This is a genomic window from Burkholderia plantarii (assembly GCF_001411805.1).
In the GTDB taxonomy this organism is placed as follows: Bacteria; Pseudomonadota; Gammaproteobacteria; order Burkholderiales; family Burkholderiaceae; genus Burkholderia; species Burkholderia plantarii.
Genome location: NZ_CP007213.1, coordinates 1486856 through 1543410 on the forward strand (window position 1 = coordinate 1486856; position 56555 = coordinate 1543410).

Consider the following 56555-nt stretch of genomic DNA (forward strand, 5'->3'; position numbering starts at 1 on the left):
GGCGTCGGCGTCGGCGCCGGGTGCCGCGCGTGATGCGCATGGCACCCGGCGGGCTCGGGAAGGACGTGCCGGATGTCGTTCGATGAATCGTAAGGATGCCGTATCGATGACGTAAATCGTACCCGAAACGCCGCCGCGGGCGCGGACGGCGGCACGCGGAAGCAGGGGATTCAAGCCGAAAAGGCAATTGACGCCGATCAATACTGGCCGTCTTTTGAGGGCGCCTAATTTTGATTGTGTCCACCCTTTTCCGAGGTTCGCATCATGGAACTCCCGCTCAGCGGCATCAAGGTCATCGACTTCACCGGCGTTCAATCGGGCCCGGCCTGCACCCAGATGATGGCGTGGTACGGCGCCGACGTGATCAAGGTCGAACGGCCCGGCGTGGGTGACGTCACGCGCAACCAGCTGCGCGACATTCCCGATCTGGACGCGCTCTACTTCACGATGCTCAACAGCAACAAGCGTTCGCTGGAATTGAACACGAAGACGCCCGAGGGCAAGGCGATCATGGAGCAGCTGGTCCGCGAGGCCGACATCCTGGTCGAGAACTTCCACCCTGGCGCGCTCGACCACATGGGCTTCACCTGGGAGCATCTGCAGGCGTTGAACCCGCGCCTGATCTTCGGTTCGATCAAGGGCTTCGACGACGATTCGCCCTACGCCCACATCAAGGCCTACGAGAACGTCGCGCAATGCGCGGGCGGCGCGGCCTCCACCACCGGCTTCTGGGACGGCCCGCCCACCATCAGCGCGGCCGCGCTCGGCGACAGCAATACCGGCATGCACCTGCTGATCGGCCTGCTCACCGCGCTGATCGGCCGGGAGAAGACGGGCCGCGGGCAGCGCGTGACGATCTCGATGCAGGACAGCGTGCTGAACCTGTGCCGCGTGAAGCTGCGCGACCAGCAGCGGCTGGAGCGCGTGGGCTACCTCGAGGAATATCCGCAGTACCCGCACGGCACGTTCACCGACGTGGTGCCGCGCGGCGGCAACGCGGGCGGCGGCGGCCAGCCCGGCTGGATCCTCAAGTGCAAGGGCTGGCAGAGCGATCCGAACGCCTACATCTATTTCACGATCCAGGAGCAGAACTGGCCGGCGACCTGCGACGCGATCGGCAAGCCGGAATGGAAGGACGATCCGGCCTACAACACGGCCAAGGCGCGGCAGTCGGTGATCTTCGAGATCTTCGCCGAGATCGAGAAGGTGCTGGCCGACAAGACCAAGTTCGAGGCGGTCGATTACCTGAGCGGGTTCGACGTGCCGTGCGCGCCGGTGCTGACGATGAAGGAAATCGCCAACGACGCCTCGCTGCGCGCGAGCGGCACCGTGGTCGAGGTCGAGCAGAAGAAGCGCGGCAAGTACCTGACGGTCGGCAGTCCGATCAAGTTCTCCGGGTTCACGCCGAAGATCGCCGGCGCGCCGCTGCTGGGCGAGCACAACGACGAGATCCTCGCCGCGCTCGGCTATTCGAAACAGCAGATCGATGCGTTGCGCGAGAAGAAGGTCATCTGACCGGCCCGGCCGGCATCAAGCCGGTACTTGACGGATATCTGACTGCATCGGCGCCACGGCGCCGACCCACCGCATCGGAGCAGGACATGGCGGACATTTCCACCCAGCCGGCCACGACGGACGGCTTTCATCTGGTCGTGCAGGCGCTGAAGCTGAACGGCCTCGACACGATCTACGGCGTCGCCGGCATTCCCATCACCGATCTCGCGCGGCTCGCCCAGGCCGAGGGCATCCGCTATCTCGGGTTTCGCCACGAGCAGTCGGCCGGCCACGCGGCGGCCATCTCGGGCTATCTGCGGCAGTGGCCGGGCGTGTGCCTGACCGTCTCGGCGCCGGGCTTCCTGAACGGGCTCGTGGCGCTGGCCAACGCCACCACCAACGGCTTCCCGATGATCCAGATCAGCGGCTCGAGCGATCGTGCCATCGTCGACCTGCAGCAGGGCGACTACGAGGAACTCGACCAGCTCAGCGCGGCGCGGCCGTTCGCGAAAGCAGCATTCCGCGTCAACCGGCCCGAGGACATCGGCATCGGGCTCGCGCGTGCGATTCGCGCGGCGGTGTCGGGGCGCCCCGGCGGCGTCTATCTCGACCTGACGGCCGCCGCGCTGGCCGCGACGCTCGACGCGCCGGCGGCGGCGCGCTCGCTCGTCACGGTGGTCGACGCGGCCCCGGCGCGCGCGCCGCAGCCGCAAGCGGTGAGCCGAGCGCTCGCGCTGCTGGCCGAGGCGCGGCGCCCGCTCGTGATCCTCGGCAAGGGTGCCGCCTACGCGCGCGCCGAAGGCGGGATCCGCGCGTTCCTCGAAGCCACCGGCATTCCCTATCTGCCGATGTCGATGGCCAAGGGCCTGCTGCCCGACGACCATCCGCAGTCGGCCGCCGCGGCGCGCTCGCTCGCGCTGGGGCAGGCCGACGTCGTGATGCTGGTGGGCGCGCGGCTGAACTGGCTGCTGGGGCACGGCCGCGCGCCGCAGTGGGCGCAGGACGCGCGCTTCATCCAGATCGACATCGAGCCCGCCGAGTTCGACAGCAACCGCGCGATCGACGCGCCGCTGGCCGCCGACATCGGCTCCGCGATGGCGGCGCTGCACGCCGGGCTCGCCGCCACGCCGGTGCAGGCGCCGCGCGACTGGATCGAGGCGATCGCCGAACGCCGGCGCCGCAACGAGACGCGCATGGCGCAGACACTGCAGGCCGATCCGAGCCCGATGACGTTCCAGAGCGCGCTGCGCGCGGTGCGCGACGTGCTCGCCGCGCACGACGAGGTCCATCTCGTCAACGAAGGCGCGAACACGCTCGACTTCGCCCGCAACATCATCGACATGCGGCAGCCGCGCCGGCGGCTCGACGCCGGCACCTGGGGCGTGATGGGGATCGGCATGGGCTACGCGATCGGCGCCGCCGTCACGAGCGGCCAGCCCGTGGTGGCGCTCGAAGGCGACAGCGCGTTCGGCTTCAGCGGCATGGAGATCGAGACCCTCTGCCGGTATCGGCTGCCGGTGGTGATCGTGGTCTTCAACAACGGCGGCATCTATCACGGCGACGACGTGAATCGCGGCGGCGGCACCGACCCCGGGCCGACCGTGCTGATGGGCGCGGCGCGCCACGACCGGCTGATCGAGGCGTTCGGCGGCACCGGCTACCGCGTCGAGCGTCCGGCCGAGCTGGCCGCGGCGCTGAGCGCGGCGCTGGCCGCCGGCACGCCGGCGCTGATCGACTGCGTGATCGATCCGCATGCCGGCACGGAAAGCGGCCACCTGAAGAACCTCAACCCGCGCAGCGCGCTGGCGGCGGCGAAGTGAAGCCGCGCCGTCGCGCGGCGCGTGCTGTCGGCCGCGCGGCGGCGCCCCACGTTGCGGCGCGCTCGCGCCGCGGCGGTTCCCATTCCGATGGAACGACCCGATGACATTCCCATCCGACAACACCGGCCGTCGCGCCGGCCCGTTTTCCAACCTGCTCGTGATCGATCTCACGCACGTGCTCAACGGCCCGTTCGGCACCAGCATCCTGGCCGATCTCGGCGCGCGCGTGATCAAGGTGGAGCAGCCCGGCCACGGTGATGACACGCGCCTCTACGGCCCGTTCGTGCAGGACCAGTCGCTCTACTTCAGCTTCGTCAATCGCGGCAAGGAAAGCGTCGTGCTCGATCTCAAGGACGAAGCCGACCGCACCATCTTCCTGAACATGGTGCGCCGCGCCGACGTGCTGGCCGAGAACTTCCGGCCGGGCACCATGCAGCGGCTCGGCTTTTCCTACGAGACGCTGTCGGCGCTGAACCCGCGGCTGGTCTACGCCTCGTCGTCGGGCTTCGGCCAGACCGGGCCGATGGCCACCTATCCGGCCTACGACACCATCGTGCAGGCGATGAGCGGCATCGTCGACGCGACCGGCTTTCCCGACGGGCCGCCCACGCGCGTCGGCACCTCGCTGTCGGACCTGTGCGGCGGCCTCTACCTGTTCAGCGGCATCGCCAGCGCGCTCTACGACCGCGAGCGCACGGGCCGCGGCACGCACGTCGACGTGGCGATGTTCGACGCGACGCTCGCGTTCCTCGAACACGGCTTCATGTCCTACGTGGCGACCGGCCGTGCGCCGGGCCGGATCGGCAACCGCCATCCCTACATGGCCCCGTTCGACATCTACGAGGCGCGCGACCGCCCGCTCGTGATCTGCGCCGGCAACGACGCGCTGTTCCTGAAGCTGTGCGAAGCGCTCGGCCGGCCCGGGCTGGCCGCCGATCCGCGCTTCGCCGGCAACCACGAGCGCATGGAGCACGCCGACGCGCTGCGGCGCGAACTCGAGACGAGCCTGCGCGAGCGGGACGCGGCCCACTGGTTGCGCGTGATCCACGAGGCCGGCGTGCCGGTGGGGCCGCTGCTGGACATCGCCGAGGCGGCGGCGCTGCCGCAGACGGCCGCGCGCAACATGCTGATCGAGGCGGGCGGCATCCGGATGCCCGGCAATCCGCTCAAGCTCGGCGGCTACGACGATCCGGCGGTGCGCCCCGGTGCGCCGTCGCTCGACCAGCACGGCGAGGCCTTGCGCAGCGAGTTCGCGACGCGCAAGCCGGCCTGGTGAGCGTGGAGCGGGCGATGGCGAGCGAATCCGCCCGCGAGCCGCCCGCCGCGCCGCCGCTGCGCGTCAACGTGCGGCGCGTGGTGGCGCTGACCACCGTGTGCGGCTTCGTCGAGGTGATCGGGTTTCGCGACGCCGGCGGCATCTATCCGGCCATCATGACCGGCAACACCGTGCAGCTCGGCTGGAGCCTCGCGCAGGGCGCGGGCGCGCGCTTCGCGCTGCTGGCCTTCGCGATCGGCGCGTTCTTCGTCGGCTGTCTGGCGGCCAGCCTGATCCGGCGCCACCTGAAGCGGCCCGCGCTCGAACTCTGCATCATGGCGGCGCTGCTGGTGGCGGCCGATTTCGTGCGCGGCCACCCGGCGCTGCGGGTTCCGGTCGAGTTGCCGGTGCTGGCGCTCGCGCTCGGCATGCAGGGCGAGACGGTCAGCCGCTTCGGCGCGGTGTCGCTGCAGACGCTGGTGGTCACCAACAACATCGTGAAGTTCTGCGATGCCTTCGTCGGGCGCTATCTCGGCGGCCGGCACGCGAAGGCGCCGCGCCCGGCGCTGGCCGAGGTGCTGCTGCCGGGGCTGGCCTGGTTGACCTACAGCCTGTCGGCCGCGGCCGGGGCGATCGTCTCGGCGTGGATCGCGATGCCGCTGATCGTGCCGGCGCTGATCCTGGTGCTCGTGACGGTCGACCTGATCCGCATGCCGGACCGCTGAGCGCGCCGCGACCGGCCCGCGCCGGCCTTTCCCCCACACCGACAAGGAGCGGACATGACGGAAACGTCTTCACTGGACGGGTTCATGATCGACCAGGCCCCCGATGCGCTGATCGCCTCGGACGCGCGCGGCACGATCATCCGCTGGAATCTCGCGGCCGAGGCGCTGCTCGGCTATCGCGCCGACGAGGCGCTCGGCCGCAGCCTGGACCTGCTGATCCCGCCGCATCTGCGCGCCGCGCACTGGCGCGGCTTCGAGCAGGCGATGCGCACGGGCCGCACGAAACATCACGGCGAGGCCGTGCTGACCGCGGCGACGCACAAGGACGGCACGCGCCGTTATGCGGAGGTGGCGTTCTCGCTGATCCGGGATGGAGAAGGGCGGATCGCCGGGGCGCTCGCGATCGCGCGGCCGAAGCGGCGCGAGGGGTGAGCGGCGAGGTCCGGGCGCGGGCATCAGGTGGGGGCTGCCTGCCGGGTCGGAGCGCGGCGCTCGGATGGCGTGTCCGGAGGCCGGCTTCGACGCCGGCCGCCATGCCCTGAAACCGCGCCCGAGGCCGATCCGTCGGCGCCGGCGGGCAGCCGCAGCCCCTGCCCGAGGCCGGGCCGGCCGGGCGAGGCATGACGGGGTCGAAGCGAACGCGCGGCCAGCCGACAGGCGCATATTGTTATCGTTCGCGCCGCCTTCCGGCTTCGTTTTTCAGCTTCGAGGTTCGCAAACCGGGCGCCGCCCTTTTGTGCGAGTCCTAGAGTCGTGGTCATTCGCTCCGGCCCGTCGACCGGGGCTCCCTATCGTATTCATCGAGGAAGACCATGGCACCGAAGGGCATCAAGGGGTCCGGCAGTACTCGGGGCGGTTACGCGCCCGAGGATTTCGGCCAGCAATCCGGTCATGGCGCGGACCGCTCGGACCGCAGCCGCGGCGAGCCTCGTCAGCGCAGCCATCACAATTCGTCGCTGGTGCCCCCTCCCAGGCAGCACCACCGGGCGGAGGGATCGTCGCGCGCGGGCGGGTCGTCGTCGAGCGCGGAGCCATCGGCGGAACTGGCGCAGCATATCCGGCACCTGCGCAGGAACGAACTGTCGTCCAATGATCGGCGGGTCCTCGACGAGGTCGAGGCGTATCGGATGGGCGGTACGCGGCCCCAGCATCCAGTCGCGGTGGAGATCATGCGGCGTTCCCGCAGGTTCATGCCACAGGAGACGGCAGGCGCGGTCGCGGACCGGACCGAGGCCATCGCCGAAACCATGATCGATCTCGGCGCGGCGCCATCCGCGCCGCGGCCGCCCGCGGTGGCCCCCGACGCCCATCGCCGGGTGGCCGGTGCGATCGACAGCCATCTGTTCGGCCAGGGCGAGGTCGATGCCGATACCCGGGCGCTGATCGACGAGATGCTGGCCTTCGAAACGCATGGCGCGCGGCCTCCGTCGGGATCGCCGATGCGGCCGATCGCCGACATCATGCGCAGCGGTTTCGCTGGCGAGAGCACCCAGGTGGATCGCCAGAACGTCATGTTCCTGGCGCTGAGCGATCTGCTCGGCGTGCATCCGAACGAGGTGCTCGGACCGCCCGACCGGGAGACCGGCCTGCCGTCGAACGTGAACCTGGTGGTAGAGGAAACCAGCACCATGGCCGACTGGATGGCGGAGGTCGCCATGCGCGGCGCCGATCCGGACACCCGCAGGGCGGCGGATCAGATCAACCGGTTCATCGAGACCGGCGAGATCCCTTACGGGATGGACGAGGACACCGCGCGCATCATCGAGGTCGCCAGCCGCGAGACTTCGCCGGCCAGCTCGCCGAGCGGGTCGCCGCATTCGCGTCCGGGGGGCCTGCAGCCCCGTCTCCCGGACATCGTGGACGCAGCGGACGCCACCACGGCACGTCGCAACGCGGTCACGCGCATGCTGCTGCAGGTCATGAACAACGAGGGCGGTGGAACCTTCCGCCGGGGCGCGTATTCCACGGCCAACTCGCTCATGCGCAACGTCGCCACGGTGATGGTGCCGACCATGCTGCGGCAATATCTTGACCAGGGCATCGCATCGCGGATGGACCGGCTTACCGAGCACGAGCAGCTCGGCCTGTCGCTGACGGCCGCGCTGATTCCGCCGCTGCTGCTCGGCATCGGCGCCTATGTCGATCGCGACAAGGCGACCACCGCCAGCAACATCTCGCGCGCGACGCTCGCGCTGGTGAGCTTCGGCGCGATCGCCGCGGCAGTGTCGACCGGCGACATGGCGAGCCTCGGGCCGGCGCTGATCGGTTACCTGACCTACGCCGCGATGCGCGACCTCGGGCAGAAGTTCATCAAGCTCGACAACCCGGACGCCAATCCGGACATGCGGCTCGCCACCACGATGAAGGGCGCGGGCGCCTATGTCGCGAATCAGACGATCGCGGGCGCGATGATGACCTACCTCGCGTCGCCGTCGGGCGCGGGGGCTGCCGGCAGGCCCCTGGAGGCCCTGAATGGCCTGCTGCGGGGCATCATCAACGGCGCCGCCGAGAGTGGCGACGACGTGACGTATAACTCGTTCGCCTCCCGCGAGGTGGGCCAGTCGCTGCGGCTCACGCTGTCGGGCGCGGTGCCGACGCTCCGCCAGCTGGCGTCGACCTACACGACGACGTCGCCGTCGCGCGCGACGCTCAGCACCGTCGATGCGATGTTGAGCACCGTGGTCGGTTCGGCGCTCGCGCGCACCAACCTGAGCGCCACGGCGCAGAACAATCTCGGCAACCTGTTCGGCGCGGCCGTGCTCGGCGTGCTGTATTCGGCGTTCCTGCACATTCACCAGGAGCCGCCGGCCGCGACGCAGGACGTGGAAAGCGGGCGTCCGCGAATCCGCGTGTCGGGCGAGTCCGGCGGCGAATCGTTCGGGATGGACCGGCTGTCGCTCGATGATCGCTCCACGCGCTCGGGCTTCACCGGCAACGTCGGCCTGGGCGGCGGCAGTTCGACCCGGGCCTTGCCGCCCTCGACGCGCGTGCCAAGCACGCGTAGCCGCTCGTCGTCGGTGCAGGGTTTGGCGCCGTCGCCGTATGTCAGCCGGCCGCCGTCGATCCGACGCGATTATCAGCCGCCGCGTGACGAGCGCTTCGACGACCGGGGCCTTTCCGACAACCCGTTCGCCCCGCAGCCTCAGTTCCTGGCACCGCCGCCGCCGGGACAATTCGGTGGCGGCTTTGGCCCCCCGTATCCGCCGCAGATGCCGCCTCAGCCTCCGGCCGACCGGTTGCGTGAGCGCTTCAATCGCGGAGGGGGCGGGGGCTTCGAGGGGCCGCCGCTGCCGCCGCACATGCGGCCGAACCGCGACCCGTCGATCCGTTCGCAAAATTCCGACTCGACGGCGTTCTACTCGTTCGAGTCGCAGTCCGACGAGTCCAGGTACTACACGCCGGGCGGCTCGACTCGCAGCCAGCGTTCGCGTCGCTCCGAGGACGACGATCCGGGCTACCGGTGAATCGCGGCCCGCGCCGCCGGGCATGGCGCGGGGTGGCTGCGCCATGCCCGGCCGGCCGGGCGGCGATGGCGGGCTGACGCTATCCTCCCTTCACCCCGGTCGTGTCTTCTCAAGCACCCGCACGGTGCCTTGGGAGCCCGACCGGGAGAGGAACGGGCGCGGCCATCCCGAGGCACTTCCACCTCGCGAACACCGCCCGGCCTTCGCGGCCGGGTCCTTCGTCAGCGCGGCACGGCCAACGTGACGATCTCTGCCGCGCTGTCGAGTCGTTCGACCTGCCAGCACCGCTCGATCAGCGCACGAGTCTGATCGGCGGGCAGGATGCCGTCCGCCAGGTCGGCGAACTTCTTCTCCAGTTGCGCATCGCTCATCGGCACCTCGGTGCTGCCGATCGCGTGCCGGATGAACATGTGCAGCTTGCGGCCGTCCTTGAGCGTGATGGTCATGTCCACCTGCTCGGGCCTGATCGTCGGATCGACGATCGCATCCACCTTGTCTCGCAATGCGACCACGCGCGGGTCGCGCACTTTCGCGTCGCTGAACTGCTTTTCCCCCGCCGCCCCGTCGATGATCGCGATGGCGACCGCGTAATAGATGCTGAACTTTCCCTCGAGGCCGGTGCGCGGTGTTTTCTTGCCGGTCAGCTCGAGCACCAGAGGATGGACGCGCAGATCGATGCGCTCGATCTGATCCGCGCTCAGGCGGTTCTGGTTGCGCAGCTGGATGGCCGCGTCGAGCGCGGGATGGATCACGATTCCGCAGGCAAACGGCTTGTAGGTGTTCAGCGTCGATTCGTAGTGGGTGCCGAGGCCTTCGGTGATCTCGCGGTAGTCCTGCTTGGTGCTGATCGCATTGGCCCAGCCGCGTTTGGCTTCGATCATGCCGTCCGAGCTGGTGTAGTCGCGGCTGGCGAGGATCGCGGCGAACATGCCGTTCGCGGCGGCCCGGCCGGGATTGAAGCTCTTGTTCATCGAGCCGAACGATTCGCGCAGGCCGACCGGCTGCGAGGCCGCCAGGCCCAGTGCCCAGACCGTCTGCTGCACGCTCAGGCCCATCAATCTGGCCATCGCCGCCGCCGAGCCGAACACGCCGCAGGTGCCGGTGATGTGCCAGCCCACGTCGTAGTGATTGGGGTAGACGGCGTTGCCGATCCGCAATTCGGTCTCGATGCCCAACACCAGCGCATTGAGGAAATCCGCGCCCGACACCGGTCGATATTGGGCATAGGCGAGGATCGCGGAGGCCACCGGCCCGGCCGGGTGGATGATTGTCTTCAGGTGCGTGTCGTCGTAGTCGAAGATATGGCTGCTGACGCCGTTGACGAACGCCGCGTTCATGATGTCGAAGCGCTCGGTGCGCCCCAGCAGGTTCGCCTGCGGCGGCCCCGAGAACGGCGCGAGCGCGGCCACGGCGCGCTCCACGGTTGCGTCGCGCGAACCGCCGACCGCCACGCCGACCCAGTTCATGAAGGTCCGCACGCCTTCGCGGCGCGCCGCCGCTGGCAGATCGCGGTAGCTCGTGCGCTGGATGAATTCGGCGAGCATCCGCGTGACGCGCGGCGGATTGGCGGCGGCCGGCGCGGCCGTTGCGGCTGGAATCGGCGCCTCGGGCGCCGGAGCCGTCGAAGCCGTTGATTCGGCGGGGCGGCTTTGCGCGAACGCGGTTCCGCCGGTGGCGGAGGCCAGGGCGCCGGCGGCGCCCGTCTTGAGGAAGTTGCGACGGTCAAGCATCGGCATCGGTTCGTCTCCTCGACATGAGATGCGGGAAGGTCATACGGCAATCAGGGGTCGCGGTTCGCGCAGGTCTTTCAGTGTCTCGGGCCGTTCGAGTCGTGCGGGCAGCGCCGTGCGGCGCGGGATCGGGCGGCAGGCTCGCTTGGGCGCGTACCGTCGAGCGACCGCGCGGCGGCGGACTGAACAATCCGCCGCCGCTGCGGCCGGTGGCGATCGGACATGGCGCGTCTCCTGGATACGATGCGGGGCAGATTGTCCCCCGATCTTTTAACTGTCGACAGTTTTGTGGGTCGCGGTATAAGAATTCCGATAAGAATTAAAATTTACCGCGTAAACTGCACATTATCAGAGATTGCCTGGAAGCAAATGAGAAAAAGTGTCGACACATTGGCGTCCGATGCCGACGGAGAATCGTCGCGTGTGACGGAAATCATCGACTGGATCGCGCGCGGCATCATCGAGGGGCGGCTGCCGTCCGGTGCCGACCTGAATTCGGTCGAGCTGGCCAGGCGCTTCCAGGTGAGCCGCACGCCGGTGCGTGAAGCGTTGTTCGTGCTGAGTCGCGAGGGGTTGGTGGACTGGGCGCCGAGGCGGCGGCCGCGCGTGTCGGGCATCGAGCTGCAGGACGTGCGCGAGTTGTACCAGCTGCGGGCGGTGCTGTATGCGCAGGTGTCCGGTGCGATCGTCGAGCGCGCCACCGGGCACGACATCGCGCGCCTGTGGGCCGCGCATGGCCGGCTCGCCGAGGCCGCCGCGCGCGGCGACGTGGACGGATATTTCTGGGCCAACGTCGCGTTCCGGGACGAGGAACTGCAGGTCTGCGGCAATCGGATCTTTCGCGAAGTGCTCGACTCGATGCGCCTGCGCATCAACCGGCTGCGCCGTTTCAGCACGGCCTTGCCGGGCCGCATGCAGCGGTCCTGCACCGATCATCAGCGCCTCTGCGAAGCGTATGCGGATCGCGATGCGGGACTGGCCGCGGCGCTGAACCAGTCGATCGTGACGGGCGCGCTGCGGGCGATCGAGCAGGCATGGCAGGAAGGCGGGGCGCCCGGCGGCGCCGTGGCCATCGACGCCTAGTTCACGCCGTTGGACCTTGCCTGGATCGAGGCCCTTCGTCGATCGCGTGAGCGCACCCCGGCCAAGGGCGCCCGCGTCAGTCGGAGGCCGGGCTGCCCAACGCGCCGCGCTGGGCCAGCACGAACGCCACGAACCGCGCCGCCGCCGGATCGCGCATCTCGACCGGATACGCGAGATGCAGCGGCGCCGAGAAGCCGGCGCCGTCCGTGAGCGGGCAGAACACCGCGCTGCGGTGATCGTAGCGGCGCATCGAGGCCGGCACGAGCGTCACGCCGAGGCCGGCCGCCACCATGTGGATGCCGGTCAGCATGCGCGGCACCTCGCGCGCGACATGCGGCACGAACCCCTGGCGCCGGCACGCGGCGAGGAAATCGGCGTACATGCCGGGCGCGCCGGGCCGGCGCACGAGGATGAACTCCTCGTGTTCGAGCGCCTTCAGCGAGATCGCCGGCGGCGCGTCGCCCATCCCCTCCAGCAGCCGGTGCCCGACCGGCAGCACCACCACCATCGGCTCGTCGAGCATCTGCTCGAACGCCACCCCTGACGGCGTATCCACCGGTTTTCTCAGGAACGCCACCTGCAGCTGCCCGTTCGACAGCCCCTCGATCAGCTCGGCCGCGTTGCGCTCCGACAGCGAGATCTCGATGCCGGGGTTGGCCGCGCGAAACGCGCGGATCGCGTCGGTGGTCAGCGGGTGGAAGCCGGCCGAGCTGGTCAGCCCGACCGCGATCGCGCCGAGTTCGCCGCGCGCGATCCGCCGCGCGTGCGCGATGCCCTGCTGCAGCGTGTCGAGCACCAGCCCGGCGTTCTGCGCGAACGCGCGGCCGGCCGGCGTCAGCTCCACGCCGCGCGGCTGGCGCACGAACAGGTCGAAACCGATTTCCTCCTCCAGCAGCCGGATCTGCTGCGACAGCGGCGGCTGCTGCATCGCCAGCCGCTCGGCGGCGCGGGTGAACTGGCCTTCCTCGGCGACGGCGAGGAAGTACCGCAGGTGTCGCAATTCCATGCTGGGAGGCTCCGGGCGGGCGTAAACATGTCCCATATTTTACAAATATGGCACTACTAGAAAATTGATATTTTACATCTGGTTCGGGACTCCCTAGGATTGCGCCTGACCCGTCAGCCCATAGGTGGCAAGGGTTTCCGGGAAACGGAACCCGGCGCCGCACGACAACAATGTTCAGGAGACTCGTTGTGAAAAAGCACCATGCCGCAGCCGCCGTGCTGCTTGCCGGATGCGCGTCCGCTTACGCGCAGCAGGATGAAATCGACGAAGCGCTGCAACTGGCGACGGGCGGCGGAGGCGGCGGCAGCTCGGTGATGCTGTACGGCGTGATCGACGCGAACGTCGAATACCTGACCCACGCGAGCACCACGGGCGGCGCGCTGGTGCGCGAGAATTCCGGCGGCATCCACAACTCGCGGTTCGGCGTGCGCGGCTCGGAAGACCTCGGCGGCGGCAATTCGGCCTGGTTCGTGCTCGAGTCCGGCTTCAACACCAACGACGGCACCCAGGCCACGGCGGGCACGCTGTTCAACCGCACCTCGGCCGTCGGCCTGTCGAACCGCACGTTCGGCTCGCTGTCGTTCGGCCTGCAGTACACGCCGATGTACGACGTGATGCTGCGCTACGACCCGATGTCGTTCTCGCCGCAATACACGTGGTTCCCGACCACCGGCTCGTCCGATTCGTTCTCGTTCCGCGCGCGCAACAGCAACATGGTGAAGTACGTGGGCCGCTTCGGTGGCGTCACTGCGATCGCAGGCTACAGCTTCGGCGGCGATCCGGCCTCGTTCCAGAGCAGCGCGGCCTACGGCGGCGGCCTCGACTACGACGGCGGCACGTTCGGCGTCGGTCTCGCCTACGATTACCGCAACGGCGCGATCAACACCGCCGGCAACTTCACGAAGTCGCGCAACATCTCGCTGGCGTTCCGCCAGGACGTGGGCCGCGGCCAGCTGATGGCGGGCTACGAACACTTCCTGACCGATCCGTCGAGCGTGAAGACGCCGTCGTCGGCGCAGGCGCTGTGGTTCGCGGGCATCCGCTACCCGGTGATGCGCAACCTGAAGGTGACGGCCGCCTACTACTACGACCAGGACAAGACGCCGGGCGAGTCGAACACCTGGATGGGGGTGCTGAGCACGCAATACGCGCTGTCCAAGCGCACCTCGCTCTATGCGACGGTGGCCTACGCGCAGGCTACGCGCGGCAACAACGGCAGCTTCACGCCGGTCGGCACCACCGACGAAACCGCGTTCGGTCCGAACCAGACCGGGGTGACGATTGGCATGTTCCACCGGTTCTGAGCGCCTTACCCGTTTGACGTCGGGTCGAAGCCGCGCGCCGTGCGGCGACGGCCCACCAGGAGCAGTCCGAATGCCTTTCGAATCGTCCTTTCCGCGCGGGTTGCGCGGCGCCGGCGCGGCTTGCGCGCTGGCGCTCGCGCTGGCCGGCGGCCCCGCTGCCCAGGCCGCCGACGCGGCCAGCGCGCCGCACGTGTACAACCCGCATCTGCGGCCAGTGGCGCGGATCGCCGCGACGCGCATGCGGATCGACACGCCGGCCGGCGCCGCGCAGTTTCCGCTCTATCTGTCGCGCGACTGGAACCAGCCGGCGCCCGACGTGACGCGCGCGGTGATCGTGATTCACGGCAAGCTGCGCAACGCGGACCGCTATTTCAAGAGCGCGGAAGCCGCCCGCGCCGCGGCGGGCGAGCAGGGCGCCGCGGCGGCCGACCAGGCCGGCACGCTGCTGATCGCGCCGCAGTTCCTCGCCACGCTCGACCTGGCCGGCCGCGATGCGTCGCCCGACCTGCTGCGCTGGGATGCGAACGGCTGGATGGCCGGCGACGACGCGGTGGGCCCGGTGCCCGTCAGTTCCTACGCGGTGCTCGACGCGATCGTCGCGCGGCTCGCCGATCGCCAGCGCTTTCCGAACCTGAAGACGGTGGTGTTCGCCGGCCATTCGGGCGGCGGCCAGGTGGTGCAGCGCTACGCGGTGGCCGCGCGCGAGACGGCCGCGCTGTCCGGCGAGGGCATCGCGCTGCGCTACGTGGTGTCGAGCCCGTCGTCGTATGCGTATTTCGACGCCGAGCGCCCCGGCGCGGACGGCCAGCCGGCCGCGTTCGACGCGGCCGCGTGCCCCGGCTTCGACGACTGGAAATACGGCATGGCCAGGCGCCCGCCGTATCTGGCCGACCGCTCCGCGGCGCAGCTCGAGGCCGCCTACGCGGCGCGCCGCGTGACCTACCTGGTGGGCGGCGACGACGACGATCCGCAGCAGAAGGCGCTCGACCAGAGCTGCCCGGCCGAAGCGCAGGGCCCGCAGCGGCTGGCGCGCGCCGAGGCGTATTTCGGCTACCTGCGCGCGCGCCATCCGCAGGGGCTGAACCAGAGCCTGCACGTGGTGCCCGGCATCGGCCACAGCGGCGCGAAGATGCTGACCTCGGCCTGCGCGCTCCACGCGATCTACGACACCCCGGGGTGCGGATCATGAGCCGCGCCACGCAAGCGCCGGCACCGGACGCGATGCCGGCCCCGGCACGCCTGTCGCCGTCGATGGTGCGCCGCGCGATCTTCGCCTCGGTGCTCGGCAACGGCCTGGAATGGTTCGATTTCCTGATCTACGGCTATTTCTCGAAGATCATCGCGCAGGTGTTCTTCCCGTCCGGCAACGCGCTGGTCTCGCTGCTGCTCACGCTGGCGACGTTCGCGATCGGCTTCGTGGTGCGGCCGATCGGCGGCATCCTGCTGGGCGTCTATGCCGATCGCGCGGGCCGCAGCCGCGCGCTGTCGCTGCTGATCATCTCGATGGCGGCCAGCACGCTGCTGATGGGCCTCACGCCCGGCTACGCGCGGATCGGCTACGCGGCACCCGCGCTGGTGATCCTCGCACGCGTGCTGCAGGGGCTCTCGGTGGGCGGCCAGTTCGCGACCGCCTCGGCGATGCTGGTCGAGTACGCGCCGCCGGGCCGCAAGATGTTCTACGGCAGCTTCAACATGACGGCGCAGTCGTTCGCGCTGCTGCTCTCGTCGGGCGCGGGCTACCTGCTCACCACGCGGCTCTCGCACGACGCGCTGGTGGCGTGGGGCTGGCGCGTGCCGTTCCTGTGCGGCGCGCTGGCCGGCCCGCTCGGCTTCTACATCCGCCACAAGGTGGCCGAGTCGCCCGAGTTCCAGCAGCTGAGCCGCGAGCAGCCGGGCAGGCGCCCGAAGCTGCCGCTCGCCGCGTTCTTCCGCGACAACGGCCGCGCCGCGCTCTGCGCGATGGGCGTGATCGCGGTGGGGGCGGCCACCAACTACGTCTGGCATTCGTACATCGCCGTCTACGTCGAGCGCCAGCTGCACCTGCCGCTGCAGGTCGCGCTGCGCGGCGCGTTCTTCTCGGGCCTGCTGAACCTGTTCCTGTTCCCGCTGTCGGGGCGCCTGGCCGACCGCTTCGGCGCGTACCGGCTGTTCTATCCGGTCACGATCGCCTGGATGATCTGCGCCTATCCGCTCTACCTGTTCGTCGTCACGGAGCCGTCGGCCTCGCGCCTGTTCATCGCGCAGATGGTCTCGACGGTATTCCTCGCGGCGATGTCGGGCGCGCATCCCGGCATGCTCGCGACGCTGTTCCCGGTGCAAAGCCGCTCGTCCGGCGTCGCGCTGTCGTACAACATCGCGGTCACGCTGTTCGGCGGCCTGGCGCCGTTCACCGTCACCTGGCTGATCTCGCTGACGGGCAGCAGCCTGACTCCCGCGTTCTATCTGATCTTTGCCGGCTTCGTCTCGCTCGCGCTGGTCGGGCTGTCCCGTCGCGGACATCCCGAACTCGGCATCGAGGCGCCGGCCACCACGAGGACCCCCGCTTGAGCACCGTGCCCCCCAACGTCGACGGCGCGCACGACGAACGCGCGCCGAACGAACGGCCCGTCGACGTCGTCGCTCCGCAGCACCTGACCGTCTCCACGCCGGCCGGCACCGGCACCGTGCCGCTGTTCGCCACCGGCGAGTGGAACGCGTCGCAACCGGGCGTGCGCACCGCCGTGATCCTGCTGCACGGCCGGCTGCGCAACGCCGATGCCTATTTCAAGTTCGCCCATCGCGCGCGCGCCGCGGCCGGCCGCAACTCCGAGGACACGGTGCTGCTGGTGCCGCAGTTCCTCGCGCAGGCCGACGTCGAGGCGCATCGCCTGCCGGCCTCGACGCTGGCCTGGGACTGGACCGGCTGGATGGGCGGCGGCGAGGCGCTCGCGCCCGCGCCGGTCAGCTCGTTCGAGGTGCTCGACGCGCTGCTGGCCAGGCTGGCCGACACGCGCGTGTTTCCCGCGCTGCGCGAGGTGGTGGTGGCCGGCCACTCGGGCGGCGGCCAGGTCGCGCAGCGCTACGCCGTGCTCGCGCGCGGCGAGGCGGCGCTGGCCGGACGCGGCGTGGCGCTGCGCTACGTGATCGCGAATCCGTCCTCGTATGTGTATTTCGACACGCTGCGCCCGGATGCCGACGGCGGCTTCTCGGCCTACGACGCGGCGCGCTGCGCCGGCTTCAACGCCTGGAAGTATGGGCTCGAGGCGCTGCCGGCCTATGCCGGCGAGCAGCCGGCCGCGGCCGAGCCGGGCGCGTTCGAGCGCGCCTACCTGAAGCGCGACGTGACGATGCTGCTCGGCGAACGCGACTGCGATCCACAGCATCCGGCGCTCGACCGGTCGTGCGCGGCGATGGCGCAGGGCGCGCACCGGCTCGAACGCGGGCTGGCCTATGCGCGCTACATCGCGGCGCGCGCGCCGGCCGGCTGCACGCACGAGACGCACCGGATCCCCGGCGCGGGCCACGACGCCGACGCGGTGTTCGGCTCGCCGGCCGGCATCGCGGCGCTGTTCGGCGAGCCGGCGTAACGAACGAGGCCGCGGCGGAACGAGGCCGCGGCGGCGGATGCCGTCGCCGGCCCCGCGTCTGGCGGTGCCGGCGACCCGGGCGATCAGGCAAGGCGAAAGCGGGCAGGCGCAAGGAAGCAGTCCGGGCCACGGCCCGGAAATCATTCAGAACAATCAGGAGACCGTATGAAATCACCTCATCCGAACTTGTCGGCCTGCCGGCTCGCCGTGCCCGGCGCGACGGTGGCGCGCGCGGCGCGTGCCCCGGCCGCGCTGGTCGCGCTCGCGCTGCCGCTGGTCGCGCCGGCCGTGCAGGCGGCGAGCTGCGATAACCAGGCGCTGCCCGGCGCGGCGGCCTGCGTCTCGACCATCCCGGCCGGCCAGACCGTCACCGGCACCACCATCAACAACGGCGGCACGCAGACGGTGCGCGGCAGTGCCGTCGCCTCTACCGTGTCGTCGGGCGGCACCCAGACGATCTCCTCGGGCGGCGCGGCCAGCAACACGCTGCTCGCTGGCGGCCGACAGATCGTCTCGCGCGGCGGCCTGGCGAGCGGCACCACGGTCGGCAACGACGGCCTGCTCACGGTGTTCTCGGCCGGCTCGACGGTCAGCACGGTGGTGTCGTCGGGCGGCACGCAGTACGTTTCGGCGGGCGGCACCGCCACCGGTACCACGGTGGTGTCGGGCGGCAGCTTCGGCGTGTCGCGCGGCGGCATCGGCATCGACTCGGTGGTCGGCTCGGGCGGCCTGATGCGGGTCTATTCGGGCGGCCTCGTGTCGGGCAGCCTGGTGGCGGGCGGCAAGCAGTACGTGTCGGCCGGCGGCTCGGCGGTGGGCACGGTGGTCAGCGCCGGCTCGCAGGTGGTGTTCACGGGCGGCGCGGCCACCGCGACGGTGGTCAACGGCGGCACCCAGCTGGTGTCGGGCGGCGGCCTCGCGCAGGGCACGCAGGTCAACGCCGGCGGCGCGCAGACGGTGCTGCTGGGCGGCTCGGCCGCGCAGAGCACGGTGGCGGCGGGCGGCACGCTGACGGTGGACGTGGGCGGCGCGACGGCGGCCGGCCCGGTGGCGGCGCAGACGCTCGCGGGCGTGGCGCTGGCCGGCACGCTGACGATCGACGAGGCCGCGGCCGACGCGCTGACCGGCAACGCCGCGCTCAGCGTCGACCAGCTCGCGATGCAGGGCGGCACCGTGCAGTTCGCGGCGCCGCGCACGGGCGGCTTCAAGACCGTCACGGTCACGCAGCTCTCGGGCAGCGGCCAGTTCGTGCTCAACACCAACGTCGGCGCGGGCCAGGCCGACCGGCTGGTGGTCGAGCAGGGCACCGGCGCCTACACGCTGGCGGTGCATGACGCGAGCACCACGGCCGCGGCGGCCGGCACGCGTCTCGAACTCGTGCAGGCGGCCGGCACCGGCGCGACCTTCTCGCTGGCGGGCGGCAACGGCATCGACGTGGGCGCCTACAAGTTCGCGCTGCAGAACGACGACGGCGATTACTTCCTCGCCAACACCGGCCAGACCAGCGACATCGCCTCGGTCGCGCAGGCCGCGGCGGCCACCGCGCCGCTGCTCTGGTACCAGCAGCTCGAAACCGCGTTCTCGTATCTCGGCGACCTGCGCAACGGCGCGGACGGCGGCGGCCAGCTCTGGGTGCGCGCCTACGACCAGCGCATGAAGACGAGCCCGGGCGGCACCGCCACCGAGCTGACGCTGTACGGCGCGCAGATCGGCCGCGACTGGAGCATCGCCACCCACGCCGGCACGCTGCACGTGGGCGCCACGGGCGGCTACGCCGAGGCCAGCGAGAGCTTCGACGGGATCGGCAACGGCACCGCGCGGCCCTGGAACATCGGCGCCTACGCGGGTTTCGACACGCCCTCGGGACTGTTCGCCGACACCGTGGTGCGCTACCTCGGCTTCAAGCAGTCGCTCGGCGTGACGACGGCCGGCAACCAGGCGAGCGGCGACTACGCGCAGTCCGGCCTCGCGGTCTCGCTCGACGCCGGCAGGCGCTGGCGGCTCGGCCAGCGCTGGTGGGCCGAGCCGCGGCTCGAGGTGACCTGGCAGCATGCCGGCGCGATCGCCTACGAGAGCTCGCTCGGCACGCCGGTCATGCTGCAGTCGAAGTCGCTCGTGTTCGGCGGCGCGGGCGCGCGCGTGGGCACCTCGCTCGCGGTCGGCGACCTGAAGCTCGATCCCTACGTCGGCGTCGAGGCGATGCACGTGTTCAACGCCGGGCTCGGCGACACGATCGGCGGCACCGCGCTCGACACCACGCTGCCGAAGACCTGGATCAACGCGGACCTCGGCGTGGGCGCGTCGCTCACGCGCCACGTGCGCGCCTGGGGCGCGTTCGGCTACGGCAAGGGCCACGACTATTCGCAGCCGTGGGCCGTGACGGTGGGGATCAGCTATGTCGACTGAGTCGCTGGCGGCGCGGCGCCGGACCGCGTCGGTGATCGAGGCGGCGATGTCGGCCGTCTCCACGTCGGTGGCCGGCGTGACCGGCGACCCGCGCATGCCGGTGGTGGCGGTGCCGGCCGGCCGGCTCGCCGCGCCGGGGCAGGGCGCGCCGGCAGGCGCCGACGCGCATGCGTTGGCCGTGCGTCCCGCGCCCGATGCAAACCCCGCGCCGGCCCCCGCCGACGGCGCCGGCGCGCTGCCGGCCGCGATCGTCGATCCCGGTCCGCCGGTGATCGAAGGCCCGCTCGGGATCCGCTACGACTTCAACTACGGCTGCCGCGTGCAGGTGCCGGCCGGGCCGTGGCGCGTGCGGCTGCTCGATCTCGACGCCGACGTCGTGCTGTTCGACGAACCGGTCGACGACGGCATCGTCAGCAGCACCAGGAAGTATTTCGTGCGGTTCCGCATCGAGGTGCTGCGCGACGGCGAGCTGGTGTTCGAACACGACTACGACGCGCGCGGCCAGCGCGTCTACATGCGCCTGCCGGTGGGCACGCTCGGCGACATCCTGGCGTGGTTCCCCTATGTGGACGAATTTCGCCGCATGCACGGCTGCGAGGTCTCGGTGTCGATGGGCGCGGCGCTCTGGACGCTGTTCGAGGACGCCTACCCCGAACTCGACTACGTGCCGCCCGACGACGAGCCGAAACTGCTCGCGCGCAGCTACGCGAGCTACTACCTCGGCATCTTCTTCCCGTGCGACGACCGCACCCATCAGCCGACCGACTTCCGCGTGAGCGGCCTGCAGAAGACGATTCCGTACCTGCTCGGACTGATGGCCGTGGAGCGCCGGCCGCGGATCGCCGTGCGCGACACGACGCGCACCATCGCCGAGCCCTACGTGGTGATCGCGGCGCAGTCGTCGTCGCAATGCAAGTACTGGAACCACCCGACCGGCTGGTACGAGCTCGTGAAGTTCCTGAAGGCGAGCGGCTACCGTGTGCTCTGCATCGACCGGCAGCCGGCGCACGGCGACAAGCTGATGTGGAATCTGATCCCGTACGGCAGCGAGGATTTCACGGGCGACCTGCCGCTGCAGCAGCGCGCGAGCCTGCTGCTGCACGCCGACTTCTTCATCGGGCTGTCGAGCGGGCTGTCGTGGCTGGCCTGGGCGCTCGGCAAGCCGGTGGTGATGATCAGCGGCTTCACGCATCCGCTCAACGAGTTCGAGACGCCGTGGCGCGTGATCAACCATCACGTCTGCAACAGCTGCTGGAACGATACGTCGATCGAGTTCGACCATCGCGATTTCGCCTGGTGTCCGCGCCATGCGGGCACCGACCGGCAGTTCGAATGCTCGCGCATGATCACGCCGGGGCAGGTGATCCGCACGGTGCGCAGCCTGATGACGAATCTCGATCTCGATCCGCGCCGGGCGGCTTCGGAGCCGGCCTGAACGCGGCGCGCCCGGCGCGTGCGCGCCGGGCGCCGTATACTGGCGGCCCGCCTTGACTTGACGTCCCGCCGAACCCAGCCGTGCCCAAGCCGCCCCATTCCCAGTCCGCCGCCGGCCACGAGCCGGCATCCTCGTCGGGCCAGGACGATCCGCGTCCGCTGCCGCCCGTGCCGCCCGAACTCGAGGACTGCTGCCAGTCCGGCTGCTCGCCCTGCGTGTTCGATCTCTACGACGACGCGCTCGAACGCCACCAGGCCGAACTCGCCGCGTGGCGCGAACGCCATCCGGAAGCCGGGCCGTACTGACCGCGTGGCCCGCGCCGTCGTGACTCCGGCGGCGCGGGCCGACATCGTCCAACACCGCCCGACGCACGGACCTCCGTCTCTAGCTGCCGGCGATCGACAGGCCCGGGCAGTAATGCGTCGCCGACAGGTTCAGGCTCGTGCTCTGCGTGCTGCGCGCGCCCGACGCGTTCGAGGTGCGCGGATCGAGGAAGAGGTGCGCGTTCGAGGCGCCCGCCGGAGCCGTGAACTTCATGCTGACCTTCCACCAGTTGCCGACCTTGCTCGCCGACAGCGTCGAGCCGCCCGCGCCCCACGTACCCGGCACGATCACGCCGTTGTTGGTGTTGAGCACGCCCGCGAACTCGGTCTGGTTGCCGTCGTCGGTCTGCACCGAGAAGGCCGGGAAGATCGTTTGCCCGGTGCTGGCCGGCAGGTAGTCCGTGAACACGTAGGTCTGGCCGCCCTGGATCTTGACCCACTGGTCGATTTCCGAGAACGGGCTGCCGCTGGCGTTGCCGATCACGGCCGCGTAGTTGGTGGTGCCGGAGATATCCGTGGTCAGCGAGATCACCGAACCCTGCGCGCCCGGATGCCATGCCGAGGTGTTGGCGAGCGCGAGCGGCTGGGTGGCGAGGTTGCCGGCCTGGCAGGCGGCGGCCGTGGTGTCGGTGGGCGGGCCGTAGAAGGTCTGGATGCTGCCCTGCACGGCGTTGTCGGCGGCGTCGGAACTCATCTTCGTGATGATGGCGCCTTCGTAGAACTCGATCGGCGCATCCGATTCGTCGCCGCCCTCGCCGAGCGACAGGCCGCCTTCCCAGCGGCCCAGGAAGCGGTGCCCGGTGTCGCCGAAGAAATCGACCGCTTCGGGCGGCACGCCCGAGTACACCGAGGTCAGCACCGCCTGCGAGGCGTCGCCGCCCTTCACCGCGAAGTGGTTGGCCTGCGTCTGCGGCGAGTATTTCGCGAGCACGGTGACGAAGCCTTCCGTGAGCGGCTGCTTCGGTCCATAAAGATAGACGCCGGCCTCGGCATCGACGCCGGGCCAGTTCACGCCGGTGTCGTTGGCCGAGTAGGTCGGGCCGCCGTTCTTGTAGCCGGGGCCGTAGCCGAACACGGCCGCGTTGCCGCTGGCGTAGGCGAGCCCGAACATCATGCCTTCGATCTGCCCCTTGGCGCCGTTGGCGTCCACCATCACCGGGTCGCCCGGGATCGACGCGCCCGACGGCGGCACCGTGCCGGAGCCCTGGAACGTGCCGCTCGAATTGTCTTCCATGTTGCCGTAGGTGCCGCAGCAGGCCGAGGTGGAGCCCGCGGGCAGGTTGGTGCCGGCCACCATGTATTCGGCGATTTCGGTGTCGCCGATCGACTGGTTCACCGTGCCGATCCGGTTGCGGTACGACTGGTGCGCCACGATGTCGAGCGCCACCGTGGTGCGCCCGCCGGGCACCGGCACGAAGCGGATCCTCGACGGCGACTTGTCGCCCGCGAACGGCAGGTCGTTGCCGATCGTGATCGCCTGGTTGGTGGGCGTGGGATTGTTGACGAGGGCGGGGAAGTTCACCGACGGGCGGTGGACCTGTACCGTCACGGTGTTGCCGTTCGGCAGGCTCAGCTGCGCGAAGCCGCCCGTTACCGGCACGGTCTGCCCGGTCGCGTTGATGGTCAGCGTCTTCGCCTGGTTGTTGACGACGTTCAGCGTCGCGGCCACGTTGCCGAACTGGCCGGCGCTCTGCAGAGGCGCGACCAGATCGATCTGGTCGTAGATGTCGTCCACCACGCAGCCGCTCGCGTCGCTGCCGCAGGCTTGCTTGATCGCGTCGAGATTGGTGGTGCCGACCAGGTTCGCGGCCACGCCGGAGCCGGCCGTGTACGGGAAGATGTTGGTCCGCGCGTTGGTGGTCAGGTTCAACACGCGGAACAGCGGCCCGGTGTAGTGCTTCGTCAGCAGGCGCGTCACGCTGTGCGCGGCCGAACAGGCGGTGCCGGCCGCCGCGAGCGCGTCGCAGGGCAGGGCTGCTGCCGTGGCCGCGGCGCTGCCGGTCGCCGCGCCGCCGGTGGTCGCCTCGGTGTTCTGCGGCGTGGTTTCTCGCAGCGACTGCGATCCCGCGCTGCCCGAATCGCCGTTGCAGGCGGCGAGGGTCATCGTCATGGCGGCCAGCGCCATGGTCAGCTCATTTTGTTTCCACATAGCCAGCTGCTCCTTTTGTTTCGGTCATGTAAATAATCAGTTTTCCGAACTATATGATTGATGAATCAACGGCGAAACTGCCTAGCAATGCTTACTAAATGGGACGAAGCAAACGAAACGCCTTCATCCACCTGGTTCGCTTCATCCGGGTTGCCGCCGTCCATCGCGCCTTGCCGTGCGAGCCCGGCGAACAGCGAACGCCCGACACGGCGCGTTCGCGAGGGCCGCGCGGCGGTGGCGGCGGCCACCATGCCGGGCGGATTCGTCGGATTCGGGAAAGGCAAGGAAATGCGGACGGCCGTCCCGCACATCGGCACGCGCGTCGCATGGCCCCCCCGGGCCTGGACGTGCCATCTGCTGGGCGTCGTGACCGGCGGGCGTGCCGCCGGCCACGACGTGTATCGAAATCAGATCGGGTGGGCGCGTGTCGCGCGCCGGCGCGGACGCGGCACCGACCGGTGCCGCCTTGACGCGTTATCGTTTGCCACGGCTTGCCATCATCGTCTCCATGTCCGGTCGGACGCGTCGATCATATTGGGCATACAGGCTGGTGATATTGCTTACTAATAATATTGCTTCATGCCTCGAATTTACGAGCTAGGGCAATCCCGTAGCGTGCGCGGCGGCCTGCCGAGCGGTGGGGGCGGCGCGATCGGGGATGATGGCCGGCGGGTGTCGGAGTGGGTCGGCGGGCCAGTGGCGCGAGGCGAGCGAGCCGCGAGAAATGCGGCGCAACGCCGGCGGGACGGGGCCGAGCGGCCCGCGATGCGAGCCGGATCGGGCTGCGCGTCATCCGCGCGGTGCCGTCGCGCCACGCTGCGGCACTCGACGGTGCGCATCGCATGCTGCCTGGCCCGAGCCGGTTGGGTTACGCTCGGGAAGCCGCCGCACGCGCCGCCGCTCCGTGAGTCGTTCAGGAAATTAATATCATTAATATATTTTTTCCCGCGCCCCCGGCCGGCGATACTGCCGGCAGCGGGGCCGCCGGTCCGCTGCCTTTTTTCCGTTCCTGCCGCGATCGCCACCGTGACACGCCCGACCCGACGCCGCCCCACGATGACCGACATCGCCAAGCTCGCCGGCGTGTCGCAATCCACCGTCTCGCTGGTGCTGAACCACGCGAGCGGCACGAAGTTCTCGGATGCCACGCGCGAGAGGGTGCTGAAGGTCGCCCACCAGCTCGGCTACCGTTTCCTGCCGCGCGAACCGGCGGCGCCCCGCGCCGACGAGCGCGACCTGATCGTCTATCTCGCCGACGAGATCTCCACCAGCCCGCATCCGGTGGTCAGCATCGACGGCGCGCGCGACGGCGCCTATGCGAACGGCAGGATGCTCGCCGTGTATTCGACCCACGGCAACCTCGACATCGAGCGCCGCGTGCTCGACGCGGTGCTGGCGATGCCGAACCTGTGCGGCGTGGTCTACGCCACCGTCTACACGCGCAAGGTCGTGCCGCCGCCGCAACTGCTGGGCGTGCCGGCCGTCTTGCTGAACTGCTACGCGCCCGACAGCCCGCTGTCGTCGGTGGTGCCCGCCGAGGTCAGCGGCGGCCAGGCCGCCACCGATTTCCTGCTGCGCGCGGGCCACCGGCGGATCGGCTACATCAACGGCGAACCGTGGCAGGACGCGGCACACGACCGTCTGCGCGGCTATCGCACCGCGCTCGCCACGGCCGGCATCGCGTTCGCGCCCGAACTGGTGCGCGAGGGCGACTGGAGTTCCGGCGCCGGCTTCGAGCAGGCGCTGTCGCTGCTGCGCGAGCCGCGCCCGCCCACGGCGATCTTTTGCGCGAACGACCTGATGGCGCTCGGCGCGATCGAGGCGGTCAAGCAGCTCGGCCTGCGCGTGCCCGACGACGTGTCGATACACGGCTACGACGACCAGGAAATCGCGCGCCACACGCATCCGCCGCTCACCACGGTGGTATTGCCGAACTACGAGCTGGGCCGCTGGGCGGTGGAGATCCTGATGCAGGAGGCGCAGCACCGCGCGCTCGGCGTGCCGGTGCGCCGCCATGCGATCAAGCTCGACGGACCGCTCGTCGAGCGCGGCTCGGTGCGCGCGGTCGTGACGGCGCCGCATTCCGCCGACGCCTGAACGGCGCGCGGCGCGTCGCATCCGGGCGTGGGAGCGGGAAGGGTGCCGCTCAGCGCGGCGGCGTCGCCCGGTTGGCCCAGCCGCCGTGATCGGCACGCAGTTGAAGCCCGCGCTTCGCGAACGCATAGCCGGTGCGCAGGATCATCACGCCGATCAGCGTGGCGGCCAGCTGGTCGAGGTGCGGCAGGCCGAAGCGCGCGCCGGCCAGCGCCAGCGTGGCGAGCAGCAGCGTCATCGCGTCGATGCGGATGTGCCACGCGCTCGCCTCGATCAGCGCGGCGCCGCCGATCGCGCGCGCGCGGCCGAGCATCCAGCGCGACAGCGATTCCTTGCCGGCCAGCGCGATGCCGAGCACGGCGAACGAGATCAGGTCGGGCGAGATGTCGGGCGGTGCGTAGAGATGGGTGGCGGCCTGCCAGATCATCTGCGTGCCGGTGGCGAGCAGCAGCAGGCCGAGCCCGACCAGCGCGAGCGGCTCGTAGGTCGGCCGCTGTTCGGGCGGCAGCTTCGCATCGAGCCGGCAGGCGAGCAGCAGCAGCGCGTCGGCGAGCAGGTCGATCGCCGCGTGGAGCGTGTCGGCGAGGATCCCCGACGAATGCGTCGCGTAGGCGGCGCCGGCCTGCGCGGTCATCAGCAGCAGGTTGACGACGAGGCTCGTCGTCAGCACCCGGCTGGTGATCGCATGGACGGAGTGTGACGCGCGCGCTGGGCTCGGCATGGAGGCGTGGGGAAGGTCTGTTCTGCTGGTCGAAGCCGGACTTTATCGGCGGCAAATGGCAGACCGATGACAAGCCGGATGTGCGTGCGGCCCGAGAATTCACGGGGGCGGCAAACGCGGCGATGTCACAAGGATGTCATCAACGGACCGCCCGGATCGGCGTTCAAGCGGGCTTCAGGCGCGCTTCAAGCGGGCTGCAAGCGGCGCCCGAGGCGGCGAATGCCACGCGCGAGGCGGAACAGCGAAGCGGAAAACGGAGCGCGGAAAGCAGGACGGCCCGCCCGCCGCGACAGCGGCAACGGGCGAGCCGTGGTGAGGCCCGAGGGGAGCGGGCCAGGGGAGGAAGCTTATTTCGTTGCGGAGGCAACCGCCGCGCCGGCGTCCATCAGGCCGGCACCCGGGGCCATCGCCGTACACGACGACGTGCTCGACGCCGTGATCTGCGACGGGCGCGCCGTGGCGGCCAGCTTCTGCGCGATCTGCGCGGGCGTCAGGCTCGGATTCAGCGACAGCATCAGCGCGGCCACGCCGGCCACTTGCGGCGCGGCCAGGCTCGTGCCGCTGTTGAGCGCGTAGGTGTCGCTGCCCGGCGTGGTGGTGCCGGTGTTGCTGGTCGAGAGGATGTTCGAACCCGGCGCGCTCAGCGTGATCTCGCTGCTGAAGTTGCTGTACCAGGCACGCTTGGCGGTGGAATCGGTGGCGCCCACCGCGATCACGCCGGTGCAGTTCGCCGGGCGGTCCTGCGCGTTGGCGAGGCCGTCGTTGCCGGCCGCCACCACCACCGTCACGCCGCGCGCGATCACGTCGTTGATCGCCGACTGGAACGTGCTGCCGCACGGGCCGCTGCCGCCGAGGCTCAGGTTGATGATCCTGGCCGGCGTGGTGTTGTCGGGCACGCCCGCCACCGAGATGCCGGCCGCCCAGCGCATCGCGTCGGCGATGTCGCTGGTGGTGCCGCCGCACTTGCCGAGCGCGCGCACCGGCAGGATCTTGCCGAACCAGCTCGCGCCGGCGATGCCGATGCCGTTGTTGGCGCTCGCGCCGATCAGGCCGGCCACTTCCGTGCCGTGCCAGGTGCTGTTGCTCGGTGCGCTCGCGCAGTTGTAGAACGGGCCCGACGAATCGCTGAGCTCGGCCTGCGTGACCCAGTCGCCCGGATCGGTCGCGTCGGAGCTGCGGCCGTGGCCGTTGTTGCCGGTGTTCACGTCGGTGATGAAGTCGTAGCCGGGCAGCAGGTTGCCGGAGATGTCGGCGTGCGGGCGGTAGCCGGTGTCGATCACCGCGGTGACGACGTTCGACGCGCCGGTGGTCAGGTTCCAGGCGGCCGGCATGTTCACGCCCGCGGTCGGGTCGAAGTCGTTCCACTGCTGCGAGTAGTCCGGGTCGGTCGGCGTGGTGCTGACGAACAGGCGCCGGTCCGGCTCGGCGTAGGCCACCTCGCTGTCGGCCGCGAAGGCCTGCGCGAGCGTGGCCGCGTCGGCCGAGGCCACGCGCTTGCCGAGCGAGACCACCGCCGCGCCGTCCGACATGGTGCGTTCCAGCTGCACGTTGTCGAAGCTCGGCAGCGCCGGGGCGGCGGCCGTCGAGGCCAGCACGCGGGCCTGCAGGCGTTGCGCGTTCCACTGCGTGAGCACGCGGCTGATCACGTCGCCGACGCGCGTCGTGTCGGAGCTGGCGGCCAGCGTGCGGGCGCCGTTCGCGAGGCTGGTGGACGAGGCCGACGTGAGCTTCACGATCAGGTGATCGACGGGCGCGTCGAGCGTGCCGACCGTGGCCGGGGTCGGCGTGGCGTTGCTGTTGCCGCTCGAGGTGGTGGTGGTCGTGCTGGTGCTGGTGCTGGCGGTGTTGGCCTGCGCGGTGGCGAGGGCGGTGGTGCAGAGCTGGCTGGAACTGGTGGAGGTACCCGAGGTGCTGGTGGAGGTACCCGAGGTCGAGGTGCCGCTGCTGGTGCCGGCGGCCGGGCTCGCGGCGGACCCCGAATCACCGCCGCCGCCGCCGCAACCGGCTATGACGGAGGCGACCAGCGTCATCGAAACGACGGAGGCCAGGGTACGAAGCTGACCCGCACGCGGATTGGCGGAGTGGAAACGCTCGATTTTCATGTTCTCGATCCTGACAATGCAACCGCAAGCCCGCGGTCTGGGCGGCCGGTTTCCGACGAGGCGGCGCGACACCCCGGTCGCGTCCGCCGCCATCGTCCTGCTGGAAAGCGGCTCGTATCCTGTTCGCGCCGCGCTGACGCGCGCGGCAGTGACTGCTACTCCGGGTAACGGCGGGCCTTAACATTTCTTAACTGTTAAATATCGAGTTTTGCCCGGGATTTCCTCCGGACATTCGGGGGACGGAACGCAGACGCAGGCGGGTACTAGAGGGGCCTATCGAATCGCTCGAATAGAGCCATAAAAGCACGGCTAATCATGGGATTCGGGGCGGAGCCGAAACGCGTCCGGAGGCCCGGCCGGCGGCCGAAAACGGGCGGGATTCGGCAGACGAATAAAACGTTTCCGGAATTGCCATTGCTAAAAAACAGGCCAAAAAACCGCTCGGCGAAGCGCGGGCGAAGCGGGGGGGGCGAAGCGGGGCGTGTGAGCTCCGCCGGGGTGTCGAGCCGGGGCCCGCCCGGTGCTGTCCGGTGCCGCGTTTGGCGTGCGGATGCGATCATGGGGGCGGGCGCCGATCGCCACGGTGCCGGGGCTTCAGACCGACTCCACCACGAGGACCGACAGATGACCGCAAGCTCTCCCCATGGATTGAACCGCTTCAAGGCCGCGCTCGCGGCGCGCCGGCGCCAGATCGGCTTCTGGGTGTCGATGGCCGAGCCGTACCTGGCCGAGGTGACCGCGACGGGCGGTTTCGACTGGCTGCTGATCGACGGCGAGCACGCGCCGAACGACGTGCGCAGCATCGTGGCGCAGCTGCAGGCGGTGGCGCCGTACCGCGCCGAGGCCGTGGTGCGCCCGGTCGAGGGCAACACCGCGCTGATCAAGCAGCTGCTCGATGCCGGCGCGCGCACGCTGCTGGTGCCGATGGTCGAGACGGCCGAACAGGCGCGCGGGCTGGTCTCGGCGGTCCGTTATCCGCCGCGCGGCATGCGCGGCGTGGGCAGCGCGGTGGCGCGCGCCTCGCGCTGGAACCTGCGCACCGACTATCTCGACATCGCGGACGAGGAAGTCTGCCTGCTGGTGCAGGCGGAAAGCGCGACCGCGCTCGGCAATCTCGAGGCGATCTGCGCGGTGGACGGCGTGGACGGCGTGTTCATCGGGCCGGCGGACCTGGCCGCCTCGATGGGGCATCGCGGCGAGCCCGGCCATGCCGACGTGCAGTTCGCGATCGACGACGCGATCGCGCGCATCGTGCGCTCGGGCAAGGCGGCCGGCACGCTGACCGGCGACGCGGCGCTCGCGCGCCATTACCTCGCGCTCGGCTGCACGTTCGTGGCGGTCGGCGTGGACGTGCTGCTCTACGCGAACGCCGTGCGCGCGGTGGCGGACGCGTTCGGGGTGGGGCCGGCCGGCGCCTGAGCGTGCGTGATCCGGGGTGAGAGGGCGCTTGCGCGCCGGCTGCGTGTTACCGCCGTAACGGTGCGAACGCGGCGCCCGGCAAGGCTCGCCCCGCGGGGGGCAGCGCGCCGGAAAGATCCGGTAAGACGCCGAAATTGCATCTGCGCGCGCAAATTCATACAGTGGAACGCACTCTTTCCCCAAAGAGTGTTATCGAAACGCGGTTGGCCTCGGCTCCGGACCCCTCCGGGCCGAGGCATTTTTTTTGGTTCGTCGGGGTTGGGGGAAGGGAGCGCAGCGACCGGGAATGGCCACCGATTCGTGCGAACCGGATCCACTCGGAGGGTTTGCCCGGCATGATCCACGCGATATCTCCGGCACACGGCGCTAGCGGGCCCTGCCTGTCGCCGCGAGCCATTGCCGCGAAAACGTCTTTCGCAACCCGGACGTTGCCCGGGATGCTCAGCAAAATCTCTCCGTTTCCCAACGTCGGGACGAGTCCGATCCACCCGGATGGCGGCGACCTGCCGCCGATTCAGCCGATATCGACTTTCATCGCGAAGTTCCAGGTGCCGGCGCCGTTTTTGGCCAGGCCGATCATCATCAGGCCGAGCGACTCGAGCGTGGCGGCCATGTGTAGCCCGCCCACATCCAGCGGGCGCAGTCCGAGATGCTCGAGGAAGGTCGACACCCGCGCCTTGGCCGCCGGATCGTCGGCGGCGATGAACGCGTCCAGGCGTGCGCCCCTGGCAAGGACGTGGCCGAAAAGGGTGTTGAACGCCTTCACGACATGCGCGCCGGCGGGGAGGCCCCTGGCTATTTCCTGCGCGCCGGAACTGCCGTGAGGGGTAACGAGGCCGGACAGGTCGGCGGCCGCCGGGTTGGTGATGTCGACGATCACCTTGCCGTCGAGCGCGTCCCCGTAATCGGCCACCGCCGCCGCCGCACCGCTGTATGGCACGGCAAGGATGACGATGTCGCCCGCCGGCGCGGTGCCGTACGTCCCGGTGGTCACTCCGGCTGCGAACTGGTCGGCCAGCGCCTGCGCGCTGGCGGGGTCGCGGCTGGCCACCTCGACGGTGTGTCCGGCCCTGGCGATACGGCCGGCGATCGCCGCGGCCATGCCGCCTGCTCCGATGATGCTGATCGTGCTCATATGTGGTTTCCTCGCAAGTCGGGGTATTGCCCTTCGTTTCGCCACCGGGCCTGTTGCGGCCCGATGCGCTGCCTCGGATCGACTCAGCCGGCAGGAAAATAATGGCCGTTGTCCAAATCGGCGAGCAGGCCGGGCCTGGCGGGTTTCCAGCCGAGGGTCTGGCGGGTGATGGCATTGGATGCCGGAAGGTCCAGCGTGACCAGGTTCGAGAGGAATCCGAAATATCCCGGCAACATCAATACGTCCGCGGGAATGGATACGGCAGGCAGGTTCAGGCGGCTGCCAATGGCCTCGGCGATTTTGCGGAACGGAATACCATCGTCGGCAATCGCGTGCCAGTTCCTGCCGGCCGGACCCTTCTCCAGGGCCAGGCGGAACAGGACGGCGAGATCGCGGGCATGCACGGCCGGCCACCGGTTCGCACCGTCTCCGGGATAGCCCGTCACGCCCTTCTGCTTCGCGAGCCCGATCAGCAGCGGGAGGAAGCCGGCTTTGTCGGTCGTGCTGTGCATGATGGTCGGAATCCGCACAATCGACGATCGCACACCCTTCCCGGCGAGGCCGATCACGGTGGTCTCCACGATGTTGCGAACCCGCAGGGTGCCCCTGTACGCATCGCCGCCGGGAAGGGGCGGATCCTCCTCGGTGGCTGGCCGGCCCAAGCCGTCCCATCCGGGCGATCCAATGCTGCCCGACACGACCAGCGGCTTTCCGGTCCCTTCTAGTGCCTCGCCGTATGCGAGCATGATCTGGTGCTCGGCTGCGGCCACGGCGTCGATGCCGCCGGACGGAAGCAGGTCTTGCCGATGCGCGACGTGGATGACGCCGTCGGAGCCCGCCGCCGCCGCCTTGAGCCCGTCGAGATCCTCCAGGCCGCCGCGGCGCACCTTCGCGCCGAGCGCGGACACCGCCGCGGCGGCCGAGTCCGACCGGGCGAGGCCGGTGACCTCGTGGCCGGCGGCGATCAGTTCGGAGATGATGTACGGACCGGAGTGGCCGGTCCCGCCAGTGACTAAAACGTGCATGTTGCGGCTCCTTGCAGGTTGCCGTGGTGTAAGAAGTGCTGGTGCCGCGTTCAGCCGGGCAGGCTGACGCCGGGCGGGAAACTGGCGTGTTCGACGGAGTGGGTCATGAGGCCCGGCCACGGCATGCAGGCGTGTTCCGGCGTGCGTGCCTTCCCGACGTCGCGACTCGTCACCTCGACGGTGTGTCCGGCCTTGACGGCAAGACCGCCAATCGCTGCGGCCATGCCGCCGGCTCCAATGATGCTGATGTTGCTCATGCGCCGTCTCCTCGACGGGCGGCGCCATACGTTCCGGGTCACATGGTTTGAGCTACTATGTCGATCAGTGATCCAAATATATGGATCACTGATCCATATGTCAAGAGATACCCATGCGAGCCGACGCGAAAAAAAACTACAGTCACATCCTCACGATCGCGAGTGAGGTTCTTCTCGAGGATGGCGCCGATGTCTCGATGCGCGATATCGCCCGTCGGGCCAATGTCGGACTGGCGACGCTGCTTCGTCACTTCCCGTCGCGGGAAGCCTTGTTGGAAGCGCTGCTATGTACGAATCTGGATGCGCTGACGCGGAAGGCGGGGGAACTCGAAAAATCCAGTTCACCTGGCGAAGCGATCCTGTCCTGGTTCCGCGAATGGATGACGTTTGCCCAAAGCTATCGGGGCGTTGTCGCCCTGATGGCGGCAGCGCATACCAACCCGGACTCCGCGCTTTACGCTTCATGCGCGGCGGTGCATTCCGCGAGCGCGCGGCTGTTGCTGCGTGCTCAAGCCGAAGGGGCGGCACGCGCCGACATGAATGGGGACGACATGTTCGGCTTGATGGCGGCGCTCGGCTGGCTTGCCGATCTGCCCTCGTTCGCGCCGCGGGCGGATCATCTTGCTCACCTCGTTACGAGCGCGATCCTGACGACCCGGTCCGGCGGCGATGTGAAAAAGAAGGGCGTCCCAAAGGCGACGCGCCGGGGTGGCCCGGAATAGAAGGATGGGGGGAGATCAGTGGAACCCGACCCGGATGCGGTTTCCGAGGTTGGAAGCGTAGCCGGAAGGTTCCGCGTCCAGTGAACAGATCAGCAGTGCGAACTTGTATGAGCCCGGCCGTCGGAAAGCGCGACGCTCGCCGATGCGAGCGTTCGGCCCTCAATGAATCCCGGCAAGGGATCAGGTCGAGATGTCGAGATGCATTTACGCGGCGTCGCGGTCCGCGAATATGCGTGCCATTGCCTCCGCGTTCTCCGTTCCCCAGGTGCAGAGCGGGACGATGGCATCGGCCAGGCTGCGGCCGAGCGGAGTCAGCGCGTAGTCCACGCGTGGCGGCACTTCCTTGTAGTCCGTCCTCGCCATGACCCGATCGGCTTCCAGATCCTTCAATTGCTGGATCAGCACCTTGTCGCTGACGCCAGGGATCAAGCGCTTGAGTTCGCCGTAGCGTTTTGCGCCGTCGCGCAGGAAAAACAGGACCAGCGGTTTCCACTTGCCGGAGATGATTCGGAGCGTGGCGTTAAGCCCGCAGCCGGTATCGCAGATTTCGCGCGGTGTCGTCATGTCGAGGTACTTACCAAAAAGTGCATACTTGTTTAAAGGTAACCGGGTCGGGATACTGGCGCAACCACGACTCAGGATTGAAGAAATGACCAGACTGAACGGAAAGACCGCGGTGATCACCGGCGGTGCCACCGGCATCGGCTTTGCCGCGGCAAAGCGTTTCATCGACGAAGGCGCCTTCGTCTTCATCTTCGGCCGGCGGCAGGACGCACTCGACGACGCCGTGTCCAGGCTCGGGCCCAACGCCCGCGCAGTGAGGGGCTCGGTCTCCGACCTGGCTGACCTTGGGCGACTGTACGAGGCGGTGAAAGCCGAGCGCGGAACGCTTGACGTCGTCTTCGCCAACGCCGGGTCGGGAAGCCCGCTTCCGCTCGGCAGGATCACCGCCGAGCACATTGACGACACCTTCGACACCAACGTAAAGGGGACGATCTTCACGGTCCAGGCGGCGCTTCCGCTGATGGGCCCCGGCGGTTCGATCATCCTGACCGGCTCGAGCGCCGGCACCACGGGCGCCCCGGGATTCACGGCCTATAGCGCGAGTAAAGCGGCAGTGCGCAACCTTGCGCGGACCTGGGCCGAAGACTTGAAGGGCACCGGCATCCGCGTCAACGTGCTGTCGCCCGGGGCGACGGCGACCGAACTTGCCAGGGAGGCGCTGGGCGAGGAAGGCCAGAAGGCCTACGGGGCGATGACGCCGCTCCAGCGCATGGCCGATCCGGCGGAAATTGGAGCGGTGGCCGCCTTTCTCGCGTCGCCGGACAGCAGCTTCATGACCGCGAGCGAAGTCGCAGTGGACGGCGGCCTGGCGCAACTCTGACGAATCACGCCCTGTCGGTCCATTCGATTCCCGGGAATGGCGCGGGGTGCGATTGAAATAAAGGAATCCTCATGAATCACGCAATCATCGGCTTCGGCAATCTCGGCAAGGCCCTGGCCAGGGCGTTCGCGCGCAACGGCATCGAAGTGTCCGTTGCAACCACACGCGAGCCTGCAACCTTTGCCGCCGATGCGGCCGCGATCGGCCCCACCATCGTTCCCAAAACCTTGCTGGAAGCCGTCAAGGCGGACATCGTTTTTTTGGCGGTCCGCTTCGAGTCGCACGCGGATGTCGCGAAGTCGCTGCCCTCCTGGCGGGGAAAGACCATCGTCGACGCGACCAATGCCTACGGCGTGCCCCCTGAAACCCTGGAAGGGCAGCCATCGTCCCGGTTCGTCGCGAAGGCCTTCGCGGAGGGACGGCTGGTCAAGGGGTTTAACCATCTGGTCGCCGCGGTCCTTGCCCGGGATCCGACGGTTCATCGGGGCAGGAGAGTCGTGTTCCTGGCGAGCGACGACGACGGCGCCGCTGCCGATGTCGGTGCGCTTGCCGAAAGACTTGGATTTGCTCCAGTCAAACTTGGCGGCCTGTCGGAAGGCGGGTTGCTGGTTCAGGCACGCGGAAACAGCTGGGGCCCGCTCATTTTCAAGGATCTGGTGAAGTTTGACGACTAGGTCGAGATCGTGAATCCGGATCCCGTCCCGCCTCGTGAGAAAGGATAGCCAGTGTCCGGCTTGACGCCTGGCCGTCGGCTTCGGGTCGAACAGCGCCCGTCTGCGCCCATCCGCGAAGCACTCCTCCCGCGACCGCGTCGTCGGGCCCATCCCCGTTCAACCCGAGCGCCATCCCCGCGCCGTGCGAAGATGGCGATCCCGCCCGTTTCGGGCGCACCACGGAAAACCGATGAACGGATGGTGGACGGACACGATGGCCGGGCTCTGGCGAGCCGGCCTGTGGGATCTGCTCGAGCGCCTTTGGGAACTGCTCGTGATGGTGTTCCATTTCCTGCTGTGGCTGCTGCGCTTCCTCGGCGGCGGCTGACGCGGATGGGTTGCACCCCCTACAACTGCTCCGAAATCCGCCGCGACACGTCGAGCAGGCGGCCGAGATAACGTTCAACCACCTTGTCGACCGTCAGCGCCGACGAGAACCAGGTCAGCCCGATCGAGGCGACCACGAACTCGTTCTTCATCACCGGCACCGCGAGCGTGCCCGACACGGGCCGCACCTTCGCGTCGCGCAGCGCGTAGCCGCGCCGCCGCGTCTCGTCCAGCATCGCGCGCACCGCCTCGCGGTCGTGCGCGAGCGCATCCTCGGGATGATGGCTCTGGCGCACCACCTCCAGCAGCATCTCCTGCTCGTCGACCGAGCAGAACGCCAGATAGGCGCGGCCGATCGCGCGCGCGACGAGGCTCAGCCGCATGTTGATCGACGAGTGCAGCAGCGACAGCGGCGAATAGGGAATGGTGCTGTAGCGCACCACCAGCGCGTCCACGTCGAGCATCGCGACCGCGATCGGCCACTTGATCTCCTCGGTCAGCGCGCGCACCAGCGGCGCGGCGATCTCCACCACGCGCGGCACGTGGTGATAGCCCGAGTTGAGCGCGTTCACGCCGTCGAGCAGCCGGTATTCGCCGGGGCGCGCGCCGCGCGCCACCAGCCCGAGTTCCTCGAAGGTGCGCAGCAGCCGGATCAGCGTCGGCTTGGGCAGCGACGTCGACTGATGCAGGCTGTCGAGCGTCGAGACGGGCATCTGGTTCAGCGCGCGCAGCAGGGCGATGGCCCGCTCGACCGCGCGGATCGATGAATCGCGTTCCGGCATCGCAGGATCTTCACGAGAAGGGCCGGCCGCGGGCGCGGCGCGCGCCGCCGGCCGGCGATCGGGCGGATTATCGCATTCACGCCCGGCCGCCGCTGCCGCGCGCGAACGCGAGGGGGCCGCGCGGGTGCTGGCTCCTGTCCGGCCCCCCGCGGCGCCATCAGGATTGGCGCCACGCGCGCCGGGTTCGCGCCGCGTCACGCCATCATCGCCAGCGCGCCCTTGCGCAGCAGCGCCTGGTCGGAGCCGATCACGAACCAGTTCGCGCCCATCCGTTCGAACTCCCCGCATTCGCGCGCGTCGCCGAGCGCGACGCCGGGGATCTTGCCGGCCTGCCGGGCGATGTCGAGCACGGCGACGGTGGCGGCCATCACCTCGGGCGCGCGCGCGTCGGCGAGGCCGAACGACAGCGCGAGATCGGCGCGCCCGACGAACAGGCCGGCCACGCCGTCCACGGCCGCGATCTCGCGCGCGGCCTCGCAACCGGCGCGGCTCTCGATCTGGCAGATCACGGTGGTGCCGTTGCCGGCCGCCACCGCGGCCGCCATGCCGAGCGCGCCGTAGGCGGCGAAGCGAGGCGAGCTGGAGAAGCCGCGCTCGCCGTCGAGAAAGCGCGTGCGCGCCACCAGCCGGCGCGCGTCGTCGGCCGAATCGACGTGCGGCACCAGCAGGCCGCTCACGCCGAGGTCGAGCGCTGACTGGATCGTCGCCGGCTGCATGTCGGGAATCCGCACGAACAGCGGCAGGCCGACCGAGCGCGCGGCGATCACGAGCAGGTCGAGCGTGCCGCGATCGAACGGCGCGTGTTCGGCGTCGACCACCACGAAGTGCAGGCCGGCGCCGCCGAGGATTTCGACGATCTGCGGCGCGCCGGTCTTGACGAAGGTGCCGATGCGGCGGGAAGAAGTGTCGGACATGTCGGATCTCGATTGAACGGGGCAGGGCGCCATCAGCGCGGCTGGCGAGGCTGTTGTGGCTGTTGCGGACGGGAGGCCGAAGCGGCGCCGTCGTTGGTGGCGGCGGCGCTCGCACGCCGGCTCGCCAGCTCCATCGCGAACGCGGCCGCGCCGAGCGAGAGCAGGCACAGCGCCGGCAGCAGCATCGCGTAGCCGGCGTGGCCGAGCGCGCGGCCGAGCCACGGCATCGCGTTCTGCGCGAGGAAGCCGCCGAAGTTGCCGATGCTGCTGATCGCGGCGAGGCTCGCCGCCGCGCGCCGGCCGCTGAAGTATTTCGACGGCAGCGACCAGAAGCACGGCAGCAGCAGCGAGGTGCAGGGCGTGCCGATCACGAGCGCCGCGTAGCGCGCGGCCGGATCGCTCAGCAGCACGCTGGCGGTGAACGCGAGGCAGCCGACCGTGCCGATCGCCGCTGCCGCGACGCGCACGCGGCTCTCGCGCGTGAGCAGGCGCGGCACGGTGAGCAGCAGCACCGCCGTGAGCGCCCACGGGATCATCGTCAACAGCCCGTTGAGCGAACTCGACACGCCGAAGCCCTTGATCACCGTCGGCAGCCAGTAGATGAGCCCGTACAGCGAGGTCAGCATCAGCGTGTAGGCGAACGAGAACACCTGCACGCGGCGGTCGCGCAGCACGACCCAGACGTTGCCCTCGTGGTGGGCGGCGGGCGCCTCGTCGGCCACCATGCGCGCGAGCCGCGCTCGCTCGGCGGCATCGAGGAATGGCGCGGTCTCGATCGAGCGGGGCAGACAGGTCAGTACCACCGGCGCGAGCACCAGCGCCAGCACGCCGGTGACGATGAACACCCACTGCCAGCCGGCGTGGTGCATGACGCCGTCGAGCGAGAGCAGCGCGCCGCCGAACGCCGAGCCGAGCATGTTGCCGAGCGCGCTGCCGAGCGTGAGCAGCGCGATCGCGCGCACCTGGTAGCGGCGCGGGAACCAGACCGTCAGGTAATAGACGATGCCGGGATAGAGGCCGGCCTCGGCGGCGCCCACCAGGAAGCGCAGCGCCGCGAACATCGAGCCCGACGAGATCCAGGCGAGCAGCACGGTGGCCACGCCCCAGCTCAGCACGATGCGGAAGATCCATTTCGGCGCGCCGAAACGATGCACGCCGAGCGCGCTCGGGATCTCGAAGATCAGATAGCCGATGAAGAACAACGACGACGCGAGCCCGTAGGCGGTCTCGGTCAGGCCGATCTGATGCACCATCTGCAGCTTCGCGAAGCTGACGTTCATCTTGTCGATCACCGATACCAGATAGGTGATCAGGATCAGCGGCATGATGCGCCACCAGACGCGCCGGATCAGGCGCTCGTCGCTCGCGGCCGCGACGCTCCCGGTCGCGGCAAGGGTGATTTCCATGTCTCCTCCATCGGTCCCGCCGGGCGGGCCGCGCATTCTCGCGCGTCGGCCGGCTGTGTGTTATCGGGGTCATGCCTGACTGCGTGCAGGCCCACGGCGGGCAATACTACGCCGCGTCGATTTTGCCCTCCAGCGCGAATCCCGAGGATTTCGCGGTGCGGAATCCGTTGCATCGTCCCCCAATTGCATGCGGCCTGTCGCGCCCGGCACTTTTCGCTCTGCGAAATGTTCCGGAAACGCGCTTGGGTTCGCGGCACCTCGCATGGAACCATACGAGGCGTCGAGACGGGGTGGACGATTCCACGAGCCGCTCCGCTCGGCGATCCGTCGCCCGTCCACGAACGGGCCAAATCATCGGAGGAGACCTCATGAAAACTTCGCTGTCGCTGATCGCCGCCGCCGCGATCGCCTGCACGACGACGGCCCACGCGCAGAGCAGCGTGACGCTGTACGGCATCGTCGATGCCGGCTATCGCTACAACAGCAACGCGGGCGGCAAGACGCAGTCCGCGATTGCCGGCGGCAACGAGAGCGCCTCGCGCTTCGGCCTGACCGGCAGCGAGGAACTGGGCGGCGGCTACAAGGCGGTGTTCACGCTCGAGAACGGCTTCACCACCACCACCGGCGCGCTGCAGGCCGGCCTGCTGTTCGGCCGCCAGGCTTTCGTCGGGCTTGGCACGCCTTACGGCACCGTCACGCTGGGCCGTCAGTACCTGACGCTGTCGAGCTATCTCGGCGCGTTCGCGTCCGGCACCGACTGGGCCGCGCGCGGCGCGGGCTGGGGCTACCACCCGGCCGGCCTCGACGACGTGGACGGCACCGAGCGCGCCAACAACGCGATCAAGTACGTGAGCCCGCGCTATCGCGGCGTGCAGGTGGGCGCAACCTACAGCCTCGGCGGCGTGGCCGGGCAGGTCACGCGCAACGAGATGATCTCGGCCGGCATCGACTATCTGCAGGGGCCGTTCCATGCCGCGCTGGCCTACCTGTACGTGAAGAATCCGAACTTCGCGCTGTTCGGCAACAACGCCACCAGCAGCGCGACCGGCAACAACTTCGCGAGCCCGATCTTCAGCGGCTACGCGAGTGCCGCCGCGCAGCGCGAGCTTGGCGCGGGCGCCTCCTACGAGTTCGGCAAGCTCACGGCCGGGCTGATCTACACCAACACGCGCTTCACCGACCTCGGCGGCACGCCGGTGGCGGGCCTCGTCACGCCGGCCAATGAACTCGGCAAGACCGCCAGCTTCAACACCGCCGAGGCGAACCTCAAGTACCGCCTCGCGCCCGCGCTGCTGCTCGGCGTGGCCTATTCCTACACGCGCGTGAGTTCGTACCAGGGCCTGAGCGGCGCGAGCTACCAGCAGTGGAACCTCGGCGCCGACTACGCGCTGTCGAAACGGACCGACCTGTATTGCGTGCTGCTGCACGAGACGGCCGCCGGTTTCGATTCGACCGGCCATCGCGCGGTGGCCGCGCTGACCTTCGCGACGCCGTCGGCGAGCGACGCGCAGACCGGCTTCACGATCGGCATCCGCCATCTGTTCTGACGCGTCGCGGCCCGCGAGCCGCGCCGCCGCATCGCCTGAATCACCTGCATGACCGCCTCACCGAATCACCCGCTTTCGTTCCGACTGGAGACATGATGGATTCCACCCAAGCCCGCCCGCCCCATTCCGGCGTGACGCTGTTCGACTCGCACGCGCACCTGGTGGCCGACGATCAGGCGCGCTACCCGCGCAACCCGATGAAGCGCTCGCCCGGCGCGCCGCCGCGCCTGCCCGGCGTGATCGGCCTGCCGGGCGGCAAGCACGGCCCGAACCCGATCAACGAGGTGCCCGACGTGGCGCGGATGCTGCCGTGGATGGCCGAGGCCGGCGTGGAGGCGGCGGTGGCCGTGCAGAAGCGCATGATCTACCGCTACGACAACAGCTACATCCTCGATTCGTCGGACACGCATCCGGACACGTTCTCGGCCGTGGTGATCCTCGACGCCGAGGACGCGGCCACGCCCGGGCTGGTGCGCGGCTACATCGAGCGCCACGGGCTGGCCGGCGTGCGCCTGTTCGGCGGGCGCGAGCCGGACGGCAGCATGCCGTGGCTGAACTCGCCGCGCGCGCTCGAGACCTGGGCGGTGGCCAACGAACACGGCATCGTGATGGACATCGAGGTGCTGGCCGCGGGCGGCGGCGGGCCGTCGGTGCCGGTCATCATCGAGCTGGCGCGGCGCTTCCCGAAGCTGCGCGTGGTGCTCGACCACATGCTCGAACCCGAGGTGGACGACGACAACTTCGGCTTCGACGCGCGCTTCGCGCCGCTCGCGGCCGAGCCGAACCTCTTCTTCAAGTTCACCTCGATCAACCTCGACATCTACCGCGAGACCGACACGCCCGCGCACGAGGTGCTGCGCGCCGCCGTCGACCTGTTCGGCGCGGACCGCATCATGTGGGGCTCCGACATCGGCACCTCGTCGGGCACCTACCTCGACATGGTGCGGCGCATGCTCGATGCCACCACGCTGCTGACCGACGCCGAGCGCCACGCGGTGCTCTATGAGACCGGCAGGCGCGTGTTCGTGAAGGGCGGCGCGCGTGACTGAGCACAACCCCGACCCCGCGCGAGAGCCCGCCATGTTCATCGATCCGGCCGCCACGCCCGGCTTCAAGCGCACGCTGTTCAACGCGATCGTCGCGCCGCGGCCGATCGGCTGGATCAGCACCGTCAATGGCCGCGGGCAGGTGAATCTCGCGCCGTTCTCGCACTTCAACCTCGTCTCGACGGCGCCGCCGGTGGTGATGTTCTCGTGCAACACGCCGGCCGACCGCGCCGAGAAGGACACCATCGCCAACGTGCGCGAGACCGGCGAATTCGTGACGAACCTCGTCAGCTGGGACTTGCGCGAGCCGATGAACCACAGCTCGATCGACGCGCCCTACGGCATCGACGAGTTCGAGCTGGCGGGCCTCGCCAAGGCGCCGAGCGTGATGGTGCGGCCGCCACGCGTGGCCGCCTCGCCGGCCTGCATGGAATGCCGGCTGCTGCGGATCGTCGGGATCGAGCCCACCGGGCCGGGCGAGACGGCCAGCCAGGTGGTGTTCGGCCGCGTGGTGGGCGTGCATCTGGACCCGCGCTTCGTGGGCGAGGACGGCCGCTTCGACACGGTGCGCGCCGAGCCGCTCACGCGCCTGGACGGCAACCGCTACGGCGTGGTGGAGCGGCTCGCCGAGCTGGGCCGGCCGAGCCCGCGCCGCGACTGACATCAAGGAAATCGAGAGGATCACGACATGACGATGGCAACCGAAACCGGCGTGCGCCGCACGGCCGTCTACGACCTGGGCCCGGGCGCGATCGCGCGCGGCCAGAATTTCTTCGTGCAGTGGCTGGAGGGCGAGGGGGGCGACGGCGCCGCCAGCCCGGAATTCGCCGCCGCGAGCGAACACGAGCTGTTGTTGCTGCTGCCCGAGGAAACCGGCGCGCGGGTGCGGATCGGGCACGGCGAGGCGCGCGAGGTGCCGGGCCGCAGCGTCTGCGTGCTGCCGGCGGGCGAGGTGGCGGTGCACCCGGCCGCGGGCGGGCGCGCGGTGCTGATCGCCTCCACGCGGGCCGATCTCGCGCCCGGCGCGGCCTGCAACGACGGCGACTACGCCGCGCCCGACGCGCGCATCGCGCCCGGCGACGCCGGCTACCGGCGCACGCGCGGCGGCGGCGAGCTGCAGGTGATCCGCATCGACGAGATCGTGCCGCCCGCCGACAAGCCGCGCCTGAAGATGTTGCAGTCGGACACGCTCAGCATCAACTGGGTCGAGTATCAGGACGCGCGCGACCGCACGAAGCTGAGCCCGCACAGCCACACGAACTTCGAGCAGGGGTCGCTGGCGATCGCGGGCGAGTTCATCCACCACCTGCGCGTGCAGTGGGGCGCGGACGCGAACCAGTGGCGCGAGGACGAGCACCTGCGCGCGGGTGCCGCGTCGATGATCGCGATCCCCGTGCAACTGATCCACACCACCGAAGGCGTGGGCGCGGGCCGGCATCTGCTGATCGACGTGTTCTCGCCGCCGCGCGAGGACTTCATCGGCAAGGGCTGGATCGCGAATGCCGCCGACTACGCGCGCGGCTGAGCCGCAGGCCGGTGATGCGAGCCGCGCAGGTGAGGGCTGGCGGGGCGGCGGAAGGTGCCCGGAGGCGTCCGGCGAGCCGCTCGGCCGGCGAGGCAGCCGCAAGCTGGGCGGCGCGCCCGGCAACGCGCCGCACGGGCAATGCGGAAGGCCCGGGGCAGGCGTGCGCCGCCTCGACCGCCGCCGCGTCCGGCCGCCCGTCAGGGCGCCGCGTTCGCGCGCAGCCGCGTCAGCGCCTCGATCGCGCGCAGCCACGGCGCGTCGATGCCGAGCCGCGCCGCGCATTCGAGCGGCGCGCCGAGGATCGCGTCGAGTTCGAGCGAGCGGCCCGCCTCGAGGTCCTGCAGCATCGAGGTCTTCACGGCGCCGAGCTGGCGTGTCTGCGCGATCCGCTGGGCGATGTCGATCTCGATCGTGAGCCCGGCCGCGCGGCCGATCGCGAGGCATTCGCCCATCAGGCGCTCGTAGACGGCCAGCGTGCCGGCGTCGTTGACGAGGCGGTCGGTGCCGGCCTGCGTCAGCACGCTGAGCGGATTCGAGCAGGCGTTGCCGAGCAGCTTGATCCAGAGGTCGCGGCGGATGTCGTCGCTGGCGACCGTCTGCAGGCCCGCGTCGCTCAACAGTGCCGCCCAGCCCGCCGCGCGCTCGCTGACGCCGCCGGCCGGCTCGCCGATCGTGATGCGGTTGCCGCTGTGGTGCCGTACCACGCCGGGCGCGGGCGAGCTGCACGAGGCCATCACGCTGCCGCCCAGCACCTGCGCGAACGGCAGCGTGCGTTCGATGGCGCCGTCGGGGTCCACGCTGGCGAGCCGCAGCCCGGCGAGCGGGCCGCCGGCCGGCAGGCAGAACCACCACGGCAGCCCGTTGCCGACCGGCAGCACGACGGTGTGAGGGCCGACCAGCCGCGAGCGAGGCCGCCAGGCCCGGCAGCGCCTGCGATTTCAGCGCGATCACGAGCAGGTCCTGTTCGCCCATCGCCTCGGCGTGCTGGTGTGCCTCGATGGCGATCACGCGTTCGGCGTCGTCGCCGGCGCCCGTGTAGCGCAGGCCGGTGTCGGCGAGCGCGCGCAGCGTCGCGCCGCGCGCGAGCGCCGAGACGCGGTGGCCGGCCAGCGCGAGCCGCGCCGCGAAATGGCCGCCGATCGCGCCGATGCCGACGATGCCGATCCGGCGCGCCGGCGCCGCGCCGCCGGTGGTGGGAAGCGGCGCCTGCCGCGAGGGGGTCTGGCTCATGCCTGGCTCCGCGTGTTGATGTGCAACGCATTGTCGCCGCGCGGCCAATTGCGCGGCGAATTCTTTTGGCCGGGTTTTCTCCTGGCGGAATCGCGATCGTGGCCGCCCTCCGGCACGATCCTCAACCGATGATTCTCACGACATGTCCACACTCGACAGTTCGATCCTGAAGCGCGTGACCGCGCAGCTCTACGAGCGCTCGCTGAAGATGATCCCCGACGACACGCGCGCGTTCCTCGAACGGGCCGAGGCGCGCGAATCGAACCCCACCGGCCGCACCACGCTGCGGATCCTGATCGACAGCGCCGACGGCGCGCGGCGCGACGATTCGCTGGTCTGCAGCGACGTCGGGATTCCCACCTACAGCATCAAGATCGGCACGCGCGTGTGCTTCGACGGGCCGGTGCGCGCGGCGATCCGCGACGGCTTCGCCGAGCTGGCCGCGCGCATCTCGCCGCCGATCCTGAAGATGGTGACGAACCCGCTCACGCACGAACGCGGCCATGCCGGCAAGGACATGCCGATCGTCAGCTTCGACGTGATCGACGAGGCCGACCACGTCGACGTGGTCTGCTCGCCGAAGGCGATGGGCACCGGGCGCTGGGAGGCGATCGAGGCGTTCGTCTACCCGAGCCACGAGCAGATCGAGCGCTTCGTGCTCGACACCATGCTGCGCGCCGGCTCGCAGCCGTGCCTGCCGCTCGTGATCGGGGTGGGCATCGGCGGCACCTTCGACTACGCGGCGCGGCTCGCCAAGGAGCAGATGCTGCGGCCGTTCGGGCGCACCAACCCCGAGCCGGTGCTGGCCGGGATGGAGCGGCGCCTGCTCGACGCCGTCAACGCGATGGGCTTCGGGCCGATGGGCACCGGCGGCGACACCACCGCGATGGCCGTCCACATCGACTACGCGGCGAGCCACGGCTTCGTGCCGGTGGCCGTCTGCTTCAACTGCTGGATCAACCGGCGCACCGCCGCGCGCATTCACGGCGACGGCCGCGTCGAATTCCTGGAGGGCACGGCATGAGCCGGATCCACGACCTGAGCCTGCCGCTCGCACGCGAGCAGGTGGACGCGCTGCATCTCGGCGACATGGTGCGGCTGTCGGGGCGCGTGACCGTCAGCATCGGGCTGCCCACCCACCAGCGGCTGGCGCGGATGATCGAGGCGGGCGAACCGCTGCCGGTGGACCTCGCCGGCGGCGCGTTCTTCCACCTGAGCACCTACGTGGACGAAACCGGAGGGGCGGGGAGCGTGCCGCGCGCGCTCTACCTGAACCCGAGCACCAGCACGCGCTATAACCCGTGGATGCCCACGCTGATCCGCGGGCTCGGAGTGCGCCTGGTGGGCGGCAAGGGCGGCCTGGACGCGGCCAGCGCCGCCGCGCTGCGCGAGGCCGGCTGCGCCTACCTGTCGTTTCCGGGCGGCGGCCTGAACCTGCTGTCGCGCGCGCTGCGCGCCGTGGTGGAGCAGCACTGGACCGAGTACATCTCGCAGTTCCGGCTGCTCACGCTCGAGGTCGAGCAACTCGGGCCGGCCACGGTGGCGATCGACGCGCGGGGCGAAAGCCTCTATGCGCAACTGCACGAGCAGGCGGTGGCGCGCCTGCCCGGCATCGTCGGCGCGCTCGGGCATGGCCGCGTCGATGCCGGTTGAGCGGGCGGCCGGGCGGATCCGGCAATGAATTCAAAAAAAATGCCGGTGGATCGGAGGGGGTGATCCACCGGCCGAACACCTTTCGGCGTAAATAACGAGGTTCAAAGCGGTCCCTCGTTGAATGCATCCTAACGAAATGAGTGCCGGGATTGTGGCGAGATCGTGAGCAGTGTGCCGAAAGTGTGTCGTTGCCCGTCGGAGCCGCCGCTCCCCCTCTGTCCCGCCTCCGTTTCCGCGCGCACTTCGCGGTCTCCCTCCCCCCGACCTTCGCGCTCGCGACTTCCCGTGCCGCCGCCGCACATCCGTGGCGATATCAATGAAGGCAAAAGGAAATGCATTCGACGGCTTTCGGAAAGCTGGAAATCGGACGTCATTGATCGTGCGGGCGGCACGGCACGCCGCTTCGCTGACGGCCATGTCAGCAAACGCCGCGCGGGGCCGGAAAAACGAACGAGGTTAACCCTCAAAGATCAGTCGTCTTATAACACGACGGCCAAGCACGCGACGGGCGAAAGAATTTACGGCGCAACACCCGCCCGACGGCTTTACGCGAATCCGAAAAACAGAGGTAGATTATTGAATATAAAAGAAAAATGAGATTTTTTTGGAAACGCGACGGTTGACCCTCTGCGGGTATGCACCAAGTGTACAAGCGTGGTTCCGCCCCGATAGACTCGCTCCCTAGTTGTACGACGTGAGACAGCGGGTGAGCTGTCTGATGGTGATCTGACGACAACGACGACGAATGGCCCGATCAAGGGGGATGGCGGTGACCGGATATGACGACATGCGGCGACAGCAAGGCGACAGCCTGCCGGTGCGTGCCATCGCCTGCGTGCCGAACGTCGCGAAGTTCGCCGGGGTGACGTCCGCCACGCTCGACAACCCGCGTCCGGCCTCGCGCTGACGCCGTACCGGGGGCGGCGTCCGCCCGACCAATACTCGATATACCCAGAGGAGACTTGACCATGAAAACGATCTTCACTCGCACCCGCGTCGCGGTCGCGATCGTTGCGGCGCTGGCCGCGGCGACCACGATGTCGGCCCAGGCCCGCACGTTCCGCTCGGCCGACGTCCACAGCGACAACTTCCCGACGAACATGGCCGTCAAGTTCATGAGCGACGAGATCAGCAAGGCCACGGGCGGCAAGGACTCGATCAAGGTCTACGGCAACAGCGCGCTCGGTTCGGAAAACGAGACGATCGACCAGGTGCGGATCGGCGCGATCGACATGGTTCGCGCCAACGGCGCCGCGTTCAACGAGATCGTGCCGGAATCGCTGATCCCGTCGTTCCCGTTCCTGTTCCGCGACATCGAGCACTTCCGCAACGTGATGTACGGCCCGGAAGGCCAGAAGATCCTCGACGCGTTCAAGGCGAAGGGCCTGATCGCGCTGACCTTCTACGAGAGCGGCGCGCGTTCGATCTACGCGAAGCGTCCGGTCAAGTCGCCGGCCGACATGAAGGGCCTCAAGGTGCGCGTGCAGCCGTCGGACCTGATGGTCGACGAAATCAAGGCGATGGGCGGCGTGCCGACTCCGATGCCGTTCTCGGAAGTCTATACGGGCCTGAAGACGGGCCTGGTGGATGCGGCCGAGAACAACCTGCCGTCGTATGACGAAACCAAGCATTACGAAGTGGCGAACGTGTACTCGGAAACGCAGCACGCCATGACGCCGGAAGTGCTGGTGTTCTCGAAGAAGATCTGGGACACGCTCTCCCCGCAGGAGCAGACGGCGATCAAGAAGGCGGCCGCCGATTCGGTGCCGTACTACGTGCAGCTCTGGACGGCGCGTGAAAGCGAAGCCCGCAAGGCCGTGCTGAAGGGCGGCGCCACCATCGTGCCGGCCGCGCAGATCGACCGTGCCGCGTTCGTGAAGGCGATGCAGCCGCTCTGGACCAAGTACGAGAAGACCCCGCAGATGAAGCAGATCGTCGACGAAATCCAGGCGATCAAGTAAGACGCGGCTTGCGGTCCGGCGATGCCGGCCCGCAAGCGCGAACCGGCGGCCGCGCGTGGAATGCGCCCGGCCGCCTTTCCTGTCCGATGAGGATTGAAGCAATGAGGTTCATCAAGCACACGAACGACGTGTTCTTCATGGCGCTGGCGGTGATCGCGTCCGCGAGTCTCGTCGCGCTGACGGCGCTCGTGTTCTACGCCGTCGTGAAGCGCTACGTGTTCAATGACGCGCCCGATTTCGTCGAGCCGATCGCGCTGCTGCTCGTGATCGTGATCGCGATGTTCGGCGCCGCGATGAAGGTCCGCGACGGCGGCCACATCGGCCTCGATTCGTTCGTGCGCCGGCTTTCCCCGAAGGGCCAGGCGGTCGTTCACGGGTTCCAGCATCTGTGCCTGATGGCGTTCGCGGTCGCGATCATCATCGGCTGCCTGCAGATGGCCGAAACCACCGCCGACGACCGGATTCCGATCATCGGCCTGCCCGAGGCGGTCCGCTACCTGATCCCGATGCCGGCGGGTCTCGCCATCATCCTGTTCTCGCTCGAGCACCTGCTTGCGCTGCGCAAGCGCAACCGAACCTGATCCACCATGGAACTCGCAATCCTTTCCATCAGCTTCCTGCTGCTGCTGTTTCTCGGGGTGCCCGTGTCGTTCGCGCTCGGGCTCTCGTGCGTCGCGACCTACCTGGCCGAAGGGCTGCCGGTGGCCACCGCGATGCAGTCCGTCATCTCGGGGATGAACGCGTTCTCGTTCCTCGCCGTGCCGTTCTTCATCTTCTCCGGCGAACTGATGCTGCATGGCGGCATCGCCGACCGGATCCTGAAGTTCGCGCAGTCGGCCGTCGGGCACTTCCGCGGCGGCCTCGGCATGGCCAACGTGGTGGCCTGCACGCTGTTCGGCGGCGTGTCCGGCTCGCCGACCGCCGATACCTCGGCGATGGGCGGCGTGGTGATCCCGCTGATGAAGCGCGAAGGCTACAGCGCCGCCTACGCGGTGAACGTGACCACCCACGCCTCGCTGGCGGGCGCGCTGATGCCGACCTCGACGAACATGATCATCTATGCGTTCGCCGCGCAGGGGATCACCGGCATGCTGAACGGCCACATGGTGAGCGGCGTGTCGATCGGCGACCTGCTGTTTTCGGGCCTGCTGCCGGTGCTGTGGGTGATGGGCTTCGTGCTGATCGCCGCCTACTGGCAGGCGCGTCGCTACGGCTATCCGCGCAGCGCGGACGGCTCCACGGCACTGCTGAAGTTCCCGGGCTGGTACGCGGTGGCGCGTTCGTTCGTGGGCGCGCTGCCGGGCCTGGGCGTGATCGCCATCATCCTGGTGTGCGTGGCCAAGGGGATCGCCACGGCGACCGAGGCGGCCGCGATCGCGGTGGTGTACTCGCTGGTGCTGACGCTGTTCGTCTATCGCACGCTGACGATGAAGAAGCTGTGGCGCGCGCTGTCGCACGCCGCGCGCACCACCGGCGTGGTGCTGCTGCTGATCGCCGTGTCGAACATGCTGCGCTTCCAGATGTCGTACCTGGAGATTCCGGACGCGATCGAGCACCTGCTGCAGCAGTCGAACGCCGCGCCGTGGCTGATGCTGCTGTACATCAACATCCTGCAGGTGTTCCTCGGCACGTTCGTGGACATGGCCGCGCACATCCTGATCACCACGCCGCTGTTCCTGCCGCTTGCGATGGCCTGCGGCGTGGGGCCGGTGCAGTTCGGGATCATGCTGCTGCTGAACTGCTCGCTCGGCCTCGTGCATCCGCCGATCGGCTCGGTGCAGTTCGTGGGTTGCGCGATCGGCGAGGTGTCGATCGGCGAGACCACCAAGACCGCCTGGCCGTATTACCTGGCGATCTTCAGCGCGATCAACATCGTGACGTACATGCCGTTCTTTTCGACCTGGCTGCCCAGCATCATCAGCGGGCATCCGGTGTTCTGATGCGGTGAGGGTTTGATGTAGCGCGGACGGGTGTTTGGCCAGTCGGTCGCGTGAGCTTCGACGGCGGCGTGGGATTCCACGGCCGCCGTTTTTTTATTGGCGCGCGGCCCGGCGAGAGCGGGAGGGGCCGGCGAACCGGTCGGTCGAAGCGCGGCAGAGGGAAGGTTCAAGCGGGGCTGCAACGGGCGCGAACCAAGAAGTCGCTCCGGCATTTGCGATATCGATGCGATAAATCAAGGCGCCGGCCGATCACCGGGCGAAAAATCCTTGATTGAAAGCAAACGCCGCCGGCAAACGCCGCCGGCAAACGCCGCCGGCAAACGCCGCCGGCAAACGCCGCCGGCAAACGCCGCCGGCAAACGCCGCCGGCAAACGCCGCCGGCAAACGCCGCCGGCAAACGCCGCCGGCAAACGCCGCCGGCAAACGCCGCCGGTTTTTTCTGCTGGAGTGGCCCGATGCTGGCGTCGTTGAATCCATTTTTTCTTATTCCCCGCTTGCCCTATCGCCTGGAAGGCGGTTTTCGAGAGCGATCCTCATGGAAAGGCTCTTGTCGTAAAAGCAAGGGAGCAGGCCTGATTTTGGGAAAAGTCCTCGTTTTGGTTTCGATATTTTTTAGTGAGTCGGGAATGTGCCAATTCAGAGGTCCGGTGATTGATGGCTACGGAAACTGTACGTGGCAGGATAATGGCGACTCTATTACCATTTCTCTCGACGTCAGATTCAAGGAAAACAAGATACCTTTTCGAAAAATGATTTCGCGTACTGTCGAGATGTGGTCATATGACAGTGACGGGAATTACCACGCATTGGGTTTTCTCCCTTTATTCCCGATAACTGTGCAGATGGACGGGAATCCAGCCACCATGGCTTATGCGAACAGGTATGACGTGTGGGGGATGAATAATAATATGGTTTATGGTGGAGCGGGCGGCGGATGGATAAACGCAGATGCGTCCACTGTCCACATCACCGCCACCTTCTCCGGAAGTGCCAGGCAAGCAGCCAGTGTTCTCGTTGGTAATTTGAATTGGTCTAATCAATCGCACCGGAACCGTTATCTTACAAATGAGCAGATGGGGGCGGCGTATTTATATCCTGGCGTGCAAGGCGCAGGATGCCCGGTGGTCCCGCCGGACAACCCTCCGCAGCCTCCGAAATCTCCGATTACGTTGATCATGGTTGCTCCTGACTGGGACCTGGGCGAACTGGCGCTGCAACATGGAGAAAAAAGATTTACGGCAATCAATGATCAACTCTGTTTTTCGTATTCGGATCCGACTGTCGCCGGCATCAACCTTGTCATCGATGCTGATAGCCAGAATGGCGTGGCCGGAGGGCAATACCAGTTGAAAAATGTCGACGATTCAACGCAGGTGGTGCCGTATAGCCTGGTGCTGGACGATGGCAGGAGTGAAGTGATATTGCCGAATCAAGGGAAAGCGGCACTCCGGTTGAACGTCTCGAGCCCGACGTGCTTTTCGCCGACCTTCAAGACGCTCGTGAACCCTCGACTGAAGCCTGGTAATTACATGGATGTTCTTACCTTCACGGCGGTCACGAAAACCTGAGGAGGAGGTGTGGTCGCGATGTTCGGCAGGCGCGTTCGATCCCCGCACGCGGGTCTGCGTGTTGCGGTGTTTGCTCTCCCACGCCATGGACTGCCGAGCTGCCGGGGCCGTCGCCGGCATTCCTTTCGGTAGCGAATACGGGAAATTCAGACAAGAGGGCGTGCGTGAAGGCGGGGGCCAGCGTGTTCGTCGGACGCATCCCGGCCGGCGAGGGGCGGCGGGCTGGTTGTGGGCACCGTGGATCACGATGCCGCATCGGCCGATTGTCGTATCGGTGCGCTGTATCAAGGCAACGGGGCATCGTCGGGCCAAAAATCTTTGATTGGAAGCAAACGCCGTCGGCAAACGCCGTCGGCAAACGCCGTCGGCAAACGCCGTCGGCAAACGCCGTCGGCAAACGCCATGTCGAGGTGCTCCGTGTTGGGTCGTTGTCCTTCTGAATTTTCCATCGTTGTTCAAGAATCCGGTGAAGTCCACCCGGCCTGCGCCGCATCTGACGAGTCTGATTTTTCGATCGAACCATCCGCGGCCTCCGATCTCCCGGCGCGCTGACCGAGGAGGCCGGCTGCTCTCCAGGTAGCCGCAGGGCAGCCGGCAAGCCGGAAACTCCGGTTTTCGATTCAAAAATAAAAGTCGAAGTCGAATATCCGCTGATCGTCGATGCGATCGGCGGAATCTCGACCTGGTCGAAGAGAGGCGAAGTATCCATGCGTTCGTTCTTCAAGGAAAACATCCATCGTCATGGATGGCGGGTAGGCGTTGGCGCAGGTCGGGCTCGAGTCCGGGCGCTGGCCTGGGTCATGATTCAGGCGGGATGCCTGTTTTGTAAGCCGGTATTTGCTCAATCGATGTTGATGCAGCCGGTGGTCGATAGTTATGGCAATTGCACATGGCGTGACAACGGCGACGGCACGAAAACCGCATCGCTGATCATCAATTTCAAGGCGGCCACGCGTGAGAATCTGGGTGGTGGAAAGAGCCTTCATTCGAGGTCGTTGATGACGTTGGCCTATGACAAGGACGGGCAGAGTTATGTCAATGCCGATTTTGTTGGCGGCTTCAGTGCGAGGGAGACAATAAACGGCGTGGGAAGCGATTATGGAATGGCGGTCACCTATACGGCCTGGCCGGGCATGATCGATTTCAAAATAAATGGCCGCCGCCCCGATGATGCCTGGCACAATGCCAACGCTTTCTCTGCCAGCGTCGAGATTACTTTTCGCGGAGAACAGTGGCGCGCGATCAGTGTCACGGCCGGCAATGTCGGATATTACCTCGCCGGGTTCGCACAGGAGCAGACCGGCGCGGCCTATCTGTATCCGGACTCCGACGGAACCGGATGCGAAGTCGTCTCGCCAATTCACCCGCCGAAGCCGCCCGTCACGATCCGCATGTCCGCACCCGACTGGAACCTGGGCGAACTGCCGATGGACCATGGGGAAAAGCGGTTCACGGCGGCGGCCGATCAGCTTTGTTTTTCGTATTCCGGATTGAGCGGCGACGGCGTCGACGTGGTGGTCGATGCCGATAGCCAGAACGGGGTGGTCGACAATCACTATCAGCTGAAAGCGCTGGCCGATCCTACCCAGGTGGTGCCGTACAGCGTGGCGCTGGACGACGGCAGTGTCGAATTCGTACTGCCGAACCGGACGAAATCTTCCATCCGCCTGAACTCGTCCGGCAGAACCTGCTTCGCGCCGAGATTCAGGACCTATGTGAGGCCGTTGCTGAAGAAGGGTGATTACACCGATGTGCTGACGTTTACGGTGGTGAGTCAAACCTGAGAAGACGGCCGGTCGAGCCGCGCCCGTTACACGACGGCGCGGTTTTGACTTCAGCGGCAAGGAAACACGAGGTTCGCCTGCGCAAGATCGTGTCGGCTCAACCGGTCATGACATGCGCCCGGCCGGCCCAAGCCGGCGAACCTGAAAATCCCGCGCTTTTCCACGGATGCCGGCGTTCCGAAATGCATCCGACAGACAGCCGAAAGCCATCCGCATCATCGCCGCGCGGCTGACGAAACCGGCCCGTGCGCCCTCACTGCACGCCGTATCCCGACATGCGATACTGCCCGGCCCGTTCCCCCACCGCGCGACGCATTCCCTCGCTCGGCCCCCGCCTAAAAGGAACTCCCCATGTCATCCACGCCCGCATCCACCCCCGTCTGGTTCATCACCGGCTGTTCGACCGGCTTCGGCCGCGAGCTGGCGCTCGCCGTGCTCGACAAGGGCTGGCGCGCCGTCGTGACCGCCCGCCAGCCCGGCTCGCTCACGGAATTCAGCGAGCGCTACGGCGAGCGCGCGCTCGTGCTCGAACTCGACGTCACGCGGCGCGAGCAGATCGATCACGCGGTGCAGCACACGCTGCAGCAGTTCGGCCGCCTCGACGTGCTCGTCAACAACGCCGGCTACGGCTACCTGAGCGCGATCGAAGAGGGCGACGACCAGGACGTGCGCGACATGTTCGAGGTCAATTTCTTTGGACTGGCCGACACGATCAAGGCGGTGCTGCCGGTGATGCGCAAGCAGCGTGCCGGCCACATCGTCAACATCACTTCGGTGGGCGGCCTGATCGGCAACCCGGGCAGCGGCTATTACGGCGCCAGCAAGTTCGCGGTGGAGGGCCTGAGCGAGGCGCTGGGCGCGGAGACGGCCGAGCTCGGCATCAAGGTCATCGCGGTCGAGCCGGGGCCGTTCCGTACCGACTGGGCCGGACGTTCGCTGAAGCAGACGAAGACGCCGATCGACGCCTACGACACGATCGCCGGCCAGCGCCGCGCGGCCATCTCGGCCCACAGCGGCAAGCAGCCGGGCGATCCGGCGCGCGCGGCGCTCGCGATCATCGCCGCGGTGGAGTCGCCCACGCCGCCGGCTCACCTGATCCTCGGCAGCAACGGGCTCGAGCGCGTCAAGGCGAAGCTGGACGCGCTGCGCGCCGAGATCGCCGCGTGGGAAGCCGTGACGCGCAGCGCCGATTTCCCCGACTGATCGGCGCGAGATAGCGCGGCCGAACGAACGCATCCGGACACGGCCGCCCTCGTCAGCTCGCAATCAAAGCCTGAACTGCTGCCGCAGCGCCGTGGCGAGCACCTCCGTCGCCTCGCTCGCCTTGCCGCGCGCGCCGCGCATCAGCACCACCTCGTGGTCCACCACGCCCGGCAGCGTGTCCAGCACCCGCATCCCGGCACCCACCCGCGCGCGATCGACCAATGTCACCGCCAGACCGGCCTCGACGCAGGCCCGGATCGCCTGCGTCGAGGCGCTGTCCAGGATCACGCGCCACTTCCGCCCGATCGATTCGAGCACGTCCATCATCGCCATCCGATACGGGCACGGCTCGCCGTAGAGCGCCAGCGGCAGCGGCGCCGCCTCATCATGGACGAAGCGCGCGCCGGCCACCCATACGGGCGTCGTCATGGTCAGGAAGTCAGCAGGCCGGCTGTCGTGCGCGGGCTGCACCACGAGCGCGAGATCGAGCTTGCCGCGCGCGATCTGGTCGCGCAGCTTCAGGCTCGGCGCGGTCCGCATTTCCAGGATCAGGTTGGGCCACTGGGCCGAAAAACCCGGCAGGATGTCGCGAATCACGTGCGCGGCATATTCGTCGGGAATGCCCAGCACCACGCGGCCGGCCAGCGTCTTGCCGTGAATCTCGTCCACCACGCGGTCGTGGGCGGCCAGCACGTCGCTGCTGCTGGCGAGCAGGCGCTTGCCGAGCGCGGTCAGCGTCACCGTCTGGTTGTCCCGCTCGAGCAGCCGGCCGCCGACGATCGCCTCGAGCCGCTGGATGTGGATGCTGACGGCGGCCGGGCTCCTGTTGACGAATTCGGCGGCCAGCCGGAACCGCCCGAGCCGCGCCACGGCGTGAAAAGTCCGCAATATCTCGATGTCGAGGATCGTGCTCATGGTTTCGTTCCGCTAAACGACTTGATTAGTATATTTTGATTTTCGAATCGATGCGGCGGCACTAGCCTTCAGGCATGACCAGTGCATCGACACCGAACCCGGGCGGAGCCGCCGTGCTCCGCGATCTTTCCCGCCTGCCGCTTCCGGTGCTGGAAGCGCTGATGGTCGTGACCTGGAGTTCCGGCTTCGTCGGCATGCGGTTCTCGGCCGGCCAGGCGCCGATCTTCCTCGTGATGTCGTGGCGCCTGATCGCGGTATCGGTCTGCCTGCTGCCGTTCGTGGTCCGCGAGATCGGACGCGCGCCCGCGACGGTGCTGCTCCGCCAGGCGGGCATCGGCGTGCTGGCGATGGCCGGCTACCTGATCGGCGTGTCGAAGGGCATCGCGCTCGGCGTGCCGGCCGGCCTCGCCGCGCTGATCGCGGACCTGCTGCCGCTCGGCACCGTCCTCGTTTCCACCTTCGCGCTGCGCGAGCGGCATCCGCGCCGCGTCTGGGCCGGGCTCGCGCTCGGGCTGGCCGGCACGCTGGTGGTGTGTCGCGACGCGGTCGCGCTCGGTGTCGCGCCGGTCTGGGCCTACGCGTTGCCGGTGGCCGGCATGGCCTCGCTGGCGGTGGCGACGGTCTGGCAGCAGCGCGCCTCGCGCCGGCAAGCCGTGTTGAGCCCGCTCGGCACGCTGTGGCTGCAGTGCGCGGTGTCGTGCCCGGTGTTCGTGGGGCTGCAGGCGGTGCAGGGCCGTCTGTTGCCGATCGTCTCGGCCGGCTTCGCGGCCAGCGTGGCGTGGACCGTGATCCTCGCCACGCTCGGCGGCTGCGGGCTCTACTGGGCCTGCCTGCGGCGCTCGTCGCCGGCACGCGTGACGAGCGTGCTGTTCCTGAGCCCGCCCGTCACGTTCATCTGGGCATGGGCGATGTTCGGCGAGCCGCTGTCGTGGCCGATGCTGGCAGGCACGGCGATCTCGGGGCTCGGGGTACTGCTGATGGCGGGGCGCGGTGCCGGGGGCGGCGCGCATTGAACGCGTGGCGGGCGATGCGCGAGACGGATCGCCGTGCGAAGACGCAACAAGGCGAAGCAGACGGGGAGTGAAGCAGAAACGATGCATCGGGTTCGAGGCCAGTGCCGGTCATCGAACCCACCGGCGGCGCATGCCGCCGTCCAGCCGGGACCGTGACGCTTAGTGGACCCAGTGGCAGCTGCGGTGGTGGTGGTGGTGATCGAAATGGCAGATCTTGTGCGGGCGGGCTTCCGCGTTCGTCACGAGGAGGGCGAGCGTCACGGCCAGAGCCGAAGCGAGCAGAGCTTTCATGGAGTGTCCTGAGCGGAGTGGTGTGGTTGTAACCGGGGCCGACATCGCCGCCTCGGATGCGATCCGCTGCGGCTTGGCGTCCGGGTTCGTCGTCGAACGACACGATCATACGAATGC

At 68.7% G+C, this 56555-nt stretch carries 50 protein-coding genes and 1 pseudogene; 34 read left to right on the forward strand and 17 right to left on the reverse strand.

The window, feature by feature from the left end; all coding sequences use genetic code 11:
• Window positions 1-264 precede the first annotated feature (264 nt).
• The 6 genes from frc (at window position 265) to bpln_RS23665 (ending at window position 8758) form a co-directional block, all read left to right on the forward strand.
• Window positions 265-1515, forward strand: a complete 1251-nt coding sequence (gene frc / locus bpln_RS23640) for a formyl-CoA transferase (RefSeq protein WP_042627681.1) — start codon at window positions 265-267, stop codon at window positions 1513-1515.
• Between the two features lie 86 nt (window positions 1516-1601).
• Window positions 1602-3314, forward strand: coding sequence for an oxalyl-CoA decarboxylase (gene oxc, locus bpln_RS23645; protein WP_055140167.1), 1713 nt, complete (start codon window positions 1602-1604; stop codon window positions 3312-3314).
• 100 nt (window positions 3315-3414) lie between these two features.
• Window positions 3415-4590: a CoA:oxalate CoA-transferase gene (gene yfdE / locus bpln_RS23650; protein ID WP_055140168.1), complete on the forward strand. Its 1176-nt coding sequence runs from the start codon at window positions 3415-3417 to the stop codon at window positions 4588-4590.
• A 14-nt stretch (window positions 4591-4604) separates the two neighbouring features.
• Window positions 4605-5294, forward strand: a complete 690-nt coding sequence (locus tag bpln_RS23655) for a YoaK family protein (RefSeq protein ID WP_042629363.1) — start codon at window positions 4605-4607, stop codon at window positions 5292-5294.
• Window positions 5295-5348: 54 nt separating this feature from the next.
• Window positions 5349-5726 carry a PAS sensor domain-containing protein gene (locus bpln_RS23660; RefSeq protein ID WP_042627684.1) on the forward strand — a complete coding sequence of 126 codons (378 nt, stop codon included), beginning with the start codon at window positions 5349-5351 and terminating at the stop codon, window positions 5724-5726.
• Window positions 5727-6106: 380 nt separating this feature from the next.
• Window positions 6107-8758, forward strand: coding sequence for a hypothetical protein (locus bpln_RS23665; RefSeq protein WP_148654144.1), 2652 nt, complete (start codon window positions 6107-6109; stop codon window positions 8756-8758).
• A gap of 221 nt (window positions 8759-8979) precedes the next feature.
• On the opposite strand, the gene bpln_RS23670 is transcribed toward bpln_RS23665, so the two are convergent.
• Window positions 8980-10494, reverse strand: coding sequence for an MmgE/PrpD family protein (locus bpln_RS23670; protein WP_055140170.1), 1515 nt, complete (start codon window positions 10492-10494; stop codon window positions 8980-8982).
• 363 nt (window positions 10495-10857) lie between these two features.
• Between bpln_RS23670 and bpln_RS23675 the strand changes: the two genes are divergently transcribed.
• The gene (locus bpln_RS23675; protein ID WP_055140171.1) at window positions 10858-11571 is read left to right on the forward strand and encodes a GntR family transcriptional regulator; all 714 of its coding nucleotides are present in this window, start codon (window positions 10858-10860) and stop codon (window positions 11569-11571) included.
• A gap of 76 nt (window positions 11572-11647) precedes the next feature.
• Here bpln_RS23675 and bpln_RS23680 read toward each other — a convergent pair whose 3' ends face one another.
• A complete protein-coding gene (locus tag bpln_RS23680; RefSeq protein ID WP_055140172.1) occupies window positions 11648-12577 on the reverse strand; it encodes a LysR family transcriptional regulator in 930 nt (309 codons plus the stop codon).
• A gap of 188 nt (window positions 12578-12765) precedes the next feature.
• Between bpln_RS23680 and bpln_RS23685 the strand changes: the two genes are divergently transcribed.
• From bpln_RS23685 to bpln_RS23715, 7 genes are all read left to right on the forward strand, one after another.
• Entirely contained in the window at window positions 12766-13881 is a 1116-nt protein-coding gene (locus tag bpln_RS23685; protein ID WP_042627689.1) for a porin, read from the forward strand.
• Window positions 13882-13951: 70 nt separating this feature from the next.
• Complete coding sequence (locus tag bpln_RS23690; protein ID WP_052498432.1) at window positions 13952-15070, forward strand: hypothetical protein; 1119 nt, start codon at window positions 13952-13954, stop codon at window positions 15068-15070.
• The gene (locus bpln_RS23695) at window positions 15067-16428 is read left to right on the forward strand and encodes an MFS transporter (RefSeq protein WP_055140173.1); all 1362 of its coding nucleotides are present in this window, start codon (window positions 15067-15069) and stop codon (window positions 16426-16428) included. The genes bpln_RS23690 and bpln_RS23695 overlap by 4 nt, the downstream gene beginning before the upstream one ends.
• 5 nt (window positions 16429-16433) lie before the next feature.
• Window positions 16434-17447, forward strand: coding sequence for an alpha/beta fold hydrolase (locus tag bpln_RS23700; RefSeq protein WP_404991048.1), 1014 nt, complete (start codon window positions 16434-16436; stop codon window positions 17445-17447).
• A gap of 165 nt (window positions 17448-17612) precedes the next feature.
• A complete protein-coding gene (locus bpln_RS23705; protein ID WP_055140174.1) occupies window positions 17613-19853 on the forward strand; it encodes an autotransporter outer membrane beta-barrel domain-containing protein in 2241 nt (746 codons plus the stop codon).
• On the forward strand, window positions 19843-21288 hold the full coding sequence (locus bpln_RS23710) for an autotransporter strand-loop-strand O-heptosyltransferase (RefSeq protein ID WP_042627693.1): 1446 nt from the start codon (window positions 19843-19845) through the stop codon (window positions 21286-21288). The genes bpln_RS23705 and bpln_RS23710 overlap by 11 nt, the downstream gene beginning before the upstream one ends.
• Before the next feature lie 80 nt (window positions 21289-21368).
• Window positions 21369-21593 (forward strand): oxidoreductase-like domain-containing protein, encoded by a 225-nt coding sequence (locus bpln_RS23715; RefSeq protein WP_042627694.1) that lies wholly within the window; start codon window positions 21369-21371, stop codon window positions 21591-21593.
• A gap of 79 nt (window positions 21594-21672) precedes the next feature.
• Here bpln_RS23715 and bpln_RS23720 read toward each other — a convergent pair whose 3' ends face one another.
• Window positions 21673-23760, reverse strand: a complete 2088-nt coding sequence (locus tag bpln_RS23720; RefSeq protein WP_244131868.1) for an arabinofuranosidase catalytic domain-containing protein — start codon at window positions 23758-23760, stop codon at window positions 21673-21675.
• A gap of 1056 nt (window positions 23761-24816) precedes the next feature.
• Between bpln_RS23720 and bpln_RS23725 the strand changes: the two genes are divergently transcribed.
• Window positions 24817-25857, forward strand: coding sequence for a LacI family DNA-binding transcriptional regulator (locus bpln_RS23725; protein ID WP_055140175.1), 1041 nt, complete (start codon window positions 24817-24819; stop codon window positions 25855-25857).
• 49 nt (window positions 25858-25906) lie between these two features.
• Here the strand turns inward: bpln_RS23725 and bpln_RS23730 are convergent, their stop codons facing one another.
• Window positions 25907-26575 (reverse strand): cation diffusion facilitator family transporter, encoded by a 669-nt coding sequence (locus bpln_RS23730; RefSeq protein ID WP_042627696.1) that lies wholly within the window; start codon window positions 26573-26575, stop codon window positions 25907-25909.
• A 347-nt stretch (window positions 26576-26922) separates the two neighbouring features.
• Entirely contained in the window at window positions 26923-28677 is a 1755-nt protein-coding gene (locus bpln_RS23735; protein WP_055140176.1) for a S8 family peptidase, read from the reverse strand.
• Window positions 28678-29301: 624 nt separating this feature from the next.
• On the opposite strand from bpln_RS23735, the gene hpaI reads away from it, so the two are divergent.
• Entirely contained in the window at window positions 29302-30096 is a 795-nt protein-coding gene (hpaI, locus tag bpln_RS23740; protein WP_055140177.1) for a 4-hydroxy-2-oxoheptanedioate aldolase, read from the forward strand.
• A gap of 514 nt (window positions 30097-30610) precedes the next feature.
• Here the strand turns inward: hpaI and bpln_RS23745 are convergent.
• From bpln_RS23745 to bpln_RS38310, 3 genes are all read right to left on the reverse strand, one after another.
• On the reverse strand, window positions 30611-31231 hold the full coding sequence (locus bpln_RS23745; protein ID WP_042627699.1) for an NADPH-dependent F420 reductase: 621 nt from the start codon (window positions 31229-31231) through the stop codon (window positions 30611-30613).
• Window positions 31232-31314: 83 nt separating this feature from the next.
• A complete protein-coding gene (locus tag bpln_RS23750) occupies window positions 31315-32256 on the reverse strand; it encodes an SDR family oxidoreductase (RefSeq protein ID WP_055140178.1) in 942 nt (313 codons plus the stop codon).
• Between the two features lie 50 nt (window positions 32257-32306).
• A complete protein-coding gene (locus bpln_RS38310; protein WP_055140179.1) occupies window positions 32307-32513 on the reverse strand; it encodes an NAD(P)-binding domain-containing protein in 207 nt (68 codons plus the stop codon).
• 113 nt (window positions 32514-32626) lie between these two features.
• Between bpln_RS38310 and bpln_RS23760 the strand changes: the two genes are divergently transcribed.
• A complete protein-coding gene (locus bpln_RS23760; RefSeq protein WP_055140180.1) occupies window positions 32627-33235 on the forward strand; it encodes a TetR/AcrR family transcriptional regulator in 609 nt (202 codons plus the stop codon).
• A 204-nt stretch (window positions 33236-33439) separates the two neighbouring features.
• Here bpln_RS23760 and bpln_RS23765 read toward each other — a convergent pair whose 3' ends face one another.
• Window positions 33440-33799 carry a winged helix-turn-helix transcriptional regulator gene (locus bpln_RS23765; protein WP_055140181.1) on the reverse strand — a complete coding sequence of 120 codons (360 nt, stop codon included), beginning with the start codon at window positions 33797-33799 and terminating at the stop codon, window positions 33440-33442.
• Between the two features lie 85 nt (window positions 33800-33884).
• On the opposite strand from bpln_RS23765, the gene bpln_RS23770 reads away from it, so the two are divergent.
• The 3 genes from bpln_RS23770 (at window position 33885) to bpln_RS37210 (ending at window position 35660) form a co-directional block, all read left to right on the forward strand.
• Window positions 33885-34619 carry an SDR family NAD(P)-dependent oxidoreductase gene (locus tag bpln_RS23770; protein ID WP_055140182.1) on the forward strand — a complete coding sequence of 245 codons (735 nt, stop codon included), beginning with the start codon at window positions 33885-33887 and terminating at the stop codon, window positions 34617-34619.
• 71 nt (window positions 34620-34690) lie between these two features.
• On the forward strand, window positions 34691-35293 hold the full coding sequence (locus bpln_RS23775) for an NADPH-dependent F420 reductase (RefSeq protein ID WP_055140183.1): 603 nt from the start codon (window positions 34691-34693) through the stop codon (window positions 35291-35293).
• A 229-nt stretch (window positions 35294-35522) separates the two neighbouring features.
• Window positions 35523-35660, forward strand: a complete 138-nt coding sequence (locus bpln_RS37210) for a hypothetical protein (RefSeq protein WP_167352316.1) — start codon at window positions 35523-35525, stop codon at window positions 35658-35660.
• Window positions 35661-35679: 19 nt separating this feature from the next.
• Here bpln_RS37210 and bpln_RS23780 read toward each other — a convergent pair whose 3' ends face one another.
• From bpln_RS23780 to bpln_RS23790, 3 genes are all read right to left on the reverse strand, one after another.
• Window positions 35680-36441 carry a DNA-binding transcriptional regulator gene (locus tag bpln_RS23780; RefSeq protein WP_055140184.1) on the reverse strand — a complete coding sequence of 254 codons (762 nt, stop codon included), beginning with the start codon at window positions 36439-36441 and terminating at the stop codon, window positions 35680-35682.
• Between the two features lie 194 nt (window positions 36442-36635).
• Entirely contained in the window at window positions 36636-37355 is a 720-nt protein-coding gene (locus bpln_RS23785; RefSeq protein ID WP_042627706.1) for an HpcH/HpaI aldolase family protein, read from the reverse strand.
• Between the two features lie 32 nt (window positions 37356-37387).
• Window positions 37388-38761, reverse strand: coding sequence for an MFS transporter (locus bpln_RS23790; protein WP_082465411.1), 1374 nt, complete (start codon window positions 38759-38761; stop codon window positions 37388-37390).
• A 368-nt stretch (window positions 38762-39129) separates the two neighbouring features.
• Here bpln_RS23790 and bpln_RS23795 point away from each other — a divergent pair, with 368 nt between their 5' ends.
• The 4 genes from bpln_RS23795 to bpln_RS23810 all read left to right on the forward strand — a co-directional run bounded on the left by bpln_RS23795 (window position 39130) and on the right by bpln_RS23810 (window position 42879).
• On the forward strand, window positions 39130-40308 hold the full coding sequence (locus tag bpln_RS23795; protein WP_055140185.1) for a porin: 1179 nt from the start codon (window positions 39130-39132) through the stop codon (window positions 40306-40308).
• A gap of 95 nt (window positions 40309-40403) precedes the next feature.
• Window positions 40404-41357, forward strand: coding sequence for an amidohydrolase family protein (locus tag bpln_RS23800; protein ID WP_055141196.1), 954 nt, complete (start codon window positions 40404-40406; stop codon window positions 41355-41357).
• Between the two features lie 31 nt (window positions 41358-41388).
• Window positions 41389-42015 carry a flavin reductase family protein gene (locus tag bpln_RS23805; RefSeq protein WP_055140186.1) on the forward strand — a complete coding sequence of 209 codons (627 nt, stop codon included), beginning with the start codon at window positions 41389-41391 and terminating at the stop codon, window positions 42013-42015.
• Between the two features lie 27 nt (window positions 42016-42042).
• Window positions 42043-42879: a cupin domain-containing protein gene (locus bpln_RS23810; RefSeq protein ID WP_055140187.1), complete on the forward strand. Its 837-nt coding sequence runs from the start codon at window positions 42043-42045 to the stop codon at window positions 42877-42879.
• Window positions 42880-43076: 197 nt separating this feature from the next.
• Here bpln_RS23810 and bpln_RS23815 read toward each other — a convergent pair whose 3' ends face one another.
• Window positions 43077-43757 carry a ketopantoate reductase family protein gene (locus bpln_RS23815; RefSeq protein ID WP_055140188.1) on the reverse strand — a complete coding sequence of 227 codons (681 nt, stop codon included), beginning with the start codon at window positions 43755-43757 and terminating at the stop codon, window positions 43077-43079.
• 85 nt (window positions 43758-43842) lie between these two features.
• Window positions 43843-44109: pseudogene (locus bpln_RS37930) on the reverse strand (2-dehydropantoate 2-reductase N-terminal domain-containing protein); the annotation flags it as partial.
• A 142-nt stretch (window positions 44110-44251) separates the two neighbouring features.
• On the opposite strand from bpln_RS37930, the gene bpln_RS23825 reads away from it, so the two are divergent.
• From bpln_RS23825 to bpln_RS36030, 7 genes are all read left to right on the forward strand, one after another.
• The gene (locus bpln_RS23825) at window positions 44252-45133 is read left to right on the forward strand and encodes a fumarate hydratase (RefSeq protein ID WP_055140190.1); all 882 of its coding nucleotides are present in this window, start codon (window positions 44252-44254) and stop codon (window positions 45131-45133) included.
• Entirely contained in the window at window positions 45130-45762 is a 633-nt protein-coding gene (locus bpln_RS23830; RefSeq protein WP_055140191.1) for a fumarate hydratase C-terminal domain-containing protein, read from the forward strand. The genes bpln_RS23825 and bpln_RS23830 overlap by 4 nt, the downstream gene beginning before the upstream one ends.
• A 285-nt stretch (window positions 45763-46047) precedes the next feature.
• Entirely contained in the window at window positions 46048-46359 is a 312-nt protein-coding gene (locus tag bpln_RS36025; RefSeq protein WP_148654145.1) for a hypothetical protein, read from the forward strand.
• A gap of 371 nt (window positions 46360-46730) precedes the next feature.
• Window positions 46731-47723 carry a TRAP transporter substrate-binding protein gene (locus tag bpln_RS23835; RefSeq protein ID WP_042627712.1) on the forward strand — a complete coding sequence of 331 codons (993 nt, stop codon included), beginning with the start codon at window positions 46731-46733 and terminating at the stop codon, window positions 47721-47723.
• Window positions 47724-47809: 86 nt separating this feature from the next.
• Window positions 47810-48304 carry a TRAP transporter small permease gene (locus bpln_RS23840; protein ID WP_042627713.1) on the forward strand — a complete coding sequence of 165 codons (495 nt, stop codon included), beginning with the start codon at window positions 47810-47812 and terminating at the stop codon, window positions 48302-48304.
• A gap of 6 nt (window positions 48305-48310) precedes the next feature.
• Window positions 48311-49663 carry a TRAP transporter large permease gene (locus bpln_RS23845; RefSeq protein ID WP_042627714.1) on the forward strand — a complete coding sequence of 451 codons (1353 nt, stop codon included), beginning with the start codon at window positions 48311-48313 and terminating at the stop codon, window positions 49661-49663.
• 267 nt (window positions 49664-49930) lie between these two features.
• A complete protein-coding gene (locus bpln_RS36030) occupies window positions 49931-51232 on the forward strand; it encodes a hypothetical protein (protein ID WP_148654146.1) in 1302 nt (433 codons plus the stop codon).
• Here bpln_RS36030 and bpln_RS37445 read toward each other — a convergent pair.
• Complete coding sequence (locus tag bpln_RS37445; RefSeq protein WP_148654147.1) at window positions 51219-51956, reverse strand: hypothetical protein; 738 nt, start codon at window positions 51954-51956, stop codon at window positions 51219-51221. The two genes, bpln_RS36030 and bpln_RS37445, sit on opposite strands and share 14 nt — an antisense overlap.
• On the opposite strand from bpln_RS37445, the gene bpln_RS36040 reads away from it, so the two are divergent.
• Together bpln_RS36040 and bpln_RS23855 are read left to right on the forward strand one after the other, a co-directional pair.
• Complete coding sequence (locus tag bpln_RS36040) at window positions 51940-53016, forward strand: hypothetical protein (protein WP_148654148.1); 1077 nt, start codon at window positions 51940-51942, stop codon at window positions 53014-53016. The genes bpln_RS37445 and bpln_RS36040 overlap by 17 nt on opposite strands.
• A 351-nt stretch (window positions 53017-53367) precedes the next feature.
• Window positions 53368-54219, forward strand: a complete 852-nt coding sequence (locus tag bpln_RS23855) for an oxidoreductase (RefSeq protein ID WP_042627716.1) — start codon at window positions 53368-53370, stop codon at window positions 54217-54219.
• A 63-nt stretch (window positions 54220-54282) separates the two neighbouring features.
• On the opposite strand, the gene bpln_RS23860 is transcribed toward bpln_RS23855, so the two are convergent.
• Window positions 54283-55134 carry a LysR substrate-binding domain-containing protein gene (locus tag bpln_RS23860; RefSeq protein ID WP_055140193.1) on the reverse strand — a complete coding sequence of 284 codons (852 nt, stop codon included), beginning with the start codon at window positions 55132-55134 and terminating at the stop codon, window positions 54283-54285.
• A gap of 113 nt (window positions 55135-55247) precedes the next feature.
• On the opposite strand from bpln_RS23860, the gene bpln_RS23865 reads away from it, so the two are divergent.
• On the forward strand, window positions 55248-56147 hold the full coding sequence (locus bpln_RS23865) for a DMT family transporter (RefSeq protein WP_244131866.1): 900 nt from the start codon (window positions 55248-55250) through the stop codon (window positions 56145-56147).
• A gap of 159 nt (window positions 56148-56306) precedes the next feature.
• On the opposite strand, the gene bpln_RS37935 is transcribed toward bpln_RS23865, so the two are convergent.
• Window positions 56307-56438, reverse strand: a complete 132-nt coding sequence (locus bpln_RS37935; RefSeq protein WP_226993776.1) for an HHHH-motif protein — start codon at window positions 56436-56438, stop codon at window positions 56307-56309.
• Between the last annotated feature and the right edge of the window lie 117 nt (window positions 56439-56555).

Bases quoted from the DNA above. Each gene is read 5' to 3' on its own strand.
- frc (WP_042627681.1), top strand. From the start codon at position 265: ATGGAACTCCCGCTCAGCGGCATCAAGGTCATCGACTTCACCGGCGTT.
- oxc (WP_055140167.1), top strand. From the start codon at position 1,602: ATGGCGGACATTTCCACCCAGCCGGCCACGACGGACGGCTTTCATCTG.
- yfdE (WP_055140168.1), top strand. From the start codon at position 3,415: ATGACATTCCCATCCGACAACACCGGCCGTCGCGCCGGCCCGTTTTCC.
- bpln_RS23655 (WP_042629363.1), top strand. From the start codon at position 4,605: ATGGCGAGCGAATCCGCCCGCGAGCCGCCCGCCGCGCCGCCGCTGCGC.
- bpln_RS23660 (WP_042627684.1), top strand. From the start codon at position 5,349: ATGACGGAAACGTCTTCACTGGACGGGTTCATGATCGACCAGGCCCCC.
- bpln_RS23665 (WP_148654144.1), top strand. From the start codon at position 6,107: ATGGCACCGAAGGGCATCAAGGGGTCCGGCAGTACTCGGGGCGGTTAC.
- bpln_RS23670 (WP_055140170.1), bottom strand. From the start codon at position 10,494: ATGCCGATGCTTGACCGTCGCAACTTCCTCAAGACGGGCGCCGCCGGC.
- bpln_RS23675 (WP_055140171.1), top strand. From the start codon at position 10,858: ATGAGAAAAAGTGTCGACACATTGGCGTCCGATGCCGACGGAGAATCG.
- bpln_RS23680 (WP_055140172.1), bottom strand. From the start codon at position 12,577: ATGGAATTGCGACACCTGCGGTACTTCCTCGCCGTCGCCGAGGAAGGC.
- bpln_RS23690 (WP_052498432.1), top strand. From the start codon at position 13,952: ATGCCTTTCGAATCGTCCTTTCCGCGCGGGTTGCGCGGCGCCGGCGCG.
- bpln_RS23695 (WP_055140173.1), top strand. From the start codon at position 15,067: ATGAGCCGCGCCACGCAAGCGCCGGCACCGGACGCGATGCCGGCCCCG.
- bpln_RS23705 (WP_055140174.1), top strand. From the start codon at position 17,613: ATGAAATCACCTCATCCGAACTTGTCGGCCTGCCGGCTCGCCGTGCCC.
- bpln_RS23710 (WP_042627693.1), top strand. From the start codon at position 19,843: ATGTCGACTGAGTCGCTGGCGGCGCGGCGCCGGACCGCGTCGGTGATC.
- bpln_RS23720 (WP_244131868.1), bottom strand. From the start codon at position 23,760: ATGTGGAAACAAAATGAGCTGACCATGGCGCTGGCCGCCATGACGATG.
- bpln_RS23725 (WP_055140175.1), top strand. From the start codon at position 24,817: ATGACCGACATCGCCAAGCTCGCCGGCGTGTCGCAATCCACCGTCTCG.
- bpln_RS23730 (WP_042627696.1), bottom strand. From the start codon at position 26,575: ATGCCGAGCCCAGCGCGCGCGTCACACTCCGTCCATGCGATCACCAGC.
- bpln_RS23735 (WP_055140176.1), bottom strand. From the start codon at position 28,677: ATGAAAATCGAGCGTTTCCACTCCGCCAATCCGCGTGCGGGTCAGCTT.
- hpaI (WP_055140177.1), top strand. From the start codon at position 29,302: ATGACCGCAAGCTCTCCCCATGGATTGAACCGCTTCAAGGCCGCGCTC.
- bpln_RS23745 (WP_042627699.1), bottom strand. From the start codon at position 31,231: ATGAGCACGATCAGCATCATCGGAGCAGGCGGCATGGCCGCGGCGATC.
- bpln_RS23750 (WP_055140178.1), bottom strand. From the start codon at position 32,256: ATGCACGTTTTAGTCACTGGCGGGACCGGCCACTCCGGTCCGTACATC.
- bpln_RS38310 (WP_055140179.1), bottom strand. From the start codon at position 32,513: ATGAGCAACATCAGCATCATTGGAGCCGGCGGCATGGCCGCAGCGATT.
- bpln_RS23760 (WP_055140180.1), top strand. From the start codon at position 32,627: ATGCGAGCCGACGCGAAAAAAAACTACAGTCACATCCTCACGATCGCG.
- bpln_RS23765 (WP_055140181.1), bottom strand. From the start codon at position 33,799: ATGACGACACCGCGCGAAATCTGCGATACCGGCTGCGGGCTTAACGCC.
- bpln_RS23770 (WP_055140182.1), top strand. From the start codon at position 33,885: ATGACCAGACTGAACGGAAAGACCGCGGTGATCACCGGCGGTGCCACC.
- bpln_RS23775 (WP_055140183.1), top strand. From the start codon at position 34,691: ATGAATCACGCAATCATCGGCTTCGGCAATCTCGGCAAGGCCCTGGCC.
- bpln_RS37210 (WP_167352316.1), top strand. From the start codon at position 35,523: ATGAACGGATGGTGGACGGACACGATGGCCGGGCTCTGGCGAGCCGGC.
- bpln_RS23780 (WP_055140184.1), bottom strand. From the start codon at position 36,441: ATGCCGGAACGCGATTCATCGATCCGCGCGGTCGAGCGGGCCATCGCC.
- bpln_RS23785 (WP_042627706.1), bottom strand. From the start codon at position 37,355: ATGTCCGACACTTCTTCCCGCCGCATCGGCACCTTCGTCAAGACCGGC.
- bpln_RS23790 (WP_082465411.1), bottom strand. From the start codon at position 38,761: ATGGAAATCACCCTTGCCGCGACCGGGAGCGTCGCGGCCGCGAGCGAC.
- bpln_RS23795 (WP_055140185.1), top strand. From the start codon at position 39,130: ATGAAAACTTCGCTGTCGCTGATCGCCGCCGCCGCGATCGCCTGCACG.
- bpln_RS23800 (WP_055141196.1), top strand. From the start codon at position 40,404: ATGGATTCCACCCAAGCCCGCCCGCCCCATTCCGGCGTGACGCTGTTC.
- bpln_RS23805 (WP_055140186.1), top strand. From the start codon at position 41,389: ATGTTCATCGATCCGGCCGCCACGCCCGGCTTCAAGCGCACGCTGTTC.
- bpln_RS23810 (WP_055140187.1), top strand. From the start codon at position 42,043: ATGACGATGGCAACCGAAACCGGCGTGCGCCGCACGGCCGTCTACGAC.
- bpln_RS23825 (WP_055140190.1), top strand. From the start codon at position 44,252: ATGTCCACACTCGACAGTTCGATCCTGAAGCGCGTGACCGCGCAGCTC.
- bpln_RS23830 (WP_055140191.1), top strand. From the start codon at position 45,130: ATGAGCCGGATCCACGACCTGAGCCTGCCGCTCGCACGCGAGCAGGTG.
- bpln_RS23835 (WP_042627712.1), top strand. From the start codon at position 46,731: ATGAAAACGATCTTCACTCGCACCCGCGTCGCGGTCGCGATCGTTGCG.
- bpln_RS23840 (WP_042627713.1), top strand. From the start codon at position 47,810: ATGAGGATTGAAGCAATGAGGTTCATCAAGCACACGAACGACGTGTTC.
- bpln_RS23845 (WP_042627714.1), top strand. From the start codon at position 48,311: ATGGAACTCGCAATCCTTTCCATCAGCTTCCTGCTGCTGCTGTTTCTC.
- bpln_RS36040 (WP_148654148.1), top strand. From the start codon at position 51,940: ATGCGTTCGTTCTTCAAGGAAAACATCCATCGTCATGGATGGCGGGTA.
- bpln_RS23855 (WP_042627716.1), top strand. From the start codon at position 53,368: ATGTCATCCACGCCCGCATCCACCCCCGTCTGGTTCATCACCGGCTGT.
- bpln_RS23860 (WP_055140193.1), bottom strand. From the start codon at position 55,134: ATGAGCACGATCCTCGACATCGAGATATTGCGGACTTTTCACGCCGTG.
- bpln_RS37935 (WP_226993776.1), bottom strand. From the start codon at position 56,438: ATGAAAGCTCTGCTCGCTTCGGCTCTGGCCGTGACGCTCGCCCTCCTC.